Raw genomic sequence first — 56,549 nt, forward strand, 5'->3', positions numbered from 1 at the left:
ATCGACACCTCCCGAAAAAACCGAAAGTGTTACCTATGTGTCCGGAACGCTTTGTCACCTATGTCTCAGGTCGGGCATCACGTTACCTCAGTGAGTTGAAAAAGCCGCCTTCGGGCGGCTTTTTTCGTGTCTGCGTGCCGTTCGTCCGCATTTCCGGGATCGGTCCAGATTGCGATCCAGATAAAACCGGAATTCCGAATCCGGCAAATGCACTCCATCAGTCACACGCGGTGCCGATCCAACAAAAAATGATAGCGTTCGCGGTTGGCGGAGGGCCGTTGAGTGTTGCACTCTCTGTTTGACCGGAGCCGCTCGCCACCGCCCGTATGAAGGGTCAGTGGGGCGCAGCTTTGGTCGGCCGGGCAGGGTCAAGCAGGGAGAAAGACCATGGATGACAGCCGTTCAGCCAGCGGGGCGGACCCCTTGGTGTGGGGCAGCGGTCCCAAAGTGGTGGAGATGTTTCTTGAGCCGACATGTCCTTTTTCCGCAAGGGCGTTTGGCAAAATCGACGATCTGATCGCACTGGTCGGAGCGGACAGGATTACAGTCAAGATCCGTTTTGTCTCGCAGCCATGGCATATGTTTTCCGGCGTGATCGTGCGCGCGATCCTCGCCGCGTCGACGTCCAAGAAGGGCAAGGAGGATGCTCGGACCGTCATGGCCGCAATCTATGCGAACCGCGATGAGTTTGAATTTGAGGACCATCGCGCTGGCCCGAATCTGGACAGTACGCCAACCGACATTCTGGAGCGGATCAAGACCCTGAGCGGCGTGGATGTTGCCGAGGCCTTTCAGATCAGCGCGCTCCAGGCTGATGTCAAATGGCACACCAAATATGTGCGGCAGAACGGGGTTCATGTCTCTCCAAGCTTTCAAGTGGATGGACTGATCGCAAACCAGATGAGCAGCGGTGACACGGTGGAGGAGTGGGCCAACGCAATCGGCCTCCGTTGAGTGCCGGTTTGACGCCATCCGGCACCCGGGCGACTTGTACATCTTGTTCAATTCCACCGGTGAGCAACACGGATCAGCAGTTCATCAAAGGGTGTTTGGCTTGAATTAACATTATCGATAATCTATAAATCTAGTAAGTTGCATCAAAAGCTTCGCGCCTGACGGCCGCGCATGAAGGGAAGAAACGATGACTGCCAGTGACCTGCCGACGCCGGACTATGCCTACAACCTGAAGCTACTCGGCTACTCCGATCAGGGCGGCCGACCGGATGGCGTGCAGTTGATGGTCAACAAAGGGCACGCAATCATCGGTCACATGTTCTCAGACGGCTTCAGTGTCGTTGATGTACGCGATCCAAGGAACCCGAAACCCGTTCACTACGAACCCGCGGCCTCAAACACCTGGAACATTCACCTGCAAAGCCATGAAGACCTGCTTCTGGTGATCAATGCGCGCAACATGTTCGCGGCGCCCGAGTTTCAGGATGAGAAGCAGTACTACACCGGCAAGATCGGCGAGAAAGTCGGCACCGTGGATGCCCAGGCAGCGCCCAAGCGCGACTGGACCGCGGGCATGTCCGTTTATGACATTTCAAACCCTGCCGCACCGAAACGGATCGGCTTCATGGATGTGGAAGGCGGCGGCATCCACCGGCTCTGGTATGTGGGTGGGCGCTGGGCGTATGCGTCGGTCCTGCTTGACGGGTTCACGGACTATATCTTTGTCACCATCGACATGGCGGATCCGGCAAACCCGAAAGAGGCCGGCCGCTACTGGCTGCCCGGGATGAATAGCGCGGCTGGTGAGGTCCCGGAAGAAAACGCGGCGCGCGCCGGGCTGCACCATGCGATTGTTCACGGGGATACTGCCTACGGTGCCTGGCGCGATGCGGGCATGGTGATCATGGACGTCAAGGACCGTACCAATCCGGAGCTGATCGTTCACCGCAACTGGTCGCCGCCGTTTGGCGGAGGCACACATAACTGTCTGCCGCTGCCCGACCGCGATCTTCTTGTCGTTGCCGACGAGGCCGTGCTCGACAATTGTGCGGACGGGATCAAGCACATCTGGCTGTTCGACATTCGCGAACCGTCAAACCCGGTCAGTATTTCGACGGTGCCGATCCCATCAGACGCGGACTATGTGAACAAGGGCGCGCATTTCGGGCCGCACAACATTCACGAAAACCGTCCGGACAGTTTGGTAAGCGATCAACTGATCTTTGCGACCCAACAGAATGCAGGCGTGCGTGTCTACGATATTTCCAACGAGTACCAGCCCAATGAAGTTGCCGCCTTTGTGCCGCCGGCACCGGCGCGGCTGATGGATGGCCGCCTCAACCGGCCGCAGGTGATACAGACCTGCGATGTCTGGGTGTCCAAGGACGGCATCGTCTATGCGTCCGATTACAATGCCGGGCTCTACATTCTCGAATACGAAGGCTGATCCTTCGCGACGGCAAAAAAGAAACGCCGCAGGTCAAAAGGCTTGCGGCGTTTTTTGTCGAGGGTCTGAGCGTTTGGAAGCGGCAAACAAAGGAATGCCGGCACCATTTCGACCCAGGCAAGTGTTGCGCTGGGCGGAGCTTCTTTCCTGAACGCTAGGCTGTAACGTGTGCGCCCAAGACCCGGCGTACATTGCTTGCGGCGACTTCGGCAATGCGCCGGTTGGATTCCTGCGTGACGCCGGCAACGTGCGGCGTCAGGATGAGATTGCCGACACCCTGGAAGAGGGCGCTTGCGGTTTCGTCAATCGGCTCGACATCAAGCGTATCGAGTGCTGCACCGCCCAGGTGTCCGGAACTGAGGGCGTCCGCACAGGCAGCCTCGTTGACAATACCGCCGCGCCCGGCATTGACCAGAACCGCGCCTTCCTTCATCCGGCTGAACTGGCGCGCATCGATCAGGTCGATGGTTTCGGGCAATTTCGGGCAGTTCACGGAGATCACATCGGACTCGGCGACCAGTGTGTCCAGGTCCACGTTGCGGGCGTTGTTCCAGGCGGGCGAGTCGGCCGGCAACATGGCGTCATAGGCAATCACCTCCATGCCCATGCCGCGTGCCTTTTCGCCGACGACCTGTCCGATGGACCCGAAACCGATCACGCCCATCGTCCGTCCGGTCATCTCACGGCCGCCCGCGAACTTGGTGCGGTTCCATTCACCGCCGGCAACTTCCCCGGTTGCGAAATAGGCGGGTCCGCGCAGCAGGATTAGCGCCGTGGCGATAACATATTCGGCCACGGACACCGCGTTGGCACCGATGGAGGGACATACTTCGATGCCCCGCGCCTGACAGGCCTTTACGTCAATATTGTCGAGCCCCACGCCCATGCGGGCGACGATCTTGAGGTTCGGTGCCGCGTCCAGAAACTCGGTGTTCACCTGGGTTGCATTGCGCACGATGATGGCACGCGCGTCTGCAGCGCGTGACAGAAGCTCGTCGCGCTTGCCCCAGAGATCCGGATCCCAATGCGTATCAAACTCGGCGATGACGCTCCTGGCGGTGGGTTCGTCCATGAACTCGCTAATCAACACATCGGACATCGTGCGGACCTTTCCATCGGTTTGGGCTTCCCCGCCACGCATCAGTGATGGCCCCTGAGGGAAGGTGTTTTTCTTGGAGGTTTTGAAGTCGCGGCCTTAGGGTACGGACTCATAAATGAAGTCAATTTGGTTTGGATCGTTTTGACCAGCGGCAAGGAGCGAAAGCGCAGGAAATGTGGTTCATTTTCAAGCCTTTCGCGACGAAGCAGATGGCCAAAACGGTCAAATCCGAAGGACGGCAAAATGGCTTCACCTCGCAGCGTCAACGCGCTTGACCGGGCATAAAGCCCACTCTTCACACGCTTCCTCGCGTGATTTCGCCATTTATGCCGCCAAATCGGCTTCATTTATGGGTCCGTACCCTAGAGCAGCTCGCGTTCCTTGTTGAATGGATGTTCCATTCCGTATCCATGAACGGCACGATAGCCGTCATAGGCGCGGCCCATGAACTCAAGGGCGATCCACGCACCGAGAAAGGCAAGCGGGATAAGGAACATCAGCCATGTCAGGATCGGCATCGGATATTGCATCAGGCCGGACCCGACCGCGCCCACGGCAAACATGAACGTGAAATAGCCCGACGTCTTGTGATAGGCCTCGAACATGCGGCGGCGCTTGGAGTGATTGTAGTGATCACCTTCCCAGGTTTTGGGATTGTCCGGATCGGCCGTGTAGTAGTATTTGCCGCCGTGGGTCCCGCGCAGGAGAGCCGACACGACCTGAAGGCAGCCCATGATAATGGTGAGCGCGCCGAACAGCGAATGAACCGTTGCACTGAAGCCGCCGCTGACAACCAGCGCGACCCCGGCCCCGGCAATCGAGGCGAATACCGCCGCGAACATCCCGTATTTGTGAGAGGTAAACCACCACCACTGCTTGTTGGTGATGCCGATCTTCGTGCGAACCCCGAATTCGGTCGGCTTGGGTTTCCCGAAGCGGATGATGAGGATGCAGAGTGGAACCAGAACCATCCAGATGCTGAACATCAGGATCGCATGATAGTTCCAATGGATCTCGATTGTTTGCCCCAGCCATTCGAGGTGCACAGTCTCCGGGATGTGAGACATTTTCTCAGTCATTCGCTTCTCCCTGATTTATTCTTTTGCGAGGCTCAGAATCTGGCCAGACAAATCACAGGCTTGATCTTTTGCTGTCCGTGACGGCCCGCCTGCGGACTTTAGGTCCACGCCCAAATCCAGATTCATCGCATCAGTTTCTCGCTCACTTTGGTTTGATATTATCGATAATCGATGGATTTTGCAAGAGGTTGATTTCTTCTTCTCAAGACCGGCTACACGGCTGAGGGACTGTTCAAATCGGGTTTGATTGATTGAGGGCTGGTGGTCGTGCCCTCAACAAAATCAAGGTTTTCGTTACTCGGGTTTGTTTGCCAACACGTGTTCGACAGCCACCTTTCTCGCCTGGACAGGGTCCCTTGCGGCGATCGCGTCTATGATCGGCTGATGTGAGTTTGCCACGGCAGCCAGGTCTGTGTTCTGGCGGACGACGTTCACCATAGTGCTGACCTTCACATGGAGCCGTTCCCAGAGCTCGATGAGCGTCGAATTGCCGGTCGCTTCCAAAATCAGCCGATGGAAGTTTGTGTTGTGTTCGGAAAAGCTCAGGGAGTCATTTGCCCGCGCGGCCGCACGCATTTTGCGGACCTGTTCTTCGAGCTTGGTTTTGAGGGGAGCGCCCTGCTCGGCAATGATTTCAGCCGCGTATCCTTCGATCTGCGCACGGACGTCGTAAAGTTCACGCAGCTCCTTGTCGGGTATCACCCGCACGCGTGCGCCCTTGTTGCGAAGGGTTTCGATGATCCCCAATGCATCCAGCTGACGCAGCGCCTCTCTGACAGGCGCCTGGCTGGTCGACATTTCGGTGGCGATCTTAAGCTCAACAAGACGCTCGCCTGGCTTAAGCTCGCCCTGCACGATACGAGACAGCAGGTGATCCCTTATCTGATCAGCCAGAGATGTGCGGCTCAATACGAGCGGTTCAACCATCCAAAAACTCCCTTCGCGTATGTCGCAGTCAGCGACCGAAGCCGCACCATACAAGATATATTTAATCGATAATAATGAAATTGCCAGATCACGAAACGTGATAGCGGTTGCGATTATCGATAATCTATAATAGAGTATCGGTAATTCGACGTGAGCCGAAGGCGTGACTCCAGGGGTTTTCAGTCGAATGGGAGGAGACATCCAATGCAAGATTCATTGGTGACCAGCCTGTTGGGCCGCATGTCGGCATATGCATGGTTCAGCCTTTTGAACATTTTCTTGGCGGCGCTGATGCTTGCATTGGTGCCGTCGCAAGTGGACAAGCCGCCGGCATTGTTCGGGATGGATTCGGAAGGATTGAACCCGGAATTCTTTCCGCAGGTCGTGACCGTTCTCTGGCTCATGGCCAGTCTGTGGACGTTCGTCGACGCCATTTCCCATCCGTCAGAGCAAACATCGGTCTCAATCGATCTGAGTGCCTTGCTGCGCGTGCTGGTCACGCTGGGTGCAGCCTTGGCCTACACGTTGCTTCTGGTCCCATTGGGATTTGTCGCGTCAAGCGCTGCCGTGATTATCGTGCTCAGCCTCTTTCTGGGCGCACGAAGCCCCTTGAAGATCGGCTTTACCGCCATCGTGGTCCCCAGCGCGGTCTTCTTCATCTTCACGCGCCTTCTGACGGTCTCGCTGCCGCCGTTCCCTTTTCAGATTTTTGGAGGATAGAAGATGCTTCAGGAGCTCCTTGAAGGATTGTCTCTCATCCTTCGTGTCGACACGGTGCTGATGACAGGTGCGGGCCTGGTGCTGGGAATCCTGGTCGGGTCGCTGCCCGGTTTCACGACCGTCATGGCGATGGCCGTGCTGCTGCCGATCTCGTTCTTCCTTGATCCGCTCGTGGGTATTCCGTTCCTGATCGGCGTTTACAAGGGCGGCATCTACGGTGGCTCCATTCCAGCCATACTCGTAGGGATTCCAGGGACTGGCGCATCCGTTGCAACAACGTTTGACGGACCTGCCTTGACCAAGCAGGGCAAGAGCCGCAAGGCCCTGGAAATGGCGCTATACGCCTCCGTCTTCGGTGACACCGCCTCGAGTATCTTCACAATTTTCCTGATCGGACCGATCGCCCTGGTTGCCATGCGGATCGGGCCTCCCGAACTCGCGGTCGTTCTGGCTCTTTCCATGGCTATCATCGCATCCACTTCCGGCGGTGCGGTCAAGAAGGGTGTGTTGATGCTGATGATCGGCATCTTCATCTCGCTGATCGGTCAGGATCCGATCGGCGCCGTCAACCGCTTCACATTCGACGTTTTTGCAATTCAGGCCGGCATTGACCTGCTGCCGATGCTGATTGGATTGTTCGCCATCCCCGAGATCCTGCTGGCCGTGGAATCGCGGATCAATGAGGGCGCCAAGGCCACAAAGCCTGAAGGCGAGCGTCTTTCCTGGCAGGAGCTGAAACGGTCGGCGCGCACGATCCTGCGTTCCACCTGGATGGGTGGCGCCATCGGCGCGGTCCCGGGTGTCGGGCAGGTTGTTGCAGCGTTCATGGGCTACGCGGCGGCCAAGAAAGCAGCGCCTGATCCTGAGACATTCGGCAAGGGTGACCTTGATGGCGTCGCAGCCCCGGAAGCTGCCAACAACGCCGTGAATGGTCCAACAATGGTGCCGCTGCTGACGCTGGGTATCCCCGGCGACAACATCACCGCAATCCTGTTGGGCGCGTTTGTGGCGCAGGGTCTTCGTCCCGGTCCGCAGTTGTTCTCCGATTCCGGTGCGATGGTCTACGCATTGCTGGGGTCGATGGTCATTGCATGCCTGCTGCTGCTGGTTCTGGGGCGCGCGATGATACCGATCTTCGCCCGTGTCGTCGCAATTCCGCGTTCCTATCTCGTGCCGCTGACCATGATCTTCGCGGTGGCGGGTACCTATGTCTATCGCTCGAATCCCCTGGACCTGGTGTTTCTCGTTGTCTTTGGCCTGTTCGGCTACGGCGCGCGCAAGCTCAACTTCGATGTGACGCCGCTCGTCATGGGGTTCATTCTCGCGCCGCCGCTGGAGTATGCCATCGGCCAGACACTGCTTTTGTCGGGTGGCGACGTCGCCGGATACATCGTGAACGAGCGTCCGGTGACCTTGGCGCTGCTCGCCCTCATTCCGATGCTTTTGATTTTCGCTCTCAGAAACCATCTCCGCGCTCGGCGGAAGGCGGCGGCGTGACGCTTGAATGCACGCTGAACAGTTCCAACACATGGAGGAAACGATGAAACTTTTCACTAATCTCGGCAAAGGCCTGATCGCCGGCGCTCTGGCCCTTTCCGCGTTGACCACAACGGCGGCGGCCGAATACCCGGAAAAGCCGGTCACCATGATCATTCCGCTTGGTGCGGGCGGTTCGCACGATCTGAATGCGCGCGTCATCGCCAGTATCCTGCCGACCTATCTGGGTCAGCCGGTGATCGTAAAACTGATGCCGGGCGCCTCGGGTCAGACCGGAACCGCCGCTGCAGCGAATTCCGCGGCTGACGGTTACACAATTCTGTTCACGCAGAACTTTATCGACCAGCTTCAGCAGCATGTCGCCAAATTGCCGTATGATCCGAACAAGGACTTCGTGACCGTTGCGCGTACCAACTTTGCAGCGCCGTCGGTGATCGTGAAGAGCGACAGCGAGTTCACGGACTTCAACTCAATGCTGGAATATGGCAAAGCCAACCCCGGAAAACTGCGTTTCGGTCATTCCGGCAACTGGGGTGCCTTCATGGTTCCAGGCGCACTGCTGTTCACCGAGGCAGGTGTTCGGCCTACACTGGTTCCGCACAAGGGTGGCGGTCCGGCTCTTCAGGCGCTCTTGGCCGGTGACGTTGATGTCTCCATGGCGTTCAACTCCGTGATTGACAGCCAAGGCGACGCCTTGCGTCCGTTGGTTTCAGTCTCGCCGGGCACCGCCATTGAAGGTGTCCCGACAACCGGTGAGGTGGGCATCGAGGGCGTCGGCGATATGGGCATCATGCACCGCGTCGTTCTGGTTCCCGCCGGCGTTCCGGACGAAGCCCTGGCCAAGTTGCGCTCCGCTTTCGCTGAAATGCAGGACGACAAAACCTACAAGCGCCTTCTCGGCAAACTTGGCGAGAACGCCGAGTTCATGGATGGCGAGGCCTATGATTCCATTCGTCTGAAGCAATCGGACGAGTACAAGGCTCTGGTTGACGGTCTGGCGTCCAACTAAGCGTGATCATGTTCCCGGGGTGGGCGACCATCCCGGTGAACAAAACCTGTGAGCTCTGCCATGATGAAAGCGCGAATAGGTGGTTACCAGGGTCCGCACTCGGTTCACACCCGTGGCATGAAGGCCCTTTCTTCCATGCTTCTGGAGCTCGATACGCGGTTTGACGTTGAGGAGCACCTGGACGTCACCAGAGAAGGCATGGCCGCACGTGACCTTTTCGAAGGGCTGGAAACCGGGGCCTTCGACATTGGCTATCTGGCCAGCGGTTACATGACGGAGCGCGTTCCCGAGCTCGGCTTGATGGACATTCCGTTTCTGGTCAGTGACAGGCGCAAAGCCTGCGCCGCATTGGATAGCGAAGCCGGTGACATTCTGTGTTCGGCTTTCGAACGAAAAACCGGGATGAAGCTGCTTGGTTTCTGGGACAATGGACTTCGCCACATTACCAACCGCAAGAGACCGGTTCGGTGCGCGGCGGATTGCGAAGGCCTCGTGATCCGGACTTTGGACAACCGATTTTATCAAGAAACGCTGCGCTCCATGGGGTTCACGCCAGTCGTGACCGATGTGAAAGACCTGGTTACTGCCGTGGAAACCGGCAAGGTCGATGCGCAGGAAAACCCGTTGACGAACCTGGTGCGCTTCGGCATGCATCGCTTTCATCACCATGTCAGTGAAACAGGCCACATATTCGGCGTCGCACTTTGTGTCGTGAATGCGCAATACTTCGCTGCGCTGGACGAAACCGCGCGTGATGCTCTCGTGGCATCAGCACGATACGCGACCCTGATCCAGCGAGAGATTGCGGAACGCGAAGACCAAGAGACACGTGCCATCCTGCAACGCGAGCGGATTGAAATTGTGCCGCGAGAAAACATCGACATTGCCGAGTTCCTGCGACTGACCGCAAAGGTCCGCACCAGGATCACGTCCCGGTTGTCGCCGAACCTCGTCGAGGTTTTTGCCGAAGTTGTAATTTAATATTATCGATAATGTTGACATCACTAGATATCTAATTTAGATTATCGATAATCGATAGAATGAGTCATCCGAGGACGCGCAATGAAAACTTCTCCTGACTTCCCGATCCCTGAACAGATGAAGGCTTGGGTGATCGGTGATCCCGACGAACTGCTCCTGACCGAAAAACCGGTTCCGCAGCCGAAGCGCGCCGAGGCGCTTGTCCGTGTGGACGCGGTTGCGATTTGCGCCACTGACCTGGAGATCTTGCATTACGGATCACCGGCCCTGGTGCAGGGGGGCGCACCGTTCAACAAGAATTTCACGCCCGGTCACGAATACATGGGCACAGTGGTCGGTCTTGGAGACGGCGTCGATGAGTTCGAAATCGGCGACCGCGTCACCGTCGAGATTCATGCAGGGTGCGGCCAGTGCAAGCGATGCCGCGCAGGCATGTACACCAGCTGCCTCAACTACGGTCTCAATTATGGAGACAAGAACAAGGGCCACAGGGCGAACGGCTTCACCACGGATGGCGGCTTTGCCGAATATGCGGTGAACAACATCAACACCATGATCAAGGTGCCCGATGACATGTCGGACGAAGAGGCGACGCTTGTCGTCACGGCCGGCACGTCGATGTATGGCCTGACCGAGCTCGGGGGGCTGGTTGCAGGTGAAAGCGTGGTGGTGACTGGCCCTGGCGCCATCGGTCTCCTGGCCGTTGCCGTCGCCAAGTCGCTCGGTGCTTCACCTGTTGTCTTGACGGGCACGCGCGACGCGCGCCTGGCGATCGGCCGCAGGCTCGGTGCGGATCACGTCATCAACGTTCGAAACGAGAACACCGTCGATGCGGTCAAACGCATCGTGGGCCCGAAAGGGGCTGACTACGTGGTCGAATGCGCCGGTTCTGAAGTCGCGATCAATGACGCCATCCGGATGACCAATCGCGGCGGGAAAATCTGCCTTGCAGCGTTTCCGCATGAGCCGACGAAGGTCGACTTACCCTACGCGGTACAAAACAACATGTATCTTTATGGCATTCGCGGCGAAGGCAAGAGCGCCACGCACCGCGCCATGGCGCTGATGGCTGCGAAAGCGTTCGACGCCACTCTCATTCACACCCACACCTTTGCGCTGGAGGACCTGCCGACGGCGATCCGCTACGCGAAGGATCGGATCGACGACGCCATCAAGGTTGTTGTCAAGGCTCGAGGCGCGGAGCGCGTCGCCCAAGCTGCGGAGTAATTCTCATGAGCAAAGCAAGAAACGGCGTCTATGCCGCCGCTGTCACCCCGGTCGCCGTCGACGGAACCGTCGATATCCCGAAGCTTGTCAACTATTGCAAGCGGCTGATCGACGAAGGCCTGGACGGGGTTGCTCCGGCGGGCACCACAGGCGAAGGCAATTCGCTTCCAACGGCGTCGCGCCTCGCGCTGCCCGGCGCATTTGCCGAGGCTGGTTTTGCAGGCGATCAGGTGATTTTCGGGACCGGCTCCTGCGCCGCCGACGATGCGGTTGAGTTAACGCGTGCGTGTGTCGACGCAGGTTTTCCAAACGTCCTGGTGCTGCCGCCCTACTACCTGAAGAATGTGCCTGACAAGGGGTTGTTCGCCTACTACGCGCGGCTGATCGAGCAGGTCGGTTCGAGCGATCTGAGGATCTATCTCTATCACTTTCCGCAAATGTCGATGACGCCGATTTCGATCCCGCTGATCCAGGAACTGAAGGTGGAATTCGGGCAAGTCATCGCCGGTCTCAAGGACAGTTCTGGCGACTATGAGGGGACGTTGGCCTTCGCCGGCGCCGCGGCAGACTTTGACGTTTTCCCGTCAAATGAGGGCGTGCTTCGTGACGCGCTCAAGAACGGGTGCGGCGGCGTTATTTCCGCCACCACCAATGCCTCAGCAGGACTGGCCCGCGCAACGATCGATGCCGTCGGCGGCGACGCCGAAGCTTATCAGAGGGCGCTGGCGGCTGTCCGCCAGACGATTTCGAAATATCCGCTGAGCGCGGCGTTGAAGCAGATCGAGGCCTGGAAGTCGGGCGATGACAGCTGGTGCGCGACATTCGCTCCGCTGGTTCCGCTGAGTACCGAACAGGCACAGGCATTGTTTGACGATTTGAAAGCTCTGGAGTCAGAGGCCGGAGACCTGACTGTTCGCCTTGCCGCATAAGCGGCGTTCAACCACTGTCTAGGGAGGAAATCATGATCAATACATTTAGAAATCCGCTACGGGGACTTGGCTTGGCGGCCCTGCTGGCCCTCGGTTCAACGTCGGTCATGGCTGACGTGACACTAAAGGACGGAACTGTCTTGTCCGACGAGCCGACTTTCATCGTGACATATATTGAAGTCGATGCGAGCAAGTCTGATGAAGCGCTCGACCTGATCAAAAAGCAGGCAAAGGACAGCGCAAGCGAGACCGGCCTTCTTCGGTTCGAGGGCTTGCAACGCTTGGGTCAAGACAATCATTTCATTGTTCTCGAAACCTGGGCGACGCCCGAAGATCGTTCGGCCCACGCCGCCGCGGAGCACACCCTTGCGTATCGCAACGCTTTGGAACCGCTTCTCTACGCGCCTTACGACGAACGGCCGCATGTCGGTCTGGTAGCTGCCGCACCGTCGGACGTCCCAGCCGGCACGTCGTCGACGGTCTATGTGATCACCCACGCCGACATCATTCCGCCGGAGCAATTTGCACCTTGTGACCGCCAAGTCGACCCGGCCGGACCCTGCGGAAATGAAATGATGACAGACCTGGCCGAATTCAGCCGGACTCATGACGGCAACATGCGCTTCGACGTGCTGACACAGTCGAACCGAGGTAACCACATGAGCGTTGTCGAGATGTGGGACAGCCAGGCGTCGCAAGAGGCGCATCAGGTCCAGCCCGACAAGAAGCAGTTCCGGAACGAACTCGCCGGTATCGTGCCCGAAGGCGGCGTGAATGCCGATCCGCAGTTCGTCCCCAACATGCTGACAGGCAGCCTTTGGGACGAGCGGCTCTACAAGCTGGTTACGGAATAATCCAGCCAGGGAGGCGCCAGGTCATCGTCCTGGCGCCCCCGTCTGCTTTTGCAACACGCAGGCTGACCAAGCTGCATCTGTTCGAAACATGTTGCGACGATGGGCTTCAGCCACACCCTGCCGGATTGGATGGATAGAGCAGAAACACCCTGTCATCGCTCTGCGACAGATCGGGTGAGAAATCGGCACCCTCAACGACAAGATAGTCGACGATCGACATGCGCAGGTTCGGGCCACGGTCCGTGAACTGGATTCGTCCGCCGTCACCCTCGGTCGCGCAGCTCGCATCGGCCCGGCAATAGGCAACGCTGTCGTAGCGCCGTCCATCCCTGAGTATGAAGCCAAAACGTAGTGCCTGGCCGTCCGGGCTCACACCAAGCGACGGGTCCGCGACGAACCAGATGCGTGCAACCAGTTGCTGAGGGTGGTTGCCAAGATGATCGGCGGAGTAGGCGCGGGAATAACAGGCACCTGTTTCGAAGCGCTCTGCAAGGCTTGCTGCAATTGCAGTTGAGCTAAGCGTTGCAAATGCACCTGCTGCGAGAAGCGCGACGGTTGCGGTCTTCAAAAGGCTCAAAGAAGAATTTCCAGGCACGAAAACCTCATCGAATACGGTTTGTCTGAAATTTTGCCAGGCAATCGTGACACCGCGAATTCGACGGCCGGCCTGCAGATATCCTGAACAATCCTAGGGAACCTGCTGCCGACGAATGAACTGCGGCAAAATTCCAATCGCCTTGCAAAAGAGGTACGGTTGACCCAACCCGCACAATACCGCTTGAGGTGCAAAGATGTCCACGCAGCCGGACAATGCCGCAACAGTCAGGGCATTCATCGAGGCTTTCAACGCTGCCGATCTGCCCGCCATGGCGGCCTGTCTTGCAGATGGGCTTGTTGCGGAAGTCACGAAAAAGGACGGCAGCACCAGGCAGGTCGCAGGTGGTGACGCCTACATGAAACTGATCGAGCAGTTGGATATTGCAACCGTTCAGCCGATCCTGACGATCCCCCAGATTGCCGATGTCAACGAGAACCAGGTTCTGGTGATGATCGAGGTCAGGGCGGAACGCAAAGGCCGTAAGCTGCACAATTTCGCGGCCTATCTCATGACGATCCGCGAACGCAAGATCGAGAGGATCTGGATGGTCGAGGCGCTCCCAGCTGAGAGCGACGCGTTCTGGTCTGCTTGAGGAGTTTACATTTCCCGGTAGCCAAACTTCGGTATCACGTCGAGTACATCGAAGGCCGGCGTACCGTCGTCGCGGAAGTTTATCTGGCCGTTGTTCAAGAGAGTGGCGTAGCCATGGGCAAATGACCACAGCATGATTTCCGTGCGAAGTTGCGCATGATCCAGATCTGCCTTGTCCCAGTCGAGCCCTTCGGAGATTTCTTCCAGGACCCGGTAGCTCGCGCGGGCGGCTTCGGAAACCTCTTCGTCCTTGAAATCGCAGTATTCCGGAGAGAACATGATCTGGAACAGCGCCGGATGCTTGCGGGCGAAGCGAATATAGCCCTCAACGGCCGCTTCAAGTTTCTTGACCCGGCCGGACGTTCCAGTGAGGCCAGCCCGCATTTCGGTGGCAAAGCGCCGAAACCCCTCAGCACCGATTGCCGTCATGAGGCCTCTCATCGAACCGAAATGGTTCTTCGGTGCCGTATGACTGACACCGACCTTTGCTGCAATCTTCCTGAGCGACAGTTCCGCGAGGCCCTCGGTCTCGATAATTCCCATTCCTGCTTCGATCAACGCGTTTCTAAGGTCGCCATGGTGATATTTTTTTCTTTTTTCTGCAGGCATTTACGTCTCTAATCTTTCCATTGGAAATATTTTTGCTGGTCCAGGCCGCTCTTTGGTGTATATACCATCTGAATAAATATTTACACTGGATACATTCAAATGACGCTTGAACAGGTTTTTTCCGCGTCCGGAACGTTGGCGATGATCGGCTGGGTGGTGCTGATCTTCGCGCCGCGCCGCTGGGCCTGGCTCAATCTGGTACCGCAAATCGTTGTTCCGCTGGCGCTGTCCGTTCTCTACGCCGGGTTCATCCTGGCCTATTTCGCGGACTCTGGAGGCGGATACGGGTCGCTCGCGGAGGTTCGGCAATTGTTCTCGCTGGACGAACTCTTGCTGGCGGGCTGGATCCATTACCTCGCCTTCGATCTCATGGTCGGTGGTTTCCTGGCCGGGCGCATGGACAGGATCGGAATCCAGCGCATCGTGCAGGCTCCGATCCTGTTCGCAACCTTCATGTTCGGTCCTGTCGGGGTGCTGCTTGCGTTCGGCACGGAAGCCGTCGTGCGCGTCGCCACCCCGCGCTTTGCCAAGGCTTGATACAATGACTTCTACAGATCTTTCCACCGCCCGGGCTCCATCTGCCCGTCTTTCACTTGTGCTCACAGGTTTGTCGGTGGGTATTCTTGTGGTTTCACTCGCAGCGAACACGGTTGACCCACGCCTGCTTGATGGCGCTCCCGTATGGGCGAAGCCGGTAAAATTTGCGCTGTCTTTCGTCGTCTTGTTTGCAACGGTTGCCTGGCTGGAGACGCGCCTGTCACCCCGCTGGCGTGATGGCATCGTACTGACGGCAACGCTTGCGCTCATGGGAACTTCACTGGTCGCCGAGATGGCGTACATGATGTTCCAGGCGGCTCAGGGTGAGCCTTCCCACTTCAACCTTTCAACGCCCTTTCATACATTCATGTACACGGTGGTCATGTTTGTCGGCGCACTCGTGCTCGTGGTCGGGATCGGGATCTTTGGCGTTGTGGCCGCCTGCGACCGGGATGCCAGGCTTGAGCCAGGCCTTCGACTGGGAGTGGTCTTGGGATTCGGGCTTTCGTTGGTGCTCACGGTGATTGTTGCAGGTTACATGGGCGGCCAGGCCGGGCATCACGTGGGTACGCCATCAGCAGATGCCGGAACGCTGCCCCTGGTTGGCTGGTCAACCGAAGTGGGTGATCTTCGTCCGGCACACTTCCTGTCGCTCCACGCTATGCAGGTTTTGCCGCTGTTCGGCTGGCTGCTTGATCGCCGGATGCCGGGCCACGCCCGGAAAGGTATCGTGCTCATTGCAGTTATCTACTGCGTCGCAACTTTTGCAGTCTTTGCGGGCGCGGTTGCGGGAAGGCCTCTGATTGGCATGTAACGACGCGCTGGCGTATTTTTCACAAACTTTCCAGTATCTTATGGTTCCGATGCGCGACGCGATTTTCGGCTGACCGGTGTATTTGCGCCATAAGCGGACGTTTCGTCTAAAATTAGAGAAAAACCTGATGCCATAGCTGAACGAAGTATCAGGATGAATGCATTAGTGTTTGCATACATTGCTTGGAAGAGCGCCACCATAAGGCGGTATTCTAGTGATGTTGCCTTGCTGTAGTACCCACTTGTGCGGCGGAGCCAATCGGCTCCGCTGCAGTTCGTTTCAGTCCCTGAAACTGTCGGTCAAACACGCACCTTGAGAAAGCGGCCGTCGTCGGCATCTGACTTTTCTGCAGCCTCAAGTGCCGCCTGAAGCCGTGCGCCGTGCTCGAAATCCGGCTCCGGACGGCCTTCGCCGCGAATGGCTTCAACGAACCTTTCATAGACAGTCTGGACGGGGTCGACCGCGACGTCTTCCCAACGGGCGTCGGTCAAATTGCTGCCCCGGCAAATCCGAAGGCGCTCCTCGCGCTTTTCGAAGAGGACCTCAAGCCCTCCCTTGTCGCCGTAGAGGCGCAGGCGAAGATCGTTCAGGTGGCCGGAGGCAAAACGCGTTGCGCTGATTGTTCCGAGCGCACCGTTTCCAAGTTCCGCCTGCATGGTGAAGCTGTCATTGGCATCAAGCGGATAATCGCCGATCCGGTTCCCCTCGGCCTTATCGAAGGTTTTCAGGCGGCAGGACAGATCCGAGATCGGGCTGCCCGCCGCAAAGGTGACGAAATCCAGGATATGGACACCGACATCGCCCAGAACGCCCTTGGATCCGTGTTCGGTTGACAAGCGCCAGAGCCACTGGCTTTCCGTCCGCCAGTCGCCCCAGGCGGGTTGCGTGAGCCAGCTCTGCAGATAGGACGCCTCGAAGTGCCGCAAGGCACCGATGGCACCCTCGGCAACCAGTTGAGAGGCCCTTTGCAGAACGGCGACGTCCCGGTAACTGAGATTGACCATGCCGATCAGATTTTTCTCGCGCACCAGATCCGCCATTTCCCGGGCGTCCGCGGCATTTGTCGCCAGCGGCTTTTCGCACAGAACGTGTTTTCCGGCGGCGAGCAAACGCATCGTCGTCGTGTGGTGGGCCGCATCCGGCGTGACGTTCGAAACCGCGTCGAATTCCCCCCAGGAGATGGCTTGCTCAAGATCCGCGAACCGCCCCGGAACTTCGTACGCATTGCAGAATTGCGTCAACATGTCGGGGCGGCGGTCGACCCCGGCAACAATCTCAACATCTGGCATTTTCTGGAACGCGCTCGCATGGTTTCTGGCCATGTTGCCCGTGCCGAGAATGAGAATGCGCAGAGGATTTTCAGTTGGATCCATGGTGGGACTCCGTCGCCGCCTGACTGAAGGGCGATATTTGAAGGTGTAAAAGGATTGCCGACCGCAAGATCAGCGGAAGCCTTCTTCGCCTTCGGCATGAAGTTTCGGGCCGCGTTCCTCGATCTTTTCCGGGGCCTCATCGACCGGAACATTCGGAGCGGCGTTCGGGTCCGCAATCCGGGCCATCGGATTGAACGCCCATTTGACGCCGTTCTTCAGAACCGTCTGGACCGTTGCATCATGGTAGGTCGGGTAGGTCTCGTGACCTGGCCGGAAATAGAAGATGTTGCCCGCACCACGCTTGTATGTGAGGCCGGACCGGAACACTTCACCCCCCTGGAACCAGCTGATGAAAACCGTTTCAAGCGGCTCCGGCACACCGAATGGCTCGCCATACATCTCTTCCATGTCCAGCTCGAAACTGTCCGGCAGACCTTTGGTGATCGGATGGTTGCGACTGGTCACCCAAAGCCTTTCGCGCTCACCCGCTTCACGCCAGGTGAGATTGCAAGGCGCCCCCATCAGCCGCTTGAACGGCTTGGCGAAATGGGCGGAATGCAGGAACATCATGCCCATTCCGGACCAGACAGCGTCGCAGACGCGGTCGACGACTTCGTCGGCAACATCGCCATGGGCGGCATGCCCCCACCAGACAAGGACATCCGTCTCGGCGAGACGCGCTTCGGTCAAGCCGTGTTCTGGATCCTGAAGCGTTGCAGTCGTTGCCTTGATATCGGGATCTGTGTTCAGAGCGTCGGCAATGCACTGGTGCATGCCGTCCGGATACGTGCGGGCGACAACTTCATTGTGCTGTTCATGGACATTTTCGCCCCAGACCACTGTTCTGATCGGCATGGCCGTTTCTCCCGGTTCAGTCGTCATTGGATGAAGGGCGCTTGGAACAGTTCTTCAAAGCGCTTTGGATAGCGCTATCATTGGGTTTGCGAACTGTCAATCGTTCAAGTCCGAATGGTTCTTTGCCGGGCCTAGTGCCCGGCAGTCAGCGCACCTTTGCGGCGGGGATCCGAGAAGCCAGCGAGCACGCCGTCGACAGACATGATCGATTGCGTTGAACCCATGGCATTCTTGACGACGACTGCGTGCCCCCGTTCCTCCAGAAGCCTGATCGTGTCAGGGGAAATGCCCTGTTCGATCCGGATTTCATCCGGTAGCCACTGATTGTGGATGCGCGGTGCGACGGTCGCTTCAGCAATGTTCATCTGATGATCGACGATGTTCAAAATGATCTGCAACGTGGTGGTGATGATGCGGCTGCCACCGGGAGAGCCAGTCGCCAAATGGAACTTGCCGTCCTTGAACACCAGGGTTGGGCTCATGGAGGACAGCGGGCGTTTGCCGCCTTCGACCGCGTTGGCGGTTCCGCCGATCAGTCCGTAGGCGTTCGGCACACCGGGCTTGGCGGAAAAGTCGTCGAGCTCGTTGTTGAGCAGAACGCCCGTGCCGTCTGCGGTCAGTCCTGATCCATATGAGAAGTTCAAGGTGTAGGTGTTGGACACGGCATTGCCGTCCTTGTCGACGACCGAGTAGTGCGTCGTTTCGTTACTTTCATACGGCAGGGGATCAGCCGGTTTCACATCTTCGGACGACCGCGCGACGTCCATCTGGATCGTTTTGGTCAACTCCGCTGCGTAGTCGGGAGAGGTCAGTCCGACCACGGGCACGGTCACATAGTCCGGATCGCCGAGATATTTGGAGCGGTCGGCATAGGCCAAACGCATGGCCTCGGACATCGCGTGGATGGAATCGGCCGAGTTTGGACCGAAATCCCCCATGGGAAAACTCTCCAGAATGTTGAGGATCTGGACAATGTGAACACCACCCGATGATGGCGGCGGCATCGACGCGATTTCATAGCCGCGATAGCTTCCGGTGACCGGCTCGCGCCAGACCGGTTTGTAGCCGGCAAGATCTTCCACGGTCATGCCGCCGCCAGCGGCTTGAACCTTCGCTGCAATCTTCTCGGCAATGTCACCCTTGTAGAACCCGTCCGCGCCCTGTTCGGAGATCAGCTCAAGCGTACGTGCTAGATCTGCCTGGACCAGGGTGTCGCCCGGTTGCACGGGGATCAGGCCGGCCTTGAAAAAGATCTTCGCCGTTGCAGGGTCCTTTGTGAGGCGTTCGGCTCTTGCCGCCAGGGCATCAGAAAGGCCGGGCGTCACCGTGATGCCCGATCCGGCCAACTCGATCGCCGGCGCGATCACGTCCTGCCAGGTTACGTTGCCACTGCCGTGCCTGGCGAAAGCCTCGGCAAATCCGGCGACTGTTCCGGGCACGCCGATCGCAAGGCCGGAAAACCGTGACTTTTGCTTGTCCGGTTCCCCGTCCGGTCCAAGGAACATGTCCTTGAAGGCGGCGGCCGGCGCAGTTTCCCGATAGTCGAGGGCATGGGTTTCTCCGCTTCCGGCCATATGGATCATCATGAAACCACCTCCGCCGAGATTACCGGCGCGCGGAAGCGTGACTGCCAGCGCAAAACCCGTGGCAACGGCAGCATCTACCGCGTTGCCGCCCTTTTTCAGGATCTCAAGACCGACGGAAGTCGCCACCGCCTCCTGGCTGGCGACCATGCCGTTTTCCGATGTCACCGGATGAAACAGATCCGTCAGGGCGTAGATGGGAGCATTCTGCGCCGTTGCGGGAAGCGATGAAAAGGCGAGCAGGGTGGCGGCGGCCACACACGCGGCGGTTCTCAGGCGACGTCCCATAACATTCTCCATGGATGTGCTGTTGAGCCTCAAATTTGGACAAGCGGGGCGGAAGACGCAACTCAAAAACAAGTGCTGTTGCCGTCCTCTTGCGCCCTATTGATTCACCGCAAGGAGGTTTCCGGCGAAAGGCGTCACTCTCTAAGCGCCCGTTACATCGGAAATCGCAAGGAGGCCAGCTTGATACGGTGTCTTAGTGACCTGAAACCCACCCTGTCGACGACCCAAGGGTTGCTCCTACTTTTGCTGGCGACAGCAACGCTTGGGTCCGGCGGCATGCAGTCACCCGCACTTGCCGCCGACGCTGCAGCAGGCAAGGCGCTTGCGTTGCAATGGTGCTCCTCCTGTCATCTTGTCGCCGATGACCAGCCGACAGCGGCCAGCACGTCTCTTCCGACCTTTTATGACATTTCAAGGGACCCGGAATGGACCGAAGCGACGCTGGCGACATTTCTGGCGGACCCGCATCCGAAGATGCCAAACATGAATCTTGGCAATACAGAAATTGCCAATCTCGCCAAATACATCAACTCACTTTCATCCAACTGACCGTGTGTCTCCAGGGTGCGGCTTCAATTTTGGACCCTAAAGCTCGAATTCGGCGCGCATGGCGGCGTGATACGACCCGGCATAGGTCTCGTCATCTGCGTCCAGGACTTCGTCGGGCAGGCCGTAGTTGAAAACCCGCACATCCACTGCCCTGTCTGTCATTGCGGCACTTGCCAGAATGTGATCAAGCGCCTGACCCTTGCCCTTGTGAATAACCGTTTGCCGCCTTTCGAGGGGCAGGGAAGCATCCAGTTGGAACAGCCTGCGATGTTCCAGGGCAGGTGAGGCGGTGTCGTCGGGATCGGCGCGCAGGAGGCGCAATGTCCCGGTTTCTCCGGTCGCATTGAAGTCGCCGGTCAGAACAATGTGCGCCGTGTCGTCCGCATCGAACAGGGCTTCGACGGCAAGGCGCAGTTCCAGTGCCTGCGCCGTCTGTTTCAGGACCGACAGCAAGTAGCCCTCGGCCCATGCCGACGTGCTCTTCCAGGTCCTGGCAGAGGTCTTGCCGCCGCGGATCACGGCGGCAATCGGTGCTCTCAGGTGAACCCCAAACAGATGTAATGGCTTCGGTCCCCCGAGATCGATCTCGGACTTGAGGATAGGCCGTTCAAATGTGACTTTCTCGGGCGAAGAATACTCCGGATCTGCCGTTGTCGGCTGCCACCGGGGAGGCTCTGCGTGTTGCTGAAACAGGCTCTCGTGAGCGGCTATCGGGTACCGGGATACGATGACGAGATTGTGCCTGTCGCCCGGTCCCTTGCCGGGTGCGCGTTCGCTGGCTGCCCGGTGATAGGCTTCATAGGGTGTTCCGGCGAGAAGCAGGTCGAGTGCCGGGAACTCTCGTTTCGGCGCGCCCTTGATCTTCTGTGCGTTCACCTCCTGCAGGCACAAAATGTCGGCTTCCAGCTCCAGGATCTTTGGGCGCAGGGCTTCAAGCCTGGGCTTGAGGTCTGCGACTACGAACCTGTCGCTTCCAAAGGATTCCATGTTGAAGGTGGCAAGTTTCATTCAAGAGGACCCATGCAAAATCGGGAGCGCTACGATAGCGCTATCGCCTGGCAAGTGGTAGGCAGCTTATCGGTCGGATAGATTTTGGGAAGAGGCTTTTATGGCGGATGAAACTTGTCCCTGCGGCACGGGACAATCCTTCGAAAGGTGTTGCGAACCTTTTCTTGCCGGCACGAGCGCTCCCGAAACGGCGCAAGCCCTGATGCGCTCGCGCTACAGCGCCTATGTTCGCGAGAACATTCCGTATCTGAAAGAAACGCTCTGGCCAAAATACCAGAATGGGTTCGATGAAGTGGCGACGGCAAATTGGGCGGCCGAAAACCATTGGACCGGACTGTCGGTTCTTCAGGTAGAGAAGGGTGAGAAGACCGACCGTGAAGGAACGGTGCTGTTTGAAGCCAGGTTCCTTTCAGGCGGCCAGCTTCACACGCATCGGGAGCTAAGCCGGTTCCGGAAAAAGGCCGGCCGCTGGTACTATGTGGAAGCCGTTGCGGAGTAATTTCTTGCCGTGCCTAAGGAGCATGACCGAGTGTTCTTCCGGCAATCAACGGCACGGTCGCAGCCACTTTTTCGAACAAGGTCCGGTCGCTGGAGGAAGAGGCAACGATAATCGCGCCCTCCAGGGCGGAAACAATGGTGATTGACAGGTCCGTTTCTTCTTCATGGCCGTGCCTGGCAAAAAGCGCCGTCAACCAGTCTGCATTCATCTCAAAAAAGGCCCTGGTTTTCCTGTTCATGTCTGCTGGCAGACCGAGCGCCTCGGCGCCCAGGATGGCACACAGGCATATGGCTTCGTCCATGACCAAACCATCACCATAAAGCTCGATAAACTGGTCGAGCGCAGCCTTCAGGTTGTCCTGTGGAATTGCTTCCAGCCGCGCCCTGAACCTTTCTATGTAGCTGTCGAGGAGCGCCTCCCCCAGATCTTCCTTTGTCGGGAAATGATAGTGCACGCTTGCACTCTTGATGCCGACATCCTGCGCGACATCCCGGAAACTCATCGCCGGGAAACCAGCGTTGCGGACGCGTTTTTCAGCAGCGGCAATAATTTTTTCCCGCATGGGAAGGCCTTGCGGCATGGCTTGCTCCAAGTTTTCTACCTATCGATAGATTAGTTATTGACACGCCGGGATTCAATGCGCATATGTATTCTACCTATCGATAGGTAGACAATTGAACTCATGCCGAAAGGAACTCAGCAATGGCTACTGGACCAAGCAAAAGCGCGTTTTGCTCGTCATGTCGTCCATCGACGAAATGGGAATAAGCGGAAAACAGACAGGGACATGGTTCGAAGAGGTCGCGACGCCCTACTATGTCTTGACCGAAGCCGGGTTCGAAGTGGTCTTTGCCTCACCCGACGGAGGCAATGCGCCTATCGATCTTTTGTCCATGAAAGCGCCTTTCACCACTGAGAACACGGCACGTTTCTTCAACGATCCCGTTGCAATGTTCGCGGTTCAAAACACGCGCAAGCTTCGCGAGATCGACTACTCGACCTTCGATGCCCTGTTCGTTCCTGGTGGTTACGGACTGATCTGGGATCTGGCATCGGACAGCTACGCGATCAAGATGATCCGCGACTTCTATGAAAGCGATCGCCCGGTCGCGATGGTCTGCCATGCACCGGCGATCCTTCGCGACGTCAAGAAATCAGACGGGAGCTATCTTGTCGACGGCGTCAGCCTCACCGGTTTCAAGAACGACGAGGATACTGAAATCGAACTGCTTCATCATTTGCTGTTCTCGCTCGAAGATGAACTGAAGCGCCGAGGTGCGAACTATATCAGCAAGGCAAACTGGGAAGCCAATGTGGTCGAAGACGGTGCCTTGATGACCGGTCAGAGCCCGGCCTCCGCGCCGCCATTGGCCGAGGCGCTGGTTCAGAGGCTTTCGTGACACAGATTGTTGTTTCGGTGCCGGTTCCGACCGGCATCGGCAACGCTTAAACTGCGGTCAATGCACCGCCGAGATGAGCAGCAAGCTGAAGAGAAAGAGCAAAAAATGAACTTCAACGATGACTTTTCAAAACGCGCGGTCGTTCATGCGCAGCAGGTTCCCTGGGTCGCGTCACCAATGCCGGGTGTCGAGCGCCGCATGCTCGACCGGATCGGCGACGAGGTCGCCCGGGCCACAACCATTGTCCGGTATGCACCCGGAAGCGCCTTTTCCGCTCACACGCACACGGGGGGTGAGGAATACCTTGTCCTTGAAGGCGTGTTTCAGGATGAACACGGAGACTTTCCCGCAGGCACATATGTCCGCAATCCACCTTCTTCCAGCCATACCCCTCGTGCTGAGGGGGGTGCGACGATCCTGGTCAAGCTCTGGCAGTTTGATCCTGAGGACCGTACGCAATTAGCGGTCGATACGAACACGGCTGCACTGTCACCCGTTGAAGACCGTGACGGCGTGTCCGAGATACCGCTGTTTCATGACGACCGGGAAAAGGTTCGCATCGAAGTCTGGGACGCCGGACAGTCGGTAAACCTGGAAAGCCATGACGGGCTTGAGGTTTTTGTCCTTGAGGGGGGCTTTTCAGAAGGCGGTGAGGACTTTGGCGTACAGTCCTGGCTGAGGCTTCCGGCCGGCCATCCGCTTAAAGCCGTCGCCGGGCCGAAGGGCGCACGGCTCTGGGTCAAGAGCGATCATCTCGCCCAACACATAACGGCTCCGGGAGCGGTGCGATGACCCGGGCCCCGTTAGCCATCGTAGCCGGGAGCGGTCCTGGATTTGGGCGTTATCTCGTGAAGAGCCTCAATGCGCACGGATACAACGCATACGGCTTAAATCGCAGTGTCACAGCAGGTGATGACGAGCGGATGCTGCGTGTCGATCTGAGCGACGCTTCTCAGGTCCAGTCGGAGATAAAGAGCCTCGTCGGCGCATATGGAGCGCCCAAGCTTGTGGTGCATAACCCGGCAAAGCTTCTCATCGCGCCTTTTGAGGAAACGCGCAGTGAAGACTTTGAAGCCACTTGGAGAGCAATGGTTCTCTCCGCGGTTCATCTCGCCAAGGAAGTCCTGCCGGCCATGGTTTCCAGTGGCGGTGGAACGTTTATCGTGTCCGGAGCAACCGCAAGCTTACGGGGCGGTGCCAGGTTCAGTGCATTCGCATCGGCAAAAGCCGCATTGCGGACTCTCACGCAATCCCTGGCAAAGGAATACGGACCAAAGGGTGTCCACGTCGCGCACGTGATCCTCGACGGAATTTTGGATACCGGCGCAAGCCGTGAGCTACACGACATGGATCCGGACCGGATGATGAAGCTGGAAGACGTTGCGCAGACATATCTGGCCCTGGCCGCGCAACCGAGATCCGCGTGGACCTTTGAAATGGACCTGCGCCCGCAAGGGGAGGCGTTCTGATGCACACGGACATTTTGATCGTCGGCGGCGGGCTCTCCGGCCTTGCCCTGGCCGATCGTCTTGCGCGCCAGGGCCGGGATTGGCTCCTGACAGAGGCAAGAGACCGCCTTGGCGGCCGGATCCTGTCACCAGATATCGCGGGCGCCCATTTCGATCTTGGGCCTGCCTGGTTCTGGCCGGGTCAGCCTCAAATTGAGCAGATGCTTCGCCGGTTCGACATCGACGTCTTTGAACAGTTTTCGCAAGGTGCAACCGTTTTTCAGAACGGGTCCGGTGCTGTGCAGACCTATCACGGATTTTCCTCCATGGCAGGGTCCATGCGCGTTGCAGGTGGCATGGGCGCCTTGATCGGCGCGCTTGAACAGGTTCTTCCCTCAGAGCGCGTTATGCTGAGGTCTGCGGTGTCCGGCATTAAAAAAACAAGCGAAGGCGTCTGTATAGAAGCAGGATCTCTTTCGATAAATGCCAATCATGTTGTCCTGGCGGTTCCGCCTCGCGTCGTCGCCGAGGCGATTTCATTTGAACCGGGGCTTCCCGAAGAAGCTCACAAGTCAATGGAAACGATTCCGACCTGGATGGCGGGCCAGGCGAAAATCCTTGCCGTCTATGAAAGGCCTTACTGGCGCGAAGCCGGGCTCTCGGGCGACGGCATGAGCCAACGTGGCCCGATGGTTGAAATTCATGACGCGTCTCCGATGGAAACCGGTCCCTATGCATTGTTCGGGTTTGTCGGTGTTCCCCCTGGCGTCAGGGCAGAGCACCCTGAAAGAGTGCTTGAACTGGCACAAGAGCAGTTGATCGCAATGTTCGGAGAGGGCATGCGCAATCCTGTTCATCTGCAAATGCTGGATTGGGCCAAAGAAAAGGAGACTGCAGTCCCTCAGGATCTGAACAGCCAGCGGTCTCATCCGAGCTATGGATTACCGCCTTCCCTGTCGCGCCTTTGGGACGGGAAAGTGCTGCTGGGGTCAACCGAAACAGCGCCGGTACATGGTGGTTTTCTAGAGGGTGCGCTCGAAGCAGCGGAAAGGGTTGAAAATGTGCTCCTTGATGCGGCTTTGGAAAAAACGCCCAGGGCGTCTTGAGAAGCGTCTGGTCGCAGTACGGGAATTGCGCCGATACGGCGAAGATGATCGGCGAGGTGAGGCCAATTCAGCGTCGTCCAAGCTTGATCCTTTGCAGCGTGCCAACCATTTGCGACGCCAAGCTGAGGGTCCGAACCCCCGATCAGTCGCATAATCTTGAGGAAATGAAGCCGGTGCTTTTCATTTGATGAATTAGTCTAAAAAGTAGTTCTAAAGTCGAATTCTACGCTCTATTAGTTTAATCAGAATAAGTAATTCTCGAATTCATCGATTTTTGTTTGTGAACAACTTTTAATTTGATAATCGATTTTCCCAAAATACATCAGCTGTGAAGCATTCAAATATGCAGAAACGGAGGATGTAGAGATGCACAGATATGCGACCAAACACATGAACGAGTTGCGGCAGGAAATCGAGAACCTGCTGAACCGCCGGGACCTGGATCCTGCGGAAAAAAGCAAGCGACTGGATCGGCTGGACCGGTCTTATCAGTTCTGGCGTCAATTTGCCTGACCGCATCTTCTTTCTGGCCGCAGCGGTCCAGACAGCTGGTCACAGAAACGGCTGAGCGCATCAGGGGTCGCCGGTACGGCCCTTTATAGGAAAACAGGAATCCGGTCCCTGCGCTTGGCGGCGTTAGCAGGGACCGGATCAAAACGCGGAGCGAAGGGGAGGCAACCTCTCAGGTCCGCGAAAACAACCCGGTTCAAATATCAATGGTCTGGAGATTTGACTTCGAACCGGATGTCAGTTTGTTCACTATTTGTTCCAGATTTGGGTTTCGCTGTCAAGCGTCCATAGGCGGTCAGTGAAGGCGGTCACTTACGGTTTTTTTCCCCATGCTGGCACGTCAGGATCTTCTGTCCTCATTTTCAAAAGAAAGGCTGACGTCAGTTGCTTGCTTTTGCCCGTTTGGAAACAGCCCGGTTTGGCAATCCGCTCCGAGCTTCGGTCAGCCCGGTTTCTTTCGCGTCGACAGCAAAAACCGGCGTTCTCACGTATCTGTGAAGCACTCGCAAAACTAATCAGCGCAAGGCCACAGAAAATTAAGCCCCTCATGGCACAAATACCAAATGGTATTCTTAAGGGCCTTGCACGTGCGATTTACCGCCAATTCCTGGACGAAGCGTTTTCAAGACGCCGCCTGGTTTCAAGCGCTGGGCAAAAGCACCGAACGGTTCTCCGACGTCCTGCGTGGCAGCGGATCGGACAAACAGGCCGCCGGGCGTATGGCCGTGTCTACTTTCGCGGTGAGAATCGCGGGCGCTGCGCTGGCTTACCTTTCGCAAATTGTTCTCGCGCGCCTGCTTGGCGCTCATGATTACGGCATCTATTCCGTTGCCTGGACCTTTGTCATCATACTCGGCGTCATGGCCTGTGGCGGGTTTTCGACATCCGCCAGCCGCTTCATTCCCCAATACAGACAGACCGGTGACTTCGACCGCCTGCGCGGTTTTCTCAAGGCAAGCCGTCAGGCCGCCTTTCTGATCGGCGTTTGCGCCGCCTTGCTGGCCACCGGTGTGGTCTACCTGCTGCGATCGGCCATCGAACCCTACTACGTTCAGCCGCTCATGATCGTGTTCCTGGCTTTGCCGTTTTTCGCATTCGGGCTCGTCCAGGACGGAATCGCGCGCAGCTATGACTGGACTTCCCTGGCCATGTTGCCGACCTATATCTGGCGGCCGCTAGCAATTTTGTTTCTGCTGGTCGCGGCTGTCGTCGCAGGGATCCCGGCAAGCGCGGAGACCGCTGTAATGGTCGCGGTAAGCGCGACGGTACTTGTCGCCGGCTATCAGTATTTTCACCTCAGAAAACGACTGCCGCTCCAGGTTCCCGTCGGAACGTCCAAGGTCGACATGAAGCCATGGCTCGCAATTTCGCTTCCAATGCTGATGGTTGAGGGATTTCTCCAATTGATCACGAGCGCCGACGTGATCATGGTCAGTTTCTTCCAGAGCCCCGATGAAGTTGCCGTCTACTTTGCAGCGTCCAGAACACTGGCTTTGGTGCACTTTGTTTATTTTGCCGTCAGGGCGGCTTCGGCGCATCGGTTCTCGGCCTATACTCACAACGAAGACCTCTCCGGTCTCGCGGCCTATACAAGACAGGCGACGCTCTGGACATTCTGGCCGTCGGTTGCCGCCGGCGCAGGCCTTTTGCTTGTGGCGCCACTGCTGCTCAGGCTCTTCGGCAGCGGGTTTGAAAATGGTTATCCGCTGATTGCCCTTTTGATGATTGGGGTTCTTGCGCGCGCCTCCGTCGGCCCTGCAGACGCATTGCTTTCCATGACGGGGCACCAAAGGTCCTGTGCCGGGATTTATGCCGCGACGTTTTTCCTCAACGTTCTGCTCAACCTCTTGCTTATCCCGCTGCTTGGTCTTGCAGGAGCGGCGATCGCGACAAGCTGCGCAATTCTCATGGAAGCAACAGTGCTGGCAATCGTCGTGAAGCGGAAGCTGAAAGTGACCACTTTCGTTCTGCCGTTGATGTTCGCGCCTAGGAGCGTGTCAGGTGAAAACTGATGTAATCCAAAAACCGGATACAGAGGCGATCACGCTTGATCCGCAACGCGTTGAATTGCCTGTTTCTGCCTGGCAGGCGCTTTGTGACGACGCGCTCGATCCCAATCCGTTTTTCGGTCCGCAGTTCCTGCGTCCGTTCCTCCACCATATGGGTGGCAGCGCCGTGCGGCTTGTTGTTGTGCGCGAGAAACGAACGGGCAGGTGGCTGCTCGCGGCACCTGTTGGACGGCGTCCTGCCGGACTTGCGTTGCCCGTGGCAACCGCCTGGACGAGCGACTATGCGCCTCTTGGAGCGCCGCTGATGCATCCGGATGCACGCGAAAAAGACGTCACGCTTTTTTTCAAGGCGGCAGCCGGCGTTGCCGGCGTGCTGGCGATCCCATATCTGCCCCTTGCGTCCCAAACGGCGCAGCGTCTGATGAAACTTGAGGGCGTGCAGGCCTTTGTAACACTGCAGGCGCAAAGGGCCGCTCACGCTTCGGGAGCTGAGGGGGAGCAACAACTGGAAGAAGCTTACAAGGGCAAACGGCGCAAGGAGATGCGGCGTCTCCTGCGCCGGCTTGAAGATCATGGCCCCGTCGCCTTCGCGTGTGTCACCGGTCCGGCGGTTCCAGAGAGTTTTGAAGCGTTTCTCGATCTGGAAGCATCCGGTTGGAAAGGCCATGGACAATCAGCTTTGAAGAGCAAAGCACAGACCGCAGCTTTTTCCCGCGAGGCAATTGCTGCCCTTGCTCAAAACGACCGTATCCGCATAGACCAGCTTCGCGCGGGCGACCGTGTTATTGCGTCTCTGGTGTCCTTCATCGAGGGCGGGGATGTCTTTACATGGAAGATTGCCTTTGACGAGAGTTTTGCGCGGTATTCTCCAGGCGCTCAGCTGGCAATCCAGGCGTTTCGCGAAAACCTGGCGCATCCCGGCTTCAGGCAAGCGGATTCGCTCGCCATTCCAGGCCATTCCATGATCGAGCCACTCTGGCGCGGCCGGCTTGAAACCGGAACGCTGTTACTTACCAGCGGGCCGCTCAGCAGCCTGAAACGGCAGATCTGTGCGGCCGACATCGCCCTCGAAAAACAGTTGCGGGGGCTCGGACGAACGGTGAAAGCAAAGCTCAAATCACGCAAGACATGATCTTCAATTGATCTCGGAACGAGCCAGTTCGCGCAATTTCCGCCGGATGACCTTTCCGGTCGTCGTCATTGGCAGGGAATCAACGAATTCGATCTCGCGCGGATACTCATGCGCCGACAACCGGTCACGAACATAATCCTTGATATTGTCCTCAAGCGCATCGCCTGAGGCTTCTTCGGACTTCAGGACGATATAGGCCTTTACGATTTCGGTCCGCAGCGGATCGGGTTTGCCGACGACGGCCGCAAGGGCAACCGCAGGATGTTTGATCAGGCAATCCTCGATTTCTCCAGGACCGATACGATAGCTCGCAGAGGTAATGATATCGTCGTCGCGGCCGACAAAATGGATGTAGCCGTCCTCGTCTTGAACACCCTGGTCTCCGGTGATCATCCAGTCGCCGATGAATTTTTCACGCGTTGCTTCGGGCTTGTTCCAGTATTCGAGGAACATGACGGGATCCGGTCTTCTGATGGCGATCTGTCCAAGTGTTTCCGGCGGCAGGGGATTGCCGCCGTCGTCGATGATGGCGACTTCGTGTCCCGGGGTTGCCTTACCGATCGCGCCGGATCGCGTCACGCCGAGCGAGGCAGCCGATCCGAGCACGGCGTTGCACTCGGTCTGGCCGAAGAACTCGTTCACCGGAAACCCGAATTCGGCGGCAAACCAGTCATAGGTCTCGCGTCCAAGAGACTCGCCGGCCGACCCGACACTGCGCCAGTTCAGCCTGAAACGTGCCGCCGGGCGGTCTACGGCGCGCAGCATCTTCAACGCCGTTGGCGGAATGAAGGCGTTTCGAACCTGCTGGTTCGCCAGCAGGTGAAACGCAAATTCGGGATCGAATTTCCTGGACGCATGCGATACGACCGGGACGCCGAGCTTCAACGCCGGAAAGAGCGCATTCAGGAGACCGCCAGCCCAGGCCCAGTCGGCGGGCGTCCAAAGAAGATCGCCGTTCTGCCCCAGGAAGTTCTGCGAGAGCTCAATGCCGGGCATGTGTCCGATCAGGACCCTGTGACCGTGCAATACGCCCTTGGGCTGACCGGTTGTTCCGGAAGTGTAGATCATCAGCGCCGGATCGTCCGGTGTTGTCTTCAGGGTTTCAAACCTGTCGCTTGCTTTTCCAAGCAGTTCCTCGAAGGACAGTGCGTTTGTGTCCGGCCCGTCGACGGAGATCATGAAGTCGAGGTCTGCCAGGCCGTCCCGGATCGAGGACATCTTTTCCAGACCGGCAGTATCGGTGATCAGGCCTCGTGCTCCGGAATCCGAGAGACGGTATTTCAAGGCCTCCTGCCCGAAAAGAGCCGCCAGGGGGACTGCGATTGCGCCGATCTTGTAGGCTGCAATATGGGCAATCGCTATCTGCGGGCACTGCGGCAAAAGCAGTGCAAACCGGTCGCCGCGCTTCAGCCCGAGAGCGATCAGCGCATTGGCGCAGCGGTTGGCCGCGCTGCTGAGTTGCGAGTGAGTCCAGTCCTCGACAGACCCGTTGGACAGAACGTGTCGGATCGCGAGCCTCTGAGGGTCGCTAGCGGCCCAGCTGTCGCTGACGGCGGCGGCCATGTTGTAAGTCGCTGGCAATGACCAGCGGAACTCGGCTGTCAGCGTATCGTAGTCGCTGATGGGCTTCAGCATGATGATTGTGATCCGATGCTAAAAATTTAGGCAGCGGAGTTTAGATCGACGCTTGTTGCAGTGCAATAGAGGCGTTGCCTTACCTTTTTGCGAGCGGATGAGCGCCTTCAACGAGTTCGCGCAGGCGTTCATCGAGCACGTGGGTATAGATCTGTGTCGTCGAAATGTCCGCGTGGCCCAACAGCTGCTGCACGACGCGCAAATCCGCACCGTTTTGCAGAAGATGCGAGGCAAAGGCGTGGCGCATCACATGCGGTGAAATCTTCGCGGCATCCAGTCCGGCTGCGACTGCCAGGTCCTTCAGGTCGCGCGCGAAATGCTGCCGCGTCAGATGCCCGCTGCCACCATGAGAGGGAAACAGCCAGGGACTTTTTTCATAAGCACCTTCTGCAGTGCGAAGGCCCACGTAGTCCCGCATCGCCATCTGGGCAGCATGTGACAAGGGAACGAGACGCTCCTTGCCACCCTTGCCTTTTACTTCGATCAGGCGGGCATCCCGCAGGGCGGCGCCGACGGGGAGCGCAACGAGTTCAGACACGCGCAGCCCGGTGGCGTAAAGGACTTCGATCAGAGTGTACATGCGCTGGACCCGCAGCCGTGCAGCGGCACTGCGCTGTGGTTTTTGCGTTTCAACTCGAGCCGTTTCGATCAACCGGTCGACGTCATCCATGGAAAGGACCTTCGGCAGGCTGCCGCGCTTTTTGGGCGCCGACAAGGTTCGTGTCGGATCGTCCTGCCGCGTTCCCTCCGAATAGAGGAACTTGAAGAACTGCTTTAACGCCGAAAGGCGTCTCGCCTGTGAGGATTCGGCGAAACCGCGGCTGGTCAGGTTTCCCATATAGGCTGAAATGTCATCGGATTGCGCTGCTGCGATCCGTTTCTTGCCGAGAAAGACCGAGAAATCCTCTAGGTCCCTGCGATAACCCGCAAGCGTGTTTTCCGCTGCACCTCGTTCGGCGGCGAGCATTTCCAGAAAGTTCTCAAGGTCGAAGCTGGTTGCCATTAAACCTACCGACCAAAGCCGTCCTTCTTGACCCTGACCGTGATTTCCCGCTCCCGAGGATCGACGAAATTCGCAAGAGCGTAGATCGTGCCGTAGCCGAGCGCTCCAAGCAGAGCAAGCACAAGCAGCAATCGGGTGAGGGTTGGCACGTAAGCTCTCCAGGGGCGAATCGAATGCCCGATTGTTTCAAAAACGCAGCGGCATGCGCAAGGCTTCGTGATTTTCAAAAGCACTGCCTTGAAGAAAAACGCCGACGGCGTTCCGCGACGTGTCTTTTTTAGCGAATATGCTACAACGCAGCCATGACAGAAAACGACAAGACGCAGCATCCCGCGGGGGAGACTGCCGACATGAAAGCAAAGTCCATCGATCTCGACCGGCTCGTCACGGCACTCGGGACTCGATCGATCGTGCTTGTCGGCATCATGGGATGTGGAAAATCAACGGTCGGCAAACGGCTTGCGCAACGCCTGGGTCTTGAATTCGTCGACGCGGATTCCGAAATAGAACGCGCTGCCAACATGACTGTTTCGGAGATTTTCGCAGAGCATGGCGAATCCTATTTCCGCAGTGGCGAAGAGCGGGTCATTGCCAGATTGCTTGGCGAAGGCCCTCAGGTTCTCGCAACGGGCGGCGGTGCCTTCATGAGCGATACGACGCGCTCTGAAATTTCGGAAAACGGTTTGTCTGTCTGGCTGAAAGTCGACTTTGAAACGGTCATGGCGCGTGTGCGCCGCAGATCGACGCGGCCTCTACTGCAAACACCGGACCCCGAGGGCACCATGCGCAAGCTCCTGGCCGAGCGGGAACCCATCTATGCCAGAGCGGCCCTGACGGTGACGTCTGAAGATGTGCCGCATGACATGGTCGTCGACCAGATCCTTGTCACGATGGCGAATTATCTGTTTCAAGATGAGGGCCAATTAACCTCACAGACCTCGATCACCTGATTGTCGGACACAAAAAACATGGCAGATACGATCGTGGCGGAAGCCGCATCACCGATGACAACAGTCCGGGTCGACCTGGGCAAGCGCAGCTACGATATCAAGATCGGGCGGGGGCTGATTGAAAGCGCCGGGGCAGAGATCGCCTCCGTTCTGCCAGGCGCGAGGCTTGCCGTGATCGCCGACGAGAAAGTTGCCGGACTGCATCTTGACGCCTTTTCCGCAAGCCTTGCTTCGGCAGGGCTTGAGCATACGGTTCTGACTGTCCCGTCCGGCGAAAGCAGCAAGTGTTTCCGTGAGTTTGAACGGCTTTGCGACGAGGTTCTGGCTGCACGGCTCGAACGCGGCGATGCCATTGTTGCACTGGGCGGCGGTGTCACCGGCGATCTCGCCGGGTTCGTCGCCTCCGCGACGCGCCGCGGCATGAGCTTTGTCCAGGTGCCGACCACGCTGCTGTCGCAGGTCGACAGTTCAGTCGGGGGCAAGACCGGCATCAATTCGCGCCACGGCAAGAACCTCATCGGTGCTTTTTTTCAACCGGTTCTGGTTCTGGCCGATACGGCGGTTCTGGACACGCTGACACCGCGCGACTTCCGCGCCGGTTATGCGGAAGTTGCCAAATACGGGCTGCTGGGCGATGCCGAATTTTTCACCTGGCTCGAAGACAACTGGAGCGCTGTCTTTGCAGGCGGACCGGAACGCGACGAGGCGGTCGCACGATCGTGCCAGGCCAAGGCCGACATTGTTGCCGCTGATGAGCTGGAAGCGGGACGCCGTGCTCTTTTGAACCTCGGCCACACGTTCGGGCATGCGTTGGAAGCTGCGGTTTCTTACGAAACCGAACGATTGGTGCATGGTGAGGGCGTCTCCATCGGCATGATGCTGGCGCATGAATTTTCCGAGCGGCTCGGACTTGTCGGCGCCGACACCGTGGCGCGGGTGCATGCACACCTGACAGACGTCGGGCTTCCCGTCCGGGTCCAGGAGATCCCGGGGCAGCTTCCCCGCGTAGACACGTTCATGGATATCATTGCGCAGGACAAGAAGGTGAGCCGGGGCAACCTCACATTCATTCTCACACGGGGCATCGGTGAAGCCTTCATCGAAAAGGGCGTTGATCCCGATGCCGTTACTGACTTTCTCAAGGAGAAACTCGAGCCATGATGGAAACGGCTCTTTGGTTGGCAATCGCCGCTATTTTCGTGCTTTTGTTCCTGTCTGGTTTCTTTTCCGGTTCGGAAACGGCGCTGACGGCCGCTTCCCGGGCCCGGGTGCTACAGCTGGAGAAAACCGGCGACTGGCGCGCACGTGTTGCGAGCCGTCTGATTTCGTCGCGTGAACGCCTGATCGGCGCGCTTCTGCTTGGCAACAACCTCGTCAACATTCTTGCCTCTGCGCTGGCAACCAGTGTGTTCCTGACCCTGTTCGGCGAAGCTGGCGTTGCGATCGCGACGCTTGTCATGACGGCGCTGGTGCTTGTGTTCGCAGAGGTCCTGCCAAAAACCTGGGCCATTTCAAACCCGGAGCGGTTTGCGCTGATGGTGTCACCCATCGTGCGCGTCGTTGTCGCGGTGTTCGGCCCCGTGGTTGCGGGCGTGGAGTGGATCGTTCGGCACATCCTGCGGTTTGCAGGCATCAATGTCGGCGCCGATGCGTCCATCCTGTCGGCCCACGACGAGTTGCGTGGTGCGGTCGATCTCCAGCATATCGAAGGCGGACTTGAAAAGGGTGAGCGCGACCGTCTCGGCGGTCTTCTCGATCTCGCCGAGCTGGAAGTGTCGGACGTGATGGTGCACCGGACCAACATGCTGGCACTGAACGCGGACGAAGACGCGTCGCGCTTGGTCGATGCGGCGCTTGCCGCACCCTATACGCGCTTGCCGCTCTGGCGCGGGGAAAGCGACAACTTTATCGGGGTCCTCCATGCAAAGGACCTGTTGCGTGCACTGCATGCGGCAGGCGGTGATGCGACCAAGATCGACATCCTCGAAATCGCGGCACCGGCCTGGTTTGTTCCGGACACGACCAGCCTGCAGGATCAGCTGAACGCGTTTTTGCGTCACAAGTCGCATTTCGCGCTCGTTGTGGACGAGTATGGCGAAGTGATGGGTCTCGTGACGCTGGAAGATATCTTGGAGGAAATCGTCGGAGAAATCGCTGACGAGCACGACCTTGAACTGGAAGGCCTCAGGCCGCAGGCCGACGGGTCGGTGATTGTCGACGGCTCAGTACCGATCCGTGATCTCAACAGGGCTGCGGACTGGAACCTGCCGGATGATGAAGCCACCACGATCGCCGGGCTTGTGATTCATGAAGCGCGCATGATTCCGGAAGAGCGGCAGATCTTTACCTTCCACGGCTTCCGCTTCACGGTATTGCGCCGGGAGAAAAACCGCATTACCCGCCTGCGCATCATGCCGCTCGGGCAGGCGCGCGCGGCTGCCAGCGTCGAAACGTCACGGCCGTCCGCCCAAAGCGGATAATCAGCCGGCGTTACCTGCTTTGGCTGCGCGTGGGTCCGGTTCGCCAGGTGTCCTTATTTCAAGGGCAAGGGCATGAACGCTGCTGGCAAGCTCATCGGCCAGAACCTCGTTGATTGCCCGGTGACGGGCGATGCGGTTCATGCCCTCGAACGCATCTGCGGCGATCTGGACCCGGAAGTGGGTTTCGCCGCCCTCGCGCCAGCCGCCGTGACCTTTGTGCTTGTCGGATTCATCGATCACGTTCAGGAAATCGGGTGAAAACGCGGTCGTCAATTTGGCGGTAATCGTCTCTTTTGTGTTCATGGCCTCAACGTGTGATCGGAGTTTACAAAGTCAAGTCTTTGCGGGCCCTGCCGCGGCTGGTAGAGTGGCGGGCTGTGCGAGACCCAGGTGGCCTGTGCCGGGAAATTAGCTTTGGACACCGGGGAAATGCAACACCCTGCGGCTTGCCCGCGATCTGATAGAATTCGATATTCGACAGTATGAAACTGGACTCTAAACTCTTCGACAGTATTCGGGTGAAACCGGACAAGGAGCGTGCCGCGCAGGACACCCATCCTGTGTGTGATCACCCGGGCTGCAACCGTCCGGGCCTGCATCGTGCTCCAAAGGGGCGCGACCGCGAGGGAGAGTATTTCAATTTCTGCGTCGATCACGTGCGGGAGTACAACAAGTCGTACAACTACTTCGTCGGCATGGGCGATGACGACGTGCGGTCCTACCAGAAAGACAGCCTGACCGGGCACCGGCCAACCTGGAAAATGGGCGTCAACAAACAGGCCGCCGACGGGCCGGACGGGTACGACCCGAGGTCACGCATGCGAAGCAACGCGCAGCAGCGGGCCGAACAGGCACGTCGTCCGCGCCAGCGAAAACTGCTAACGCTTGAAAAACGTTCCCTGGATGTGCTCAATCTGCCTTACACAGCCCGTGGCGCTGAGATAAAAGCGCGCTATAAGGAGCTTGTGAAATTGAACCATCCGGACGCCAACGGCGGTGACCGATCTTCCGAGGACCGACTGCGGGAGATCATTCAGGCCTACAACGTTCTGAAAAAAGCCGGTTTCCTTTAAGCTAGCAGTGTCCTGCGAGCTTTTCCCAAATGATCCTTCCCGAAAATTCGGGCAGCGGAGGACTGATGACTGAGACGACGACTGCGGCCATGGCCTTGCCGGACACTGAAGTTTCTGTACAGGAGGTGTTCGGATTCGATTCCAGCCTCAAGGTACCGGCATTTTCCACGCCGTCAGAGCATGTACCGGAGCAAGACAACGATTACCTGTTCGACCGGGCGACCACCCTCGCGATCCTGGCTGGATTTGCCCACAATCGCCGGGTGATGGTCACCGGATATCACGGAACAGGTAAGTCCACGCATATCGAACAGGTTGCCGCTCGACTGAACTGGCCCTGCGTCCGCGTCAATCTGGACAGCCATATTTCCCGTATCGACCTGGTCGGCAAGGATGCCATCGTCATTCGCGACGGCAAGCAGGTCACCGAGTTCAGAGACGGCATCCTGCCGTGGGCCTATCAGCACAATGTTGCGCTGGTCTTTGATGAATATGATGCCGGGCGGCCGGATGTGATGTTCGTGATCCAGCGTATCCTGGAATCCTCCGGGCGCCTGACATTGCTCGACCAGAGCCGGGTGATCCGTCCTCACGCCGCCTTCCGGCTGTTTGCGACGGCAAACACGGTCGGGCTCGGCGATACATCCGGTCTTTATCACGGCACGCAGCAGATCAACCAGGCCCAGATGGACCGCTGGTCGATTGTGACCACGCTGAACTACCTGCCGCATGACAACGAAGTCGACATCGTTCTTTCCAAGGCGAGGCACTTCAAGACGGACGAGGGCAGGAACATCGTTTCCAAGATGGTGCGGCTCGCGGACATGACCCGCAATGCGTTCATCAATGGTGATCTTTCGACCGTCATGAGCCCGAGGACCGTCATTACCTGGGCCGAGAATGCCGAGATCTTCGGCGACGTCGGGTTTGCCTTCCGGCTGACATTCCTCAACAAGTGTGACGACATGGAACAGTCCCTCGTGGCCGAGTTCTACCAGCGTTGTTTCGGCGAGGACCTGCCGGAATCTTCCGTCAATGTCGTGATGAGCTGAGGATCTGATGGCACCGCGTCCCGGTCACAATACGCTTCCCGGCAACAAGCCCGCACCGACCAGCGAACCGTTCAAGCAATCGGTGAGCGGCACCATGCGGGCAATCGCCGGCGAGGCGGAACTGGAAGTTCTGTTCTCCGGCGACCGGCCGGGCCTGAGCGGAATGACGGCGCGCCTGCCCGAGCCGTCCCGGAAAGTGAATGCGCACGAAATTGCGGTCACGCGGGGGCTGTCGGACTCCCTGGCCTTGCGTCTTGCCTGTCACGACAAGGCGGTTCATTCCAAGAACCTGCCGCAGGGTGCCGACGCAAGAGCCATCTTCGAAGCAGTGGAACAGGCAAGATGCGAAGCTGTCGGGGCGCGCCGCATGCAGGGGGTTGCCGAGAACCTCGCTGTCATGCTCGACGACCGGTTCCGGAAATCCGGAGCGCCAGACGTTACGAGCCGCGAAGAAGCGCCGCTTCAGGATGCGCTTTCGCTGATTGTGCGGGAACGACTGACGGGCGCGGAACCACCTGAAAGCGCGAAGAACCTGGTGGACATGTGGCGCGGCTGGGTTGAGGACAAGGCAGGGGCCGAACTCGACATGCTGCAGGCTGAAGTCGAAGATCAGAACACGTTTGCGTCCCGGCTTCGTGACGTCCTGAAGTCACTCGATATGGGCGACGAGCTCGGGGATCAGGACCAGGACAACGATCCGGACCAGAACGAAGACCAGGGCAACAACGAAGAAGCCGAAACCGGCGACGACGAAGACAACGAAAGCGGTGAACAGGAAGCTGCGCCGCAAGAGATGGAACTTTCCGGCGAAGAGCAGGAAAACGGTGACACCGAAGCTGCCGACATCGACATGGAAGACTTCGACGAGCAGGACATGGCGGACGATTCCGAAGAGCCGGGGGAAAGCGATCGCCAGGACACGCCGTTCTCGACGCGTCCTGAAACCGATTATCGTGTCTTCACCCGCCAGTTCGACGAGACCGTCACGGCAGAGGAGCTTTGCGACACGGCGGAACTGGACCGGTTGCGCGGGTTCCTCGACAAACAGCTGACCCACCTCCAGGGCGCGGTTGCGCGCTTGGCCAACAGGCTGCAGCGCAAGCTGATGGCGCAGCAGAACAGAGCCTGGGATTTCGATCTGGAGGAAGGTCTGCTTGACACGTCCCGTCTGACGCGCGCCGTCACCGACCCGATGTCGCCGCTGGCGTTCAAGCAGGAACGCGACACCAATTTCCGTGACACGGTGGTGACGCTTCTTCTCGACAATTCCGGTTCCATGCGCGGCCGCCCGATCACGGTTGCCGCAACATGTGCAGACATTCTTGCGCGCACGCTGGAGCGCTGCGGCGTCAAGGTGGAAATTCTCGGTTTCACGACCAAGGCCTGGAAGGGTGGTCAGTCACGGGAGAGCTGGATCGGTGCCGGCAAGCCGCCGACACCGGGGCGGCTCAACGACCTGCGGCACATCATTTACAAGTCCGCCGACGCGCCCTGGCGCAGAGCCCGGCGCAACCTGGGCCTGATGATGCGCGAGGGTCTCTTGAAGGAGAATATCGACGGCGAGGCGCTGCTGTGGGCGCATGAAAGATTGCTGGGCCGGCCGGAACAACGCCGGATCCTGATGATGATCTCCGACGGTGCGCCCGTCGACGACACCACGCTGTCCGTCAATCCGGGGAATTATCTGGAGCGACATCTGCGTTATGTCATCGAGGAAATCGAAACGCGTTCGCCGGTCGAACTGATCGCGATCGGGATCGGCCACGATGTCACCCGCTATTATCGCCGTGCTGTGACCATCGTCGACGCGGAGGAACTGGCCGGGGCGATGACGGATCAGCTCGCCGATCTGTTCGATGATGAAGTCCAGCTTGCCTATCAGTCCCGCGGCAGAGGCCGCCGGGCCGGGCACCGCTAAGGCGGCAGGACCCGGTATGGGAGAGAGCCAGAGGCTTCCCGGCACACGGCGCTTTGTTGCAATGATCGGCGCGGTGGCAGCGTTGCTGGCGCCGGTCAGTGCGCACGGCCTCGACCTGCTGGTCGAAGGCGAACGGGTCAAGCTGCGCACCAAGCCCATCGAAACCTTTCATATCGGTCATTCCGACACGAAGTTCGGTCGACTGACCTTTCTCGGCGGACTGGAACTTCTGGCATCCGACCGCAAGGTGGGTGGGCTTTCCGGCATGATTATGCTGGATCAGGGCGATGCATTTCTGGCGGTCACGGATAACGGGCACTGGGTTGCGGGCGATGTGCAGCAAACGGATGAAGGAGCCCCGACCGGAATAGACAATCTCAGGATCGCTTCGCTTCTGGGTGCGGACGGGAAGACGCTTCGAGCTCGCTGGGGACACGACACCGAGGCCCTGACGCTGTCGCCCTCCGGGCTCTATGTGACGGCGGAAACCCGCAACGCGATCTACCATTACCCCTGGCCGCTGACGTCGACCAAAACGCTGATGGTTGGGGAAGTCGCGCTTCCGGAGGAAGCAAGCAAGTTGCCGCGCAACGCCGGACTGGAAGCGCTTGCCGCTGCACCGGATGACGGCGCGCTAGCAGGTAAACTGGTGGCCGTTGCAGAATCAACGCCGAGCGATGCCCATGATTTCCCCGCCTTCCTGATCGGGCCGAATGGTTCGGAACGGTTTTCGATACGACGCCGTGACCGGTTCGATGCGACCGATGCCGCCTTTCTGCCGAACGGCGATCTCGTTTTGCTGGAACGCCGTTTCAATTTGCGGGACCTGATCGGGATGAGGCTTCGCCGGTTTGACGCGGCATCGATCAAACCCGGTGCGGTTGTCGATGGCGAGGTGATCCTGGAAGCCGATTTCAGCCATCAGATCGACAACATGGAAGCGCTCGCCATTCACCAGAACGCGGCCGGCGAGGTCATCCTGACGCTGCTTTCCGACAACAACCGCTCGCTTCTGCAACGGACGGTGTTCTTGAGGTTCCGGCTGGACGAAGACGAGAGCTGACTTTGACACTCGGTCCGCCGTCCTCCGGACACCGAAGGAAACAAAAAAGGCGCCGTGAGGCGCCTCTTTCATTTGTCTCGCGTCAGCTGTGGCCTTACGCCGCCGATCCGTTCGGAACAGGCTGGAAGAAATTCAGAATGACCCGGTAAGGCGCCAGCAGGGCAAGTGCGACCAGCACCTTCACCAGCATGTCGCCCACGGCAAGCGAAACCCAGAGCAGGGTCTGCATGTTGTCGGCGATGCCCAGGAACGGAACCGGGAAGGCGAGGGAACCGTCGTCCATGCCGAACAGGCCGTCGACAAACGCAAAGCTTGCGGAAAATGCGATCCCGAAAAACAGAAGCGTGTCGATGGCGGAGCCGATCAGCGAGGACGTCATCGGTGCTTTCCACCAGGTCATGCGGCGCAGCCGGTCAAATATGGTGACGTCAAGAAGCTGCGCGACCAGAAAAGCCGTGCCGGATGCGATCAGGATGCGCGGCGTGGTGAAAGCCTCGTCGAATGTCCAGAACAGCATCGGAACGACGATTGCCAGCAGGAAGCCGGAAATGACGACTTTGCGTGCAGCCGTCGGGCCGAACCGTCTGTTGGTCAGGTCGGTCACAAGAAACGCGATCGGGTAGGTGAACGCGCCCCAGGTGAGTGTGTCAGCCAGGTTGATCCCGCCGACGATATGCTCGACCGGAAACTGAACGAGGTAATTGGAGGCCACAACGACAAGCGCCATCGCGAGGATCGCGATGGCGTGATGGCCCACGGAGAAGCTCCGGGTATCCGTCATTATTCTATCCCGACCGGGTTAGGCGGCAGCAGCTTCTGCCTGTTTGCGTTTGATGCTGACTTTGATCTTGCGGGCAGCGGTGGACAGCTGGTCGTCAGATGCCTTCATCAGGTAGGCGTCCAGACCGCCGCGGTGCTCGACAGAGCGCAGCGCGTGTGCGCTGACTTTCAGCTTGAAGGTCTCGCCAAGCGTGTCGCTCATCAGAGACACGTTGCACAGGTTCGGCAGGAACCGGCGGCGGGACTTGTTGTTCGCGTGTGAAACGTTGTTGCCCGTCATCACATCTTTGCCGGAGAGTTCGCAACGGCGTGCCATGATATCACCTTTTGTTTTCGTGGCTGGGCCGTTACATGGAACCCAGCATGTCCAAACCGGAACCGGCGCGGACCTGAGGCCCGGCGACATCGTCTCCGGCATTTCTCGGAAAAAGTTGCCCCGCTATAATGGCAGCTCGCGCGAACGTCAAGAGATGTCCTGCCCTTCGCGGCGATTCTGTGCTTTTATTCCTTCCGGCACTGGCCGTTAACCACTGAGTTACCATAATTTAGAATGATTGATCGCGCTCCGCAGACGATTTTCATGCTAGTGTTAACGTCGCGGAACACTGTTTGTGCGGGGGCGCAGTTCGCTGCCATCAGAGCAGTGCGGAGGTTTTTGAAGTGTTTGGTTTGACGTCACTCGGACGCCTCGTCGTCCTTCCGATGCTTGCTGGCGCGCTGCTGGTTTCTCCAGCAGAAGCCAAAAAGAACAGCGTTGGCGGTGTTTATGCAATTTCATTGGCTGGTTTCAAAATCGGGCGCGGCACGTTGTCCCTGGTGATGCAGGGCAATGCCTATTCCGCCAAGGTTACCGTCGCTCCTGCCGGGATCGGAACGCTGTTCTCAACAGGCAAGGGCGGCGCGGAAGCGTCCGGATGGCTTGTGGGATCGAAAGTCGTTCCCTCGAAATACCGTATGGCTTCGCAAGCGGCCAACCTGGACTTCTATGTCAACCTGACCCAGGGCTCCCGCAACATCCGGTCCGCGGAAGTTGCGCCGCAGTTCAAGCCCAACCCCGAGCGGATCAAGATCACCAAGCGCCACAAGCGCGGTGCAATCGATCCTTTGAGCGCTGCCCTCATGCCTGTCAGGCGCGCAAAAGACAGTTTCGGACCCAAGGCATGCAGCCGGAATCTGCCAATCTTTGACGGCTGGACACGGTTTGATATCAAGCTGAGCTATGCGGGCACCAAAGAAGTGTCCGGGCGCGGCTATAACGGAATGGTGGTTGTCTGCAAGGCGAAATGGGTTCCTGTTGCAGGTCACCGGCCTTCTAAACCTTCGGTCAAATACATGGCCAGAGCCAACATGGAAGTGTGGATTGCGCCGATGGGACGTGAAAACGTTCTGATTCCTTACAGGATCGCGATCGACACCAAGAACGGCCGTTTGCTCGTGGAAGCCAGCAAGCTCGATATTGAGGGTGCCGGCAGCGATCAGGCCTCCAGATAATCGATGGGTGCCGCCATTTGCACCCTTCCATGGCCGTCCTTCGACGCAGCTTGATTTTACCCGCGTGCCCAGGCGGGAGGCTTGCGCCCACTTGCGTCTCTTGATACAGCGCTCCACATTACGCCATCAGGGTGCAAAAGTGCCTTTATGTCAGTTTACCGGACCGGCCGATCACTAGCCGGCGGGCCGGCTTGTTTCAGGTAAAAAGATACATGCACAGCTATCTGGAGTTCGAAAAGCCCGTCGCGGATATTGAAGGCAAGATCCAGGAATTGCGGGCAATCGCGGCCGAAGATGGCGAAGCTGTCAATGTGGACGACGAAATCGAGCGTCTGAACGCGAAATCCGCGCAAACGCTCAAGGATCTTTATGCCAAGCTGACACCCTGGCAGAAAACGCTTGTCGCCCGCCATCCTGACCGACCGCATGCGATCGACTATATCGCCGGCCTGATCGAGGATTTCACACCCCTTGCCGGCGACCGCAAGTTTGCTGAAGACCATGCCTTGATTGCCGGAATTGGCCGTTTTCGGGGCCAGTCCGTTGCTGTTCTCGCCCAGGAAAAGGGACACGATACCGAAACCCGGTTGAAGCACAATTTCGGCATGGTCCGTCCGGAAGGCTACCGCAAAGCCGTGCGCATCATGGAACTGGCGGAGCGTTTCTCCATTCCGCTCATCAGTTTCGTTGACACGTCCGGGGCCTATCCCGGGCGCGGTGCAGAAGAGCGCGGCCAATCCGAGGCCATTGCGCGCTCAACGGATGTCGGCCTCGGGCTTGGTACGCCGTCTGTTGCCGTTGTGATCGGCGAAGGCGGGTCGGGTGGCGCGATCGCGATCGCCACGGCCAACAAGGTGCTCATGATGGAGCACGCCATCTATTCGGTGATTTCTCCGGAAGGCGCTGCGTCGATCCTATGGCGCGACAGTGCCAAGGCCCAGGATGCCGCGACGGCGCTGAAAATCACCGCCCAGGACCTGAAACAGCTTGGCGTGATCGACGATATTATCGAGGAACCGGTCGGCGGGGCGCATCGTGCGCGCGAAATCGTGATCGATACCGCGGGCAAGTCAATTGAAGCTGCCTTGCAGGACCTGGCCGATCTGAGCGCGGACGAGGTGCGCAGACAGCGGCGCGAGAAATTTGTCGCGATCGGCCGCAACCTGAGCTGACGCTGCGGGACAAATTGGCCTAATTCACGGGAATGTCAGGAGAAATATCGGCGCGGACGCAGCCATTGCGGACCTGTTTGCCATTGTCTGGCCAGATTCTGCCTGCATTCAGACACAGATTGGGCGCCCAGGTGGGGATTTTGTCCCGGTTTTTTGTTCTTATCACCGGAATTTGCTTCGCAGTGGCAGGTGGGTTTCAGTAACGTATCGTCAACTATCATTCCCTAGCCTTGCGCAGGGGCGAGACGCAGGAGTTCCTGAAAAGACAAGGCAGACAGTCTGCAGCGACTTTCAGGGTCCTAACAGTTTGGGATGTTAATATGGTCATCGGGCGCCTTCTGGATACGCCATCAGGCCTGCATAAAAGTTCTAACCGCAAAGCTGGCCGCCGGCCGGTGAAAATCGGCGCTGCGCTTCTTGCTGCCGGTTTCCTGGCAGCGTGTCAGGCAGACGAGTTCAATGCGGGGCCGGACAAGGCGAACCTTCCTGTCAGCAACTACCTCAAGCGGAAGATGAACGACCTCAACATGAGTTCGACATCACCGATCCTGATCCGGATCTTCAAGGAAGAGTCCGAGCTGGAGGTCTGGAAGCAGACCCGAAGCGGCAAGTTCAAGAAACTTGAGGAATTCGAGATCTGCAAGTGGTCCGGCAAGCTTGGCCCGAAATTCAAGGAAGGCGACCGTCAGGCTCCGGAAGGATTTTACGAAATCACTCCGTCGCTGATGAACCCCTATTCCAGCTATCACCTTGCCTTCAATCTCGGCTACCCGAACCGGTATGATCAGGCGCATGGCCGCACCGGTTCACACCTGATGGTGCACGGGGCCTGCTCTTCCCGCGGCTGTTATGCCATGACCGACGAGCAGGTGCAGGACATTTACTCGCTCGCGCGCGACAGCTTCAAAGGCGGGCAGCGGTCGTTCCAGGTACAGGCATTTCCGTTCCGGATGACGCCAGACAACATGGCGCGCCACCGGGACAACGAGCACCTGGAATTCTGGAAGATGCTCAAGACCGGTTACGACCATTTCGAGGTCACCAAAACGCCGCCGAAGATTTCGGTCTGCGAGAAGAAATACGTTTTCGATGCGACCACGCTAGTCGAAGGCGTTCCCTTCCGCGCCAGCGCGAAGTGTCCCGAGTACCAGGTGCACCCGAGCATTGCGAGCGCGGTAAACTCCAAGCAGCGGCTGGACAACGAAAAGTTCCAGAAGCTTGCCGCCCGTTATGATGCCCGCGAAGAGCGGCAGCAACGTTGGGAAGAACGCTCCAGCCGTCTGGCGGAAGCGCTCGGTGCGGGTGATGATGAAGCGGACCTGACGACCGCCGCGATTGAAAGCGGTGACCAGACTGTGAGCGGCGAATCCGCACCGGCTGCCTCTGCCGTCGCCAACGCTCCGGCACCAACGGACGCGGGTTCGACCGAAGGCACAGCTGTCGAGACAGCGTTTGCACCTCAGGATCAGTCCCGGGGCTCAGCGACCGGACGTTTCCTGAAGCGTTGGGTGCCGATGCCGTTCGGTACCAAAACCACTGAGGAAGAAAGTCAGGCCGCGCCGATCACAACGGAAGTTGTTCCGGCGGCAAAGCCCTGACCTGAGAAGCGGCGGATGCCGCTTCGGATCTCTTCAGATTTCGGGCAATCCCTTTGAGACACCCTCCTGTATCACAGCAGGGTCATAAGCCTTGCGCGCGAAGACTTCGCGGACCAACGGTTCGAAGCTTTCCACCGGGTCGGTGGGATAATCCGGGTCGAAGGAACTTTGGTCCCAGCGTTCGCAAAAGTCCGCACAGGCCTTGAAATGGATGTGGTCCTTGAACCTTTCCCGCGCGTTCTCATCCCAACCATAGTGGCGGGCATAGTAGAGCATCTGGAAAATGCCGTGATGCTCGACAACCCAGGCAACTTCATCACGCACGAACGGCCGGATCACTTCGGCTGAAAACCGGTCGTGATTTTGCGGGGCAAGCCCGTCGCCGATATCGTGCAGCAAAGCACCGACAATCCAGTCGGTGTCTGCGCCTTCGCGGCGTGCCCGGGTGGCGGACTGCAAACCGTGATCCATGCGCGTGATCTTGTAACCGGAAAGCGTGTCCTCACCCTGACGGCGCAGCTCTGACAGAATTCGATCTGCGGTCAATGCGTGATAGGGTTTTTCGGCCTTTTCCAGAAGCTCGTAGTCTTCTTTCGTGCCGTCCTTCATCTGGGTGAACGAAACTGTTTCCATGGCGCACGCTCCTGATTTTTGGGGAGTGTGCGCCAGGAATTCCATCGATGTCCAGACTGGAAATGCGCGACGTTTTCCTGATGCCCGGGATCAGTGCGGCAAAGGCGCGGGCATCTCAGGCAGCACCGCTTCGACCGCCAAGCCAATCGACAACAGATGACGGTCGGAATGCGCCGGTCCATCGAGTTCAAGGCCGACGGGCAGGCCGTCCGAGGTCACACCGATCGGGAGCGACAGTCCGGGTATGCCTGCGATCGAGCCGGGATCGGTGTTGCGGATGAACGTCTGGAATGTCGGAACGTCCTCGCCGTTGAGCGATACTGTCTGATCCGATCCCGTTATCGGCTGCGCCGCCAAAGGTGTGGTCGGAAACACGAGTGCGTCCAGCTTGTTGGCCACAAAGACCTGCGCATAGGCGGATTGAACAAGCGGCCTGAGATCGTTTATCGCCTCTGCGTAAACCTCATTAGGAATGGCCTGATCGCCAAGAACCAGGTTTTCGAAAACGAATTTGACATCCGGACTGGCCACCTCGGCGGCGATATCCTGCAAGGTCAAGCCGGTCTGATTTACTTCCAGAAACGCTGCGAGGTCGCGTTTGACTTCCCAAAGTGCAATCGGGAAGCCCGCCTTGCCGGCGAGCTCAAGCTCCCGGCCGAGGTCAACAGGAACGAGGGTCACACCGGAGCCTTCCAAGGCATCAAGAGCGGCATTGAAAAGGCGGTCCGTTTCAGGCGACAGGTTTTCTGTCAGGACTGTCGGAACACCGAGACGTACACCACTGAGCTCTGTTGCGGCCAGTTCGTTGGAAGTACCTGTGATGACACCGTCGAGAAGCGCCAGATCCGTCAGTGTTCTGGCAATCGGCCCCGCGGTATCGCGGGTCGACGAGATCGGAATAATTCCACCTGCCGGGTACCGGCCCACCGTCGGGCGCAGTCCGGAGACACCGTTAAGCGCAGCTGGAATCCGCACCGACCCTCCAGTGTCGGTTCCAAGCCCGGCAGGGGCGAGACGGCCCCCGACCGCAGCCCCGGTTCCACCGCTGGACCCGCCTGCGAACCGGTCCGGATTGTAGGCATTCGCAACCGCACCAAACGCGGCATTGTTGGAGGTGATGCCGAAAGCGAGTTCGTGGAGGTTCGTTTTACCGAGCAGGATCGCTCCTGCCTCCTTCAGCTTCGCCAAGACGGGTGCATCTTCTGTTGGGACCCAGCTTTTCAGTGCCGGTGTCCCGCCGGTGGTCGGCAGGCCGGCTGAAGCGATGTTGTCCTTCACGACAATCGGCACTCCGTGCAGCGGTCCGAGGGCCTGACCCGCGGCGACGCTTTCATCTGCTTCCGCTGCCGCGGCGAGAGCACCTTCAGCGTCGAAGGAAATGTAAACGTTCCCCGGATCGTCACCGGTTTTCTCGATCAGAGCTTTGACCAGGTCCGTTGCTGTCAGCTTTCTCTCGGCAATGGCACTGGCCGCTTGCGTCGCGGTCAGGCTGGTTAGCTCGTCGGTTGCGGATGCGGGAGTGACACTGACACTGACTGCCGCAAGTGCGGCCAAACCGGCTGTGAGATGCCATTTCATAGTTGTTCCCCTTCTCTTGTGGCAGAGGGACCAACAAACACCTGTGTCGAAACAGGCGCATCCTCGGAAATGAGGAGAAGAAGACCTTTATTGTACGGAAACGGGCGCGTTTATTGCGGCCATCAGTTCAGCGCGGCTTCGAGCACCTGATTTTTGAAAGACAGCCTTGAGATGGGAGCGCACCGTCGTGATCGAAACGCCAAGAGCTTCTGAAATCTCGCGGTCGCGCAGGCCCTCACCGACGAGGTGAAGCACTTCTTTTTCCCGTGCCGTCAGCCGATGTTGCGCCGCCCAGTCTGCCAAGCGTAAGCGGGGGTCGGCGCTGCGCAACCTTTCCTCAACGCTGCGAAGATGGTCCAGGGCGTTGCCAAATGCGGTTCCGATCGCGTCGAGAAGCTCAAGGTCCCGCCGCTGAAACGTCTCTTTGCTCCGGCCGCGCCATATGCGCAGATCTCCAAGGTGGCTGGACGTGGAAAAGGCATGAAAATTCATGCCGTGGTGCAGCCCGTCCTTCGCCAGAAAGTCATTGTAGAATTCGGTGCGCAGAAAGGTTTCGCGGGACATGACCTGATCCACATGAGTGGCCCGTCCACACATACGGAAGCGGGATGTGATCGGGTCGACATATTGAAAATGCTGTTCATAAGCGGCCAGATTGCCGGCATCCATATTGAGGAAAACACCGTCAGTATCTCCGCCATCCCTCGTCCAGACATAAGAGGCGAAATAGTCGGCAGCGAAAAGGTCGAGCAGGCGTTCGCCAATCTGTTTCCTGAGTTCCGTAGCGTCCCGGACTGCGACCATGTCCTGCATGATGGCGAACAAGATCTTTGTTTCCCGCGCTGAAAGCGTCGTCAGCATAGCCGGCCTCCTCGGCCCTCATAGTAACCGGGGTGGGGGGCCGCGTCATGCGAAAGTCTTCGGCAGCAGGTTTTGACCTATTTCGGCATCAGCGCCCAATAGTCGAAATCCAGGATGACATCTTCCAGGTATTTTCCATCCTCACCCTTCAGCGGGAAATCTCCGCAAGGCAGGTTCTTGGTGGCGACCAGTCGCAAACGCAGCGCACCGACATCCATCCGGCCCTCGATTTCAGAGCTATCGAGCACTTCCGACCAGGCATAGACCGTGTCTCCTGCAAAGAGCGGCGCCACGTGCCGTCCGCCGTTGATGCCGGCGATATGGAAGGCATTGCCGAGCCCGTTAAAGGAAAGCGAGCGGGCCAGCGAGATCACGTGACCGCCATAGATCAGGCGCTTGCCGAAACGGCCCTTTGATTCCGTATGCTGGTTGAAATGCACCTTGGCCGTGTTCTGGAAAAGCCTGGTTGCCATCTGGTGCTCGGCGTCCTCGACGGTCATGCCGTCGACATGATCGATCTTCTCGCCAACAGCATAATCGCCGAATCGGAATTGGGATCCTGCAAGGTCGTTATCCCATTTTGCGTTGTCGAGAAGGGGAACCGCCGTACCGAGTGCGTCCGGATCGATGGCAGCCGGCAGATCGGGAACGACCGCTTCCGGTGCGGGTGAGGCAGGATCGCGCTTGTTGACCATCACCCAGCGCACGTAATCCAGCACTTCGGTGCCCGTTGATGTGTAGCCGGTCGAGCGAACATAAACGACACCGGTCTTGCCGTTGGAGTTTTCCTTCTTGCCTATGACTTCAGAGACCGTCGACAACGTGTCACCCGGATAAACGGGCGCGAGAAAACGCCCGCCGGCATAGCCGAGATTGGCAACCGCGTTCAGCGACACATCCGGCACCGTCTTGCCGAAAATGATGTGAAAGGTCAGCAGATCGTCGACCGGGGCATGGGCATAGCCGAGCGTGCGGGCAAAGGCGTCGGAAGACTGGACCGCGAAGCGGGAGCCGTAAAGCGCGGTGTAGAGCGCCTGGTCGCCGCCGGTGACCGTACGCGGCGTGGCATGCCGGATCACCTGACCGATCTCAAAGTCTTCGAAGAAATTGCCGCGATTGGTTTTGCTCAACTCGTCCTCCCGGGTGCGGTTCGTGCGCGGGATTAGAGCCTATCGCAGTGCACACAGGCAAGTGCGACGTTTTGGGGAGGGGGGCGTGCTGTGTGTATCGTCGCTGTCGAAGCCATGCCAAGGCGATGGACGTGTTCGTGTTGCCGATTGTGTGTGGTGGATTTGGACCCTGTTTCAGAAAGGCGTTCCTTTGCAGCCAAGTGCGGAAAGCAGACTTTCAATGGGGTGAACCCACATGACCTGAATGCGGAAAATGTGAGAATTCGCCGCGGACCTGCCAATCTCCGCTTCGCGCCCCCAATCTGGACGTTTGACAACCTGAAAACCGTTGCCTCAACGCGACGTTCCTCTCAGCTTCAGCAAATCTGCGGCCGGGCGGGGAGCGGGGGACTAAGTGGAGACGAAGCGTTTTGTTGTCGAAGGACAAAACTGGTTTCCTGAATCTCCTGTCCGGTCGAGGTCTTTCAACCCACGAGACAGGTCCGGACTTTACCCTAGCGAAAGGTCCCCTCGGTAAACTGGCCGAAACCTCCTTTCGATGAGAGATAGATGCCGTCCTCCAGTCCCGCCGCACTCGATATTCTCAATCTCAATAAACGCTTCAGCGAACCCGCCGTAAACGATCTTTCCCTGACTGTGCACAACGGAGAATTTTATGCTCTGCTCGGCCCGAACGGCGCTGGCAAGACAACCACGTTGCGGATGGTCGCGGGATTGCTCGAAGCCGATGCGGGCGCCGTCAAGATCTGCGGCATCGACGCCTTTGCCGACCCGATTGCCGCCAAGCAGGTTCTGGCCTGGGTTCCAGACGAGCCCATGGTGTACGACAAGCTCACGCCGCTCGAGTATCTTGAGTTCGTCGCAGGCCTCTGGAGCATGGAACCGGACCTTGCGCGCTTCAGGGCTGACAGCCTGCTCGATTCATTCGGACTTGGACCCCATGCCAATGAACGCTGCGGTGGGTTCTCCAAGGGTATGCGTCAGAAAGTGGCGCTTGCCGGAGCCTTGATCCATGAACCGCGTCTGATCATTCTCGATGAGCCACTTACCGGACTGGACGCAGGATCAGCGCGGCAGGTGAAAAAAGTGCTGACCGACCTTGTCGCACAGGGCGTGTCGATCATCATGACAACACACATCCTGGAAGTCGCAGAGCGCATGGCCGACCGGATCGGGATCATCGCTCGCGGACAACTCGTTGCCGAAGGCACGCTGGAGGAGTTGCGCGAACGGGCCAGTGCCGATGGCAATTCCCTGGAGGACATTTTCCTGAAAATCGTGGGCGGCGTCTCCGACGGAGAACTGATTGCCGGTAATGCGAGTCCTCCTGAGGAGAAAGTCGCGTGAACGCGATAGCGGTCCCTTCCGCCCTGCTGCGTTTTTCGCGGCACGAACTGCGGCTTGCCTGGCGCGAGTGGGCCTGGATGTTTTCAGGCTGGCGCAACACCAGCCTGCAGCGCGCCCTGATCGGCATGGGCATCTTCTATGCGATCATGCATCTGATCGCCTATACGCTGCTTTCAACCCGTCTTGCGCCCGGGTTTGTGCTGGATCAGAGCGAACTGGCAATGCTCTCGGTCACGGTCCTGCTCAGTTTCACCATGATGCTGTCGCAGGCGATGGAATCGGTAACGCGCGCGTTCTATGCTCGCGATGATCTCGATCTGATACTGTCGTCACCTGCACCCTCCCGCGACCTGTTTCTTGTACGCATCGTCATGATGGCTCTAACAAGCTGGGTGATGTCGGCGCTTGTCATGTCTCCGTTCGTCAACGTTGCCGTGGTGCTTGGCGGGCAGCACTGGCTTGCGGGATATGTGGTTCTGCTTTCAGTGTCGCTGATGGCAACAGGAGCAGGTGTGTTGATAACGCTCGCGCTGTTTCGAACGGTGGGTGCGCAGCGTACGCGCCTGACTGCGCAAATCCTGGCCGCCATTGTCGGAGCCGCCTTCCTGATCGGGATGCAGGTGGTTGCAATCCTGTCCTTCGGGTCGATGTCCCGGTTCACACTCTTCGATCCGGCCTTTCTGGCCAGCCATGCGCCGTCTGCAGACTCCATTTGGTGGTTCCCTGCTCACGCCGTGGCCGGTCAGACCAATGCCGTTTTTCTGATCCTTGCGGCCTCCGTCCTGTTTTTTGCGGTGGGAGCCTGGCTTGGCGCAGTCCAGTTTCGCCGCATTGTCGTGTCGGCGCTTGGTGCCACGGAAAAGACCCCGCACGGACACGCATCCGGCCGGGTGTTTCGCGGTTACTCGCCGCTCGGCGCGCTTGTTCACAAGGAACTCAAGCTCATCGCCCGCGACCCGTGGCTGGTTTCCCAGACGCTGATGCAGGTGCTCTATCTTATCCCGCCGGCAGTCATGCTCTGGGTCAGTTTTGGCCAAGACACCCAAGTTTCCGTGATAATCGCTCCTGTTGTGGTCATGGCTGTCGGACAGCTTGCCGGCGGCCTTGCCTGGTTGACCATCTCCGGTGAGGATGCACCCGACCTGATTGCAACGGCCCCCATCTCAGCGTTGACACGCCTGTGGGCGAAGGTGTTGTCGGTCCTGACGCTTATTGCCGGGATCGTGCTGCCGATCGCGCTGTGTCTTGCACTCATATCGTTGTGGGGCGCGGTCGTCACCTTTACCGGCGCATTGATCGCAGCAGCGAGCGCAATCCTGGTTCAGCTCTGGTTCAGAGCACAAGCCAAACGCACAACTTTCCGGCGTCGGCAGGTGGCTTCGAAGGCTTCGACAGTCGCGGAGGCCGCAGCGTCCATTTCCTGCGCGGCGGGCACAGCGCTAATCGCTGCGGGGCAACCATTGGCGCTTCTCCCTGTTGTTCTGCTTTTGATTGTCCTTGGGATTGCCTGGAGTATCCGCCCGAAGCGCAACGCAAGACCTTCAGGAGTGTGAGGGCTGCCTCGGATGAGGCAGCAAATCCAGGTCCGTTCACGCACCCAAAAGTGATCGTATCAAAGGCCGCGGCACGCGACGGGTCAGACGCGATCGTGCCGGCCGCCCAATTAGGCCCTTGTTCGTTGACCATCATTGATGCCAGTTTCTATACATAGATTCAGGAGGGCATCTTTGTGTTTCACGGTAAGGTACTGGTCGCCCAGGGCGGTGGGCCGACGGCAGTTATCAACCAGTCCATGGTTGGGGCGGTGTTGGAATCGCGCAAGTTCCGCAGTGTTGAGTTGATCTACGGCGCCGTGCACGGTGTGCGCGGGATCCTGGACGAAGACTTTTACGATCTGACCCAGGAGACCACTCATAACCTGGAGATGGTCGCCAACACGCCGTCTTCGGCACTGGGCTCGACACGCGACAAACCGGATCTGAGATACTGCCAGGAACTGTTCAAGGTCCTGCGGGCGCACCAGATCGGCTATTTCTTTTATACCGGCGGGAACGATTCCTCGGACACTGTCCGTATCGTGAACGAAGAGGCACGCAAGGCGGATTACAATCTGCGCTGCATCCATATTCCGAAAACGATCGACAACGATCTGGTCGAAAATGACCACACGCCAGGCTTCCCGTCCGCTGCGCGATATGTGTCTCAAGCGTTCATGGGCATCAATCTCGACAATGCGGCGCTTCCCGGCATCTATATTGGTGTCGTCATGGGGCGCCATGCAGGCTTTCTGACCGCCGCCTCGGCTTTGGGAAAGAAGTTCTCCGATGACGGTCCCCATCTCATCTACATGCCTGAGCGAACCTTCGAGATCGATCGGTTCATCAGGGACGTCAAGGACGTGTATGAAAGGCTCGGTCGCTGTGTTGTTGCTGTCAGCGAAGGCATTCATGACGGGACCGGCGAACCGATCATCGCCAAACTGGCCAGCGAAGTCGAACGTGATGCGCACGGCAATGTGCAATTGTCCGGAAGCGGTGCCCTGGCGGATCTTTTGACGCAGAAAGTCAAAGACGAACTGCAAATCACGCGGGTGCGGGGGGATACGCTTGGTTATATCCAGCGCAGTTTTGTCGGGTGTGTCTCCGATGTTGACCAAAATGAAGCTCGCGAAGTCGGCGAAAAGGCCGTCCAATACGGCATGTTCGGTGACCGCGACGGATCGGTGACGATCAAACGCACCGGCCACTACTCTGTCGACTACGAACTTGTCCCGCTGGAAATGGTGGCCGGAAAGACCCGCACGATGCCTGATGAATTCATCACGGCTTCGGGTCACGACGTCACCGACGAGTTCCGGCTCTATCTGCGTCCCCTGCTGGGGAGCGGCATGCCGGACGCCCATCGCCTCCGGCCGAACAAGGTGCCGAAGATCCTGGCAGGCGCGCCCTAGGACGCGTTGTCTGGGCGGGCGCAGCGGCGAATAGGTTAGACAACTCCGTCACCCCTCTTTTTCCCGTCGTCCCATGGCTTGACCATGGGACCCATACCGTGAATTTTTCCCGGATGGAGGAAAAGAGCTTGAGGCGAAGTCGCGGCCTGGATTGCCGGATCAAGTCCGGCAATGACAGATGATACAGGCTTGTCTCAAGACGAATGTGCCGATCTCGGCGAAATGAGCTGAGGATCTCCAAGGCTCTGTGAAGGGCAACTTCAAAACAAATCTTCATCCTGAGGAGCCGCGCAAGCGGCGTCTCGAAGCAACCATGTTTATGCCGTTTGTTTTGCTTGCCAGTTTTTTCCGTCTCGGACCATTGCATTTAGAATTGTGATGAGTTTTCTCGCGCATGCGATGATTGCTTTTTTCTTTGTGGTGCCAGCTTTGACAAGGCGTTCGTAGAACGTCCTGATGAGGGGGTTGAAGCGGGTGGCGGACAGGCTTGCCATGAACAGAGCCCGGCGTACGGAAGGCCTGCCTCCTGCGATCGTTCGCTGCCCTCGCATGGTGCCGCTGTCTCTGGCGAACGGCGCCAGCCCGACAAGGGCGGCGATGGCCCGTCGCGAGATCCGTCCGAGTTCGGGCAGGAAGGCCATGACAGATATGGCGGCGACCGGTCCGATGCCGGGAACGCTCGTCAATTGCTCATAGCGCAGGCTCAAGTCGGCCTTGTCCTGAATGCAGCGCCGGATCAGGCGGTCCAATTCTGCGAGCTTGGCCTCAAGCGTTTTCACCAGGTCTTCCAGCACGGGCCTGAGATCGGGATCGTCCAGCAGGCCGAGCTGATTGGACAGGCGGGTCTTGTGAGCAACCAACGTGTCCCTCAAGGCGGCATATTGCGCCAGTTTGGCTTGCGCATCATCCGGCCGCCGGGCTACGGGCAGATCAAAGACCTGTGCGAAATGAGCCAGAACGGCCGCATCTATCCGGTCGGTCTTGGCCAGATACCCGCTGGCCCGAGCAAAGTCTCGCACACGGCGCGGATTGACCACACAAACGCTGTGCCCCTGCTTTGTCAGCGCACGCGTTGCTCCGCGTTCATAGCCGCCGCTGGCTTCCAGAACGATCCGCTCAACACTCAACGTACAAAGCCAAGCTCCAAGCGCAGACCAGCCCGAAGGCCCATTGTCAAACTGTTCTCGCCTGTTGCAAGGACGCGCATGCACGTCCAGAACCGACTTCGACACATCAATTCCCACAAACACTCGAGCCATCTCCATCTGCCCCTGCCTTATCTACGCACTCTTGCGCGAGCAACCATTCGGGATAAGTTGGAAAGCGGGACCGGGAGCCTTGCTTCGAGCGGACTGACGGATGCCGAGGATGGTACGGTCTCCGGCCCGCTTGGGAGGGCTTATGCGGCCCTCCCAAGACAAAGCCTACAAAAAAATAAACAGATAAGGATGTGCGGCAGGTTCTCGGGCAAATGGCAATCCTTCGAGACGCGAGTGGTCTCGCTCCTCAAAATGAGGTTGTGCATCTGGAATACAGCCAACGCAGGGTGCTCCGGTTCCTTGCGCAGGATCACGTCCGCTCAAGGCTCGACCCAAGATGATCGAGCGGAAATGTCGAAAGCAAAAAGCCCGGGACAGTGCCCGGGCTCATTCATTTCGTCTCCGCGATCAGGCACCTTACGCCGATTCCTTGTTGGCGGCGCGTTCGGCGCGTTTGCGCTCGTGCGGGTCGAGGATGCCCTTGCGCAGGCGGATGGAGCTGGGGGTGACTTCCACCAGCTCGTCGTCGGAAATATAGGAGAGCGCAGCTTCCAGCGTCAGTTTCTTTGGCGTTGTCAGCTTGACCGCGTCATCCTTGCCGGCGGCGCGCACGTTGGTGAGCTGCTTGCCTTTCAGAACATTGACTTCAAGGTCGTTGCCGCGCGTGTGTTCACCAACGATCATGCCCGGATACACCTTTGTGCCCGGATCGATCATCATCGGGCCGCGGTCCTCCAGGTTGAAGAGCGCATAGGCCACGGCCTCACCCGTGCCGTTCGACAAAAGCACGCCGGTGTGGCGACCCTGGATCGGGCCCTTGTAGGGCTCATAACCATGGAACAGACGGTTGAAGATCGCGGTGCCGCGTGTGTCGGAGAGAAGTTCGGCCTGGTAGCCGATCAGGCCGCGGGTCGGGGCGTTGAACACCAGACGGGTGCGGCCAC

57 protein-coding genes (1 of these 57 running past the window's edge) are annotated in these 56,549 nt (G+C 58.4%); 35 read left to right on the forward strand and 22 right to left on the reverse strand.

Annotation, left to right across the window (positions count from 1 at the left end; genetic code table 11):
* From RBB47_RS22700 to RBB47_RS22710, 3 genes are all read left to right on the forward strand, one after another.
* On the forward strand, positions 1–302 hold a 302-nt coding region (locus RBB47_RS22700; protein WP_305988179.1), incomplete at its 5' end, for a hypothetical protein.
* An 85-nt stretch (positions 303–387) separates the two neighbouring features.
* A complete protein-coding gene (locus RBB47_RS22705) occupies positions 388–954 on the forward strand; it encodes a thioredoxin domain-containing protein (RefSeq protein WP_305988180.1) in 567 nt (188 codons plus the stop codon).
* 187 nt (positions 955–1,141) lie between these two features.
* Complete coding sequence (locus tag RBB47_RS22710) at positions 1,142–2,401, forward strand: LVIVD repeat-containing protein (protein WP_305988181.1); 1,260 nt, start codon at positions 1,142–1,144, stop codon at positions 2,399–2,401.
* 154 nt (positions 2,402–2,555) lie between these two features.
* On the opposite strand, the gene RBB47_RS22715 is transcribed toward RBB47_RS22710, so the two are convergent.
* From RBB47_RS22715 to RBB47_RS22725, 3 genes are all read right to left on the reverse strand, one after another.
* Positions 2,556–3,500: a hydroxyacid dehydrogenase gene (locus tag RBB47_RS22715; protein ID WP_305988182.1), complete on the reverse strand. Its 945-nt coding sequence runs from the start codon at positions 3,498–3,500 to the stop codon at positions 2,556–2,558.
* A 362-nt stretch (positions 3,501–3,862) separates the two neighbouring features.
* Positions 3,863–4,579 (reverse strand): cytochrome b561 domain-containing protein, encoded by a 717-nt coding sequence (locus RBB47_RS22720; protein ID WP_305988183.1) that lies wholly within the window; start codon positions 4,577–4,579, stop codon positions 3,863–3,865.
* Positions 4,580–4,873: 294 nt separating this feature from the next.
* Complete coding sequence (locus RBB47_RS22725) at positions 4,874–5,506, reverse strand: GntR family transcriptional regulator (RefSeq protein ID WP_305988184.1); 633 nt, start codon at positions 5,504–5,506, stop codon at positions 4,874–4,876.
* A 204-nt stretch (positions 5,507–5,710) separates the two neighbouring features.
* On the opposite strand from RBB47_RS22725, the gene RBB47_RS22730 reads away from it, so the two are divergent.
* From RBB47_RS22730 to RBB47_RS22760, 7 genes are all read left to right on the forward strand, one after another.
* The gene (locus RBB47_RS22730) at positions 5,711–6,226 is read left to right on the forward strand and encodes a tripartite tricarboxylate transporter TctB family protein (RefSeq protein WP_305988185.1); all 516 of its coding nucleotides are present in this window, start codon (positions 5,711–5,713) and stop codon (positions 6,224–6,226) included.
* Positions 6,227–6,229: 3 nt separating this feature from the next.
* Positions 6,230–7,723, forward strand: a complete 1,494-nt coding sequence (locus RBB47_RS22735; protein ID WP_305988186.1) for a tripartite tricarboxylate transporter permease — start codon at positions 6,230–6,232, stop codon at positions 7,721–7,723.
* 43 nt (positions 7,724–7,766) lie between these two features.
* Complete coding sequence (locus RBB47_RS22740) at positions 7,767–8,732, forward strand: tripartite tricarboxylate transporter substrate binding protein (RefSeq protein ID WP_305988187.1); 966 nt, start codon at positions 7,767–7,769, stop codon at positions 8,730–8,732.
* 60 nt (positions 8,733–8,792) lie between these two features.
* Complete coding sequence (locus RBB47_RS22745) at positions 8,793–9,713, forward strand: TRAP transporter substrate-binding protein (protein ID WP_305988188.1); 921 nt, start codon at positions 8,793–8,795, stop codon at positions 9,711–9,713.
* Positions 9,714–9,794: 81 nt separating this feature from the next.
* Positions 9,795–10,940: a zinc-binding dehydrogenase gene (locus tag RBB47_RS22750; protein ID WP_305988189.1), complete on the forward strand. Its 1,146-nt coding sequence runs from the start codon at positions 9,795–9,797 to the stop codon at positions 10,938–10,940.
* A gap of 5 nt (positions 10,941–10,945) precedes the next feature.
* Positions 10,946–11,869 carry a dihydrodipicolinate synthase family protein gene (locus tag RBB47_RS22755; protein ID WP_305988190.1) on the forward strand — a complete coding sequence of 308 codons (924 nt, stop codon included), beginning with the start codon at positions 10,946–10,948 and terminating at the stop codon, positions 11,867–11,869.
* Between the two features lie 32 nt (positions 11,870–11,901).
* Positions 11,902–12,723 (forward strand): putative quinol monooxygenase, encoded by an 822-nt coding sequence (locus tag RBB47_RS22760; RefSeq protein ID WP_305988191.1) that lies wholly within the window; start codon positions 11,902–11,904, stop codon positions 12,721–12,723.
* A 106-nt stretch (positions 12,724–12,829) separates the two neighbouring features.
* Here RBB47_RS22760 and RBB47_RS22765 read toward each other — a convergent pair whose 3' ends face one another.
* Complete coding sequence (locus RBB47_RS22765) at positions 12,830–13,300, reverse strand: hypothetical protein (protein ID WP_305988192.1); 471 nt, start codon at positions 13,298–13,300, stop codon at positions 12,830–12,832.
* 214 nt (positions 13,301–13,514) lie between these two features.
* Here RBB47_RS22765 and RBB47_RS22770 point away from each other — a divergent pair, with 214 nt between their 5' ends.
* On the forward strand, positions 13,515–13,913 hold the full coding sequence (locus RBB47_RS22770) for a nuclear transport factor 2 family protein (RefSeq protein ID WP_305988193.1): 399 nt from the start codon (positions 13,515–13,517) through the stop codon (positions 13,911–13,913).
* A gap of 5 nt (positions 13,914–13,918) precedes the next feature.
* On the opposite strand, the gene RBB47_RS22775 is transcribed toward RBB47_RS22770, so the two are convergent.
* Entirely contained in the window at positions 13,919–14,521 is a 603-nt protein-coding gene (locus RBB47_RS22775; protein ID WP_305988194.1) for a TetR/AcrR family transcriptional regulator, read from the reverse strand.
* Positions 14,522–14,620: 99 nt separating this feature from the next.
* Between RBB47_RS22775 and RBB47_RS22780 the strand changes: the two genes are divergently transcribed.
* Together RBB47_RS22780 and RBB47_RS22785 are read left to right on the forward strand one after the other, a co-directional pair.
* Positions 14,621–15,058, forward strand: coding sequence for an ABA4-like family protein (locus RBB47_RS22780; RefSeq protein ID WP_305988195.1), 438 nt, complete (start codon positions 14,621–14,623; stop codon positions 15,056–15,058).
* A 4-nt stretch (positions 15,059–15,062) separates the two neighbouring features.
* The gene (locus RBB47_RS22785; protein WP_305988196.1) at positions 15,063–15,872 is read left to right on the forward strand and encodes a hypothetical protein; all 810 of its coding nucleotides are present in this window, start codon (positions 15,063–15,065) and stop codon (positions 15,870–15,872) included.
* 299 nt (positions 15,873–16,171) lie between these two features.
* Here RBB47_RS22785 and RBB47_RS22790 read toward each other — a convergent pair whose 3' ends face one another.
* From RBB47_RS22790 to ggt, 3 genes are all read right to left on the reverse strand, one after another.
* Complete coding sequence (locus RBB47_RS22790) at positions 16,172–17,224, reverse strand: Gfo/Idh/MocA family protein (protein ID WP_305988301.1); 1,053 nt, start codon at positions 17,222–17,224, stop codon at positions 16,172–16,174.
* Positions 17,225–17,314: 90 nt separating this feature from the next.
* Positions 17,315–18,100 carry a ThuA domain-containing protein gene (locus RBB47_RS22795; RefSeq protein WP_305988197.1) on the reverse strand — a complete coding sequence of 262 codons (786 nt, stop codon included), beginning with the start codon at positions 18,098–18,100 and terminating at the stop codon, positions 17,315–17,317.
* 131 nt (positions 18,101–18,231) lie between these two features.
* The gene (gene ggt / locus RBB47_RS22800; RefSeq protein WP_305988198.1) at positions 18,232–19,971 is read right to left on the reverse strand and encodes a gamma-glutamyltransferase; all 1,740 of its coding nucleotides are present in this window, start codon (positions 19,969–19,971) and stop codon (positions 18,232–18,234) included.
* A gap of 180 nt (positions 19,972–20,151) precedes the next feature.
* On the opposite strand from ggt, the gene RBB47_RS22805 reads away from it, so the two are divergent.
* Positions 20,152–20,520 carry a c-type cytochrome gene (locus RBB47_RS22805; protein WP_305988199.1) on the forward strand — a complete coding sequence of 123 codons (369 nt, stop codon included), beginning with the start codon at positions 20,152–20,154 and terminating at the stop codon, positions 20,518–20,520.
* A gap of 36 nt (positions 20,521–20,556) precedes the next feature.
* On the opposite strand, the gene RBB47_RS22810 is transcribed toward RBB47_RS22805, so the two are convergent.
* A complete protein-coding gene (locus RBB47_RS22810; protein ID WP_305988200.1) occupies positions 20,557–21,528 on the reverse strand; it encodes an endonuclease/exonuclease/phosphatase family protein in 972 nt (323 codons plus the stop codon).
* A 100-nt stretch (positions 21,529–21,628) separates the two neighbouring features.
* Between RBB47_RS22810 and RBB47_RS22815 the strand changes: the two genes are divergently transcribed.
* Complete coding sequence (locus RBB47_RS22815; protein ID WP_305988201.1) at positions 21,629–22,027, forward strand: YchJ family protein; 399 nt, start codon at positions 21,629–21,631, stop codon at positions 22,025–22,027.
* A 13-nt stretch (positions 22,028–22,040) separates the two neighbouring features.
* On the opposite strand, the gene RBB47_RS22820 is transcribed toward RBB47_RS22815, so the two are convergent.
* A complete protein-coding gene (locus RBB47_RS22820; protein ID WP_305988202.1) occupies positions 22,041–22,607 on the reverse strand; it encodes a TetR/AcrR family transcriptional regulator in 567 nt (188 codons plus the stop codon).
* A 94-nt stretch (positions 22,608–22,701) separates the two neighbouring features.
* On the opposite strand from RBB47_RS22820, the gene RBB47_RS22825 reads away from it, so the two are divergent.
* The 7 genes from RBB47_RS22825 to RBB47_RS22855 all read left to right on the forward strand — a co-directional run bounded on the left by RBB47_RS22825 (position 22,702) and on the right by RBB47_RS22855 (position 29,632).
* Positions 22,702–23,427 carry a type 1 glutamine amidotransferase domain-containing protein gene (locus RBB47_RS22825; RefSeq protein WP_305988203.1) on the forward strand — a complete coding sequence of 242 codons (726 nt, stop codon included), beginning with the start codon at positions 22,702–22,704 and terminating at the stop codon, positions 23,425–23,427.
* Between the two features lie 105 nt (positions 23,428–23,532).
* Entirely contained in the window at positions 23,533–24,219 is a 687-nt protein-coding gene (locus RBB47_RS22830; RefSeq protein WP_305988204.1) for a cupin domain-containing protein, read from the forward strand.
* Positions 24,216–24,896, forward strand: a complete 681-nt coding sequence (locus RBB47_RS22835; RefSeq protein WP_305988205.1) for an SDR family NAD(P)-dependent oxidoreductase — start codon at positions 24,216–24,218, stop codon at positions 24,894–24,896. The genes RBB47_RS22830 and RBB47_RS22835 overlap by 4 nt, the downstream gene beginning before the upstream one ends.
* Entirely contained in the window at positions 24,896–25,981 is a 1,086-nt protein-coding gene (locus RBB47_RS22840; protein WP_305988206.1) for an FAD-dependent oxidoreductase, read from the forward strand. Before RBB47_RS22835 ends, RBB47_RS22840 begins: the two co-directional genes overlap by 1 nt.
* 366 nt (positions 25,982–26,347) lie before the next feature.
* Positions 26,348–26,494, forward strand: a complete 147-nt coding sequence (locus tag RBB47_RS22845; RefSeq protein ID WP_305988207.1) for a hypothetical protein — start codon at positions 26,348–26,350, stop codon at positions 26,492–26,494.
* 584 nt (positions 26,495–27,078) lie between these two features.
* The gene (locus tag RBB47_RS22850; RefSeq protein ID WP_305988208.1) at positions 27,079–28,503 is read left to right on the forward strand and encodes a lipopolysaccharide biosynthesis protein; all 1,425 of its coding nucleotides are present in this window, start codon (positions 27,079–27,081) and stop codon (positions 28,501–28,503) included.
* Positions 28,493–29,632 (forward strand): GNAT family N-acetyltransferase, encoded by a 1,140-nt coding sequence (locus RBB47_RS22855; protein ID WP_305988209.1) that lies wholly within the window; start codon positions 28,493–28,495, stop codon positions 29,630–29,632. The genes RBB47_RS22850 and RBB47_RS22855 overlap by 11 nt, the downstream gene beginning before the upstream one ends.
* Before the next feature lie 3 nt (positions 29,633–29,635).
* Here the strand turns inward: RBB47_RS22855 and RBB47_RS22860 are convergent, their stop codons facing one another.
* The 3 genes from RBB47_RS22860 to RBB47_RS22870 form a co-directional block, all read right to left on the reverse strand.
* Positions 29,636–31,267, reverse strand: coding sequence for an AMP-binding protein (locus tag RBB47_RS22860; RefSeq protein WP_305988210.1), 1,632 nt, complete (start codon positions 31,265–31,267; stop codon positions 29,636–29,638).
* Positions 31,268–31,346: 79 nt separating this feature from the next.
* Positions 31,347–32,270, reverse strand: coding sequence for a site-specific tyrosine recombinase XerD (xerD, locus tag RBB47_RS22865; protein ID WP_305988211.1), 924 nt, complete (start codon positions 32,268–32,270; stop codon positions 31,347–31,349).
* Between the two features lie 5 nt (positions 32,271–32,275).
* Positions 32,276–32,419 (reverse strand): hypothetical protein, encoded by a 144-nt coding sequence (locus RBB47_RS22870; RefSeq protein WP_305988212.1) that lies wholly within the window; start codon positions 32,417–32,419, stop codon positions 32,276–32,278.
* Positions 32,420–32,620: 201 nt separating this feature from the next.
* On the opposite strand from RBB47_RS22870, the gene RBB47_RS22875 reads away from it, so the two are divergent.
* From RBB47_RS22875 to RBB47_RS22885, 3 genes are read left to right on the forward strand one after another with little or no spacing between them, the layout of a single operon-like run.
* Entirely contained in the window at positions 32,621–33,220 is a 600-nt protein-coding gene (locus RBB47_RS22875; RefSeq protein WP_305988213.1) for a shikimate kinase, read from the forward strand.
* Positions 33,221–33,238: 18 nt separating this feature from the next.
* Complete coding sequence (gene aroB, locus RBB47_RS22880) at positions 33,239–34,381, forward strand: 3-dehydroquinate synthase (RefSeq protein WP_305988214.1); 1,143 nt, start codon at positions 33,239–33,241, stop codon at positions 34,379–34,381.
* Positions 34,378–35,700 carry an HlyC/CorC family transporter gene (locus RBB47_RS22885; RefSeq protein WP_305988215.1) on the forward strand — a complete coding sequence of 441 codons (1,323 nt, stop codon included), beginning with the start codon at positions 34,378–34,380 and terminating at the stop codon, positions 35,698–35,700. Before aroB ends, RBB47_RS22885 begins: the two co-directional genes overlap by 4 nt.
* Here RBB47_RS22885 and RBB47_RS22890 read toward each other — a convergent pair whose 3' ends face one another.
* Positions 35,701–36,003, reverse strand: coding sequence for a BolA family transcriptional regulator (locus tag RBB47_RS22890; protein ID WP_305988216.1), 303 nt, complete (start codon positions 36,001–36,003; stop codon positions 35,701–35,703).
* A 179-nt stretch (positions 36,004–36,182) separates the two neighbouring features.
* Here RBB47_RS22890 and RBB47_RS22895 point away from each other — a divergent pair, with 179 nt between their 5' ends.
* From RBB47_RS22895 to RBB47_RS22910, 4 genes are all read left to right on the forward strand, one after another.
* A complete protein-coding gene (locus RBB47_RS22895; RefSeq protein WP_305988217.1) occupies positions 36,183–36,773 on the forward strand; it encodes a DnaJ domain-containing protein in 591 nt (196 codons plus the stop codon).
* Positions 36,774–36,838: 65 nt separating this feature from the next.
* Positions 36,839–37,825: a cobaltochelatase subunit CobS gene (gene cobS / locus RBB47_RS22900; protein WP_305988218.1), complete on the forward strand. Its 987-nt coding sequence runs from the start codon at positions 36,839–36,841 to the stop codon at positions 37,823–37,825.
* A 7-nt stretch (positions 37,826–37,832) separates the two neighbouring features.
* Entirely contained in the window at positions 37,833–39,743 is a 1,911-nt protein-coding gene (gene cobT / locus RBB47_RS22905; RefSeq protein WP_305988219.1) for a cobaltochelatase subunit CobT, read from the forward strand.
* A 16-nt stretch (positions 39,744–39,759) separates the two neighbouring features.
* A complete protein-coding gene (locus RBB47_RS22910) occupies positions 39,760–40,806 on the forward strand; it encodes an esterase-like activity of phytase family protein (protein ID WP_305988220.1) in 1,047 nt (348 codons plus the stop codon).
* A 94-nt stretch (positions 40,807–40,900) separates the two neighbouring features.
* Here RBB47_RS22910 and RBB47_RS22915 read toward each other — a convergent pair whose 3' ends face one another.
* Together RBB47_RS22915 and rpmB are read right to left on the reverse strand one after the other, a co-directional pair.
* Complete coding sequence (locus RBB47_RS22915; RefSeq protein WP_305988221.1) at positions 40,901–41,587, reverse strand: queuosine precursor transporter; 687 nt, start codon at positions 41,585–41,587, stop codon at positions 40,901–40,903.
* A gap of 18 nt (positions 41,588–41,605) precedes the next feature.
* Complete coding sequence (gene rpmB, locus RBB47_RS22920) at positions 41,606–41,902, reverse strand: 50S ribosomal protein L28 (protein ID WP_305988222.1); 297 nt, start codon at positions 41,900–41,902, stop codon at positions 41,606–41,608.
* 344 nt (positions 41,903–42,246) lie between these two features.
* On the opposite strand from rpmB, the gene RBB47_RS22925 reads away from it, so the two are divergent.
* The 3 genes from RBB47_RS22925 to RBB47_RS22935 all read left to right on the forward strand — a co-directional run bounded on the left by RBB47_RS22925 (position 42,247) and on the right by RBB47_RS22935 (position 45,847).
* Entirely contained in the window at positions 42,247–43,077 is an 831-nt protein-coding gene (locus RBB47_RS22925; protein ID WP_305988223.1) for a DUF3108 domain-containing protein, read from the forward strand.
* 212 nt (positions 43,078–43,289) lie between these two features.
* Positions 43,290–44,249: an acetyl-CoA carboxylase carboxyltransferase subunit alpha gene (locus RBB47_RS22930; RefSeq protein ID WP_305988224.1), complete on the forward strand. Its 960-nt coding sequence runs from the start codon at positions 43,290–43,292 to the stop codon at positions 44,247–44,249.
* A 320-nt stretch (positions 44,250–44,569) separates the two neighbouring features.
* The gene (locus RBB47_RS22935) at positions 44,570–45,847 is read left to right on the forward strand and encodes a murein L,D-transpeptidase family protein (protein ID WP_305988225.1); all 1,278 of its coding nucleotides are present in this window, start codon (positions 44,570–44,572) and stop codon (positions 45,845–45,847) included.
* Between the two features lie 33 nt (positions 45,848–45,880).
* On the opposite strand, the gene RBB47_RS22940 is transcribed toward RBB47_RS22935, so the two are convergent.
* The 4 genes from RBB47_RS22940 to RBB47_RS22955 all read right to left on the reverse strand — a co-directional run bounded on the left by RBB47_RS22940 (position 45,881) and on the right by RBB47_RS22955 (position 50,049).
* On the reverse strand, positions 45,881–46,480 hold the full coding sequence (locus tag RBB47_RS22940) for an HD domain-containing protein (protein WP_305988226.1): 600 nt from the start codon (positions 46,478–46,480) through the stop codon (positions 45,881–45,883).
* A 90-nt stretch (positions 46,481–46,570) separates the two neighbouring features.
* Entirely contained in the window at positions 46,571–48,058 is a 1,488-nt protein-coding gene (gene iaaH / locus RBB47_RS22945; RefSeq protein ID WP_305988227.1) for an indoleacetamide hydrolase, read from the reverse strand.
* An 87-nt stretch (positions 48,059–48,145) separates the two neighbouring features.
* A complete protein-coding gene (locus RBB47_RS22950) occupies positions 48,146–48,919 on the reverse strand; it encodes a LuxR family transcriptional regulator (protein ID WP_305988228.1) in 774 nt (257 codons plus the stop codon).
* A gap of 77 nt (positions 48,920–48,996) precedes the next feature.
* Entirely contained in the window at positions 48,997–50,049 is a 1,053-nt protein-coding gene (locus RBB47_RS22955) for a MaoC family dehydratase (RefSeq protein WP_305988229.1), read from the reverse strand.
* A gap of 549 nt (positions 50,050–50,598) precedes the next feature.
* Between RBB47_RS22955 and RBB47_RS22960 the strand changes: the two genes are divergently transcribed.
* From RBB47_RS22960 to RBB47_RS22970, 3 genes are all read left to right on the forward strand, one after another.
* Positions 50,599–51,396, forward strand: coding sequence for an ABC transporter ATP-binding protein (locus RBB47_RS22960; protein WP_305988230.1), 798 nt, complete (start codon positions 50,599–50,601; stop codon positions 51,394–51,396).
* Positions 51,393–52,949, forward strand: coding sequence for a permease (locus RBB47_RS22965; protein WP_305988231.1), 1,557 nt, complete (start codon positions 51,393–51,395; stop codon positions 52,947–52,949). The genes RBB47_RS22960 and RBB47_RS22965 overlap by 4 nt, the downstream gene beginning before the upstream one ends.
* Before the next feature lie 176 nt (positions 52,950–53,125).
* On the forward strand, positions 53,126–54,346 hold the full coding sequence (locus RBB47_RS22970) for a 6-phosphofructokinase (RefSeq protein WP_305988232.1): 1,221 nt from the start codon (positions 53,126–53,128) through the stop codon (positions 54,344–54,346).
* Positions 54,347–54,663: 317 nt separating this feature from the next.
* Here RBB47_RS22970 and RBB47_RS22975 read toward each other — a convergent pair whose 3' ends face one another.
* Together RBB47_RS22975 and typA are read right to left on the reverse strand one after the other, a co-directional pair.
* Positions 54,664–55,605 (reverse strand): IS110 family transposase, encoded by a 942-nt coding sequence (locus RBB47_RS22975; protein ID WP_305988233.1) that lies wholly within the window; start codon positions 55,603–55,605, stop codon positions 54,664–54,666.
* 417 nt (positions 55,606–56,022) lie between these two features.
* Positions 56,023–56,549: the 3' portion of a translational GTPase TypA gene (gene typA, locus RBB47_RS22980; RefSeq protein WP_305988234.1), read on the reverse strand. Its footprint extends 1,297 nt past the window's final position; only the last 527 of its 1,824 coding nucleotides appear in the window; its start codon lies off the right edge, out of view; the stop codon is at positions 56,023–56,025.

This window comes from Roseibium sp. MMSF_3544 (assembly GCF_030732845.1).
In the GTDB taxonomy this organism is placed as follows: Bacteria; Pseudomonadota; Alphaproteobacteria; order Rhizobiales; family Stappiaceae; genus Roseibium.

Coding starts and splice junctions, on each gene's coding strand:
- RBB47_RS22720 (WP_305988183.1), bottom strand. CDS start 4,579: ATGACTGAGAAAATGTCTCACATCCCGGAGACTGTGCACCTCGAATGG.
- RBB47_RS22755 (WP_305988190.1), top strand. CDS start 10,946: ATGAGCAAAGCAAGAAACGGCGTCTATGCCGCCGCTGTCACCCCGGTC.
- RBB47_RS22875 (WP_305988213.1), top strand. CDS start 32,621: ATGAAAGCAAAGTCCATCGATCTCGACCGGCTCGTCACGGCACTCGGG.
- RBB47_RS22915 (WP_305988221.1), bottom strand. CDS start 41,587: ATGACGGATACCCGGAGCTTCTCCGTGGGCCATCACGCCATCGCGATC.
- RBB47_RS22845 (WP_305988207.1), top strand. CDS start 26,348: ATGCACAGATATGCGACCAAACACATGAACGAGTTGCGGCAGGAAATC.
- RBB47_RS22885 (WP_305988215.1), top strand. CDS start 34,378: ATGATGGAAACGGCTCTTTGGTTGGCAATCGCCGCTATTTTCGTGCTT.
- ggt (WP_305988198.1), bottom strand. CDS start 19,971: ATGGGACGTCGCCTGAGAACCGCCGCGTGTGTGGCCGCCGCCACCCTG.
- RBB47_RS22840 (WP_305988206.1), top strand. CDS start 24,896: ATGCACACGGACATTTTGATCGTCGGCGGCGGGCTCTCCGGCCTTGCC.
- rpmB (WP_305988222.1), bottom strand. CDS start 41,902: ATGGCACGCCGTTGCGAACTCTCCGGCAAAGATGTGATGACGGGCAAC.
- RBB47_RS22940 (WP_305988226.1), bottom strand. CDS start 46,480: ATGGAAACAGTTTCGTTCACCCAGATGAAGGACGGCACGAAAGAAGAC.
- RBB47_RS22820 (WP_305988202.1), bottom strand. CDS start 22,607: ATGCCGCAAGGCCTTCCCATGCGGGAAAAAATTATTGCCGCTGCTGAA.
- RBB47_RS22860 (WP_305988210.1), bottom strand. CDS start 31,267: ATGCTGAAGCCCATCAGCGACTACGATACGCTGACAGCCGAGTTCCGC.
- RBB47_RS22705 (WP_305988180.1), top strand. CDS start 388: ATGGATGACAGCCGTTCAGCCAGCGGGGCGGACCCCTTGGTGTGGGGC.
- RBB47_RS22730 (WP_305988185.1), top strand. CDS start 5,711: ATGCAAGATTCATTGGTGACCAGCCTGTTGGGCCGCATGTCGGCATAT.
- RBB47_RS22740 (WP_305988187.1), top strand. CDS start 7,767: ATGAAACTTTTCACTAATCTCGGCAAAGGCCTGATCGCCGGCGCTCTG.
- RBB47_RS22960 (WP_305988230.1), top strand. CDS start 50,599: ATGCCGTCCTCCAGTCCCGCCGCACTCGATATTCTCAATCTCAATAAA.
- RBB47_RS22715 (WP_305988182.1), bottom strand. CDS start 3,500: ATGTCCGATGTGTTGATTAGCGAGTTCATGGACGAACCCACCGCCAGG.
- RBB47_RS22890 (WP_305988216.1), bottom strand. CDS start 36,003: ATGAACACAAAAGAGACGATTACCGCCAAATTGACGACCGCGTTTTCA.
- RBB47_RS22895 (WP_305988217.1), top strand. CDS start 36,183: ATGAAACTGGACTCTAAACTCTTCGACAGTATTCGGGTGAAACCGGAC.
- RBB47_RS22745 (WP_305988188.1), top strand. CDS start 8,793: ATGATGAAAGCGCGAATAGGTGGTTACCAGGGTCCGCACTCGGTTCAC.
- RBB47_RS22910 (WP_305988220.1), top strand. CDS start 39,760: ATGGGAGAGAGCCAGAGGCTTCCCGGCACACGGCGCTTTGTTGCAATG.
- RBB47_RS22725 (WP_305988184.1), bottom strand. CDS start 5,506: ATGGTTGAACCGCTCGTATTGAGCCGCACATCTCTGGCTGATCAGATA.
- iaaH (WP_305988227.1), bottom strand. CDS start 48,058: ATGAAATGGCATCTCACAGCCGGTTTGGCCGCACTTGCGGCAGTCAGT.
- RBB47_RS22830 (WP_305988204.1), top strand. CDS start 23,533: ATGAACTTCAACGATGACTTTTCAAAACGCGCGGTCGTTCATGCGCAG.
- RBB47_RS22930 (WP_305988224.1), top strand. CDS start 43,290: ATGCACAGCTATCTGGAGTTCGAAAAGCCCGTCGCGGATATTGAAGGC.
- cobT (WP_305988219.1), top strand. CDS start 37,833: ATGGCACCGCGTCCCGGTCACAATACGCTTCCCGGCAACAAGCCCGCA.
- RBB47_RS22835 (WP_305988205.1), top strand. CDS start 24,216: ATGACCCGGGCCCCGTTAGCCATCGTAGCCGGGAGCGGTCCTGGATTT.
- RBB47_RS22975 (WP_305988233.1), bottom strand. CDS start 55,605: ATGGCTCGAGTGTTTGTGGGAATTGATGTGTCGAAGTCGGTTCTGGAC.
- RBB47_RS22775 (WP_305988194.1), bottom strand. CDS start 14,521: ATGCCTGCAGAAAAAAGAAAAAAATATCACCATGGCGACCTTAGAAAC.
- RBB47_RS22810 (WP_305988200.1), bottom strand. CDS start 21,528: ATGAAACTTGCCACCTTCAACATGGAATCCTTTGGAAGCGACAGGTTC.
- RBB47_RS22760 (WP_305988191.1), top strand. CDS start 11,902: ATGATCAATACATTTAGAAATCCGCTACGGGGACTTGGCTTGGCGGCC.
- RBB47_RS22735 (WP_305988186.1), top strand. CDS start 6,230: ATGCTTCAGGAGCTCCTTGAAGGATTGTCTCTCATCCTTCGTGTCGAC.
- RBB47_RS22815 (WP_305988201.1), top strand. CDS start 21,629: ATGGCGGATGAAACTTGTCCCTGCGGCACGGGACAATCCTTCGAAAGG.
- xerD (WP_305988211.1), bottom strand. CDS start 32,270: ATGGCAACCAGCTTCGACCTTGAGAACTTTCTGGAAATGCTCGCCGCC.
- RBB47_RS22770 (WP_305988193.1), top strand. CDS start 13,515: ATGTCCACGCAGCCGGACAATGCCGCAACAGTCAGGGCATTCATCGAG.
- RBB47_RS22710 (WP_305988181.1), top strand. CDS start 1,142: ATGACTGCCAGTGACCTGCCGACGCCGGACTATGCCTACAACCTGAAG.
- RBB47_RS22795 (WP_305988197.1), bottom strand. CDS start 18,100: ATGCCGATCAGAACAGTGGTCTGGGGCGAAAATGTCCATGAACAGCAC.
- RBB47_RS22750 (WP_305988189.1), top strand. CDS start 9,795: ATGAAAACTTCTCCTGACTTCCCGATCCCTGAACAGATGAAGGCTTGG.
- RBB47_RS22950 (WP_305988228.1), bottom strand. CDS start 48,919: ATGCTGACGACGCTTTCAGCGCGGGAAACAAAGATCTTGTTCGCCATC.
- RBB47_RS22785 (WP_305988196.1), top strand. CDS start 15,063: ATGACTTCTACAGATCTTTCCACCGCCCGGGCTCCATCTGCCCGTCTT.
- RBB47_RS22935 (WP_305988225.1), top strand. CDS start 44,570: ATGGTCATCGGGCGCCTTCTGGATACGCCATCAGGCCTGCATAAAAGT.
- cobS (WP_305988218.1), top strand. CDS start 36,839: ATGACTGAGACGACGACTGCGGCCATGGCCTTGCCGGACACTGAAGTT.
- aroB (WP_305988214.1), top strand. CDS start 33,239: ATGGCAGATACGATCGTGGCGGAAGCCGCATCACCGATGACAACAGTC.
- RBB47_RS22780 (WP_305988195.1), top strand. CDS start 14,621: ATGACGCTTGAACAGGTTTTTTCCGCGTCCGGAACGTTGGCGATGATC.